General features: G+C 44.3%; 58 protein-coding genes (2 of these 58 cut by a window edge). 56 read left to right on the forward strand and 2 right to left on the reverse strand.

Features of this window, described 5'->3' with window-relative positions; genetic code table 11:
* The 8 genes from ACWM35_RS19970 to ACWM35_RS20005 all read left to right on the forward strand — a co-directional run.
* Positions 1-537, forward strand: partial view of a 3-hydroxybutyryl-CoA dehydrogenase gene (locus ACWM35_RS19970; protein ID WP_454820638.1) — the 3' portion only. The gene continues 315 nt to the left of window position 1, outside the view; 537 of the gene's 852 nt are visible here — the last part of the coding sequence; its start codon lies off the left edge, out of view; its stop codon occupies positions 535-537.
* A 26-nt stretch (positions 538-563) separates the two neighbouring features.
* A complete protein-coding gene (locus ACWM35_RS19975) occupies positions 564-1,694 on the forward strand; it encodes an acyl-CoA dehydrogenase (RefSeq protein ID WP_454820639.1) in 1,131 nt (376 codons plus the stop codon).
* A 184-nt stretch (positions 1,695-1,878) separates the two neighbouring features.
* On the forward strand, positions 1,879-3,018 hold the full coding sequence (locus tag ACWM35_RS19980; RefSeq protein ID WP_454820640.1) for an acyl-CoA dehydrogenase: 1,140 nt from the start codon (positions 1,879-1,881) through the stop codon (positions 3,016-3,018).
* Positions 3,019-3,157: 139 nt separating this feature from the next.
* Positions 3,158-3,811, forward strand: a complete 654-nt coding sequence (locus ACWM35_RS19985) for a TetR/AcrR family transcriptional regulator (RefSeq protein WP_454820641.1) — start codon at positions 3,158-3,160, stop codon at positions 3,809-3,811.
* Positions 3,812-3,828: 17 nt separating this feature from the next.
* Positions 3,829-7,095 carry a fused isobutyryl-CoA mutase/GTPase IcmF gene (gene icmF, locus ACWM35_RS19990; RefSeq protein ID WP_454820642.1) on the forward strand — a complete coding sequence of 1,089 codons (3,267 nt, stop codon included), beginning with the start codon at positions 3,829-3,831 and terminating at the stop codon, positions 7,093-7,095.
* 139 nt (positions 7,096-7,234) lie between these two features.
* A complete protein-coding gene (locus tag ACWM35_RS19995; RefSeq protein WP_454820643.1) occupies positions 7,235-7,435 on the forward strand; it encodes a hypothetical protein in 201 nt (66 codons plus the stop codon).
* Positions 7,436-7,585: 150 nt separating this feature from the next.
* Positions 7,586-8,158 (forward strand): DNA-directed RNA polymerase subunit delta, encoded by a 573-nt coding sequence (gene rpoE, locus ACWM35_RS20000; protein WP_454820644.1) that lies wholly within the window; start codon positions 7,586-7,588, stop codon positions 8,156-8,158.
* A 225-nt stretch (positions 8,159-8,383) separates the two neighbouring features.
* Complete coding sequence (locus ACWM35_RS20005; RefSeq protein ID WP_454820645.1) at positions 8,384-9,979, forward strand: CTP synthase; 1,596 nt, start codon at positions 8,384-8,386, stop codon at positions 9,977-9,979.
* 95 nt (positions 9,980-10,074) lie between these two features.
* Here the strand turns inward: ACWM35_RS20005 and ACWM35_RS20010 are convergent, their stop codons facing one another.
* The gene (locus ACWM35_RS20010; RefSeq protein WP_454820646.1) at positions 10,075-10,572 is read right to left on the reverse strand and encodes a DUF2529 domain-containing protein; all 498 of its coding nucleotides are present in this window, start codon (positions 10,570-10,572) and stop codon (positions 10,075-10,077) included.
* 138 nt (positions 10,573-10,710) lie between these two features.
* On the opposite strand from ACWM35_RS20010, the gene ACWM35_RS20015 reads away from it, so the two are divergent.
* From ACWM35_RS20015 to ACWM35_RS20195, 37 genes are all read left to right on the forward strand, one after another.
* Positions 10,711-11,082, forward strand: a complete 372-nt coding sequence (locus ACWM35_RS20015) for a response regulator (RefSeq protein WP_454820648.1) — start codon at positions 10,711-10,713, stop codon at positions 11,080-11,082.
* A 226-nt stretch (positions 11,083-11,308) separates the two neighbouring features.
* The gene (locus tag ACWM35_RS20020) at positions 11,309-12,166 is read left to right on the forward strand and encodes a class II fructose-bisphosphate aldolase (RefSeq protein WP_454820649.1); all 858 of its coding nucleotides are present in this window, start codon (positions 11,309-11,311) and stop codon (positions 12,164-12,166) included.
* 150 nt (positions 12,167-12,316) lie between these two features.
* Positions 12,317-12,964, forward strand: coding sequence for a fructose-6-phosphate aldolase (gene fsa, locus ACWM35_RS20025; protein WP_454820650.1), 648 nt, complete (start codon positions 12,317-12,319; stop codon positions 12,962-12,964).
* Between the two features lie 163 nt (positions 12,965-13,127).
* A complete protein-coding gene (locus ACWM35_RS20030) occupies positions 13,128-14,417 on the forward strand; it encodes a UDP-N-acetylglucosamine 1-carboxyvinyltransferase (protein ID WP_454820651.1) in 1,290 nt (429 codons plus the stop codon).
* An 82-nt stretch (positions 14,418-14,499) separates the two neighbouring features.
* Positions 14,500-15,462: a class II fructose-bisphosphatase gene (gene glpX / locus ACWM35_RS20035; RefSeq protein ID WP_454820652.1), complete on the forward strand. Its 963-nt coding sequence runs from the start codon at positions 14,500-14,502 to the stop codon at positions 15,460-15,462.
* A gap of 256 nt (positions 15,463-15,718) precedes the next feature.
* Positions 15,719-16,984 carry a transcription termination factor Rho gene (gene rho / locus ACWM35_RS20040; RefSeq protein ID WP_454820653.1) on the forward strand — a complete coding sequence of 422 codons (1,266 nt, stop codon included), beginning with the start codon at positions 15,719-15,721 and terminating at the stop codon, positions 16,982-16,984.
* Between the two features lie 143 nt (positions 16,985-17,127).
* Positions 17,128-17,343: a 50S ribosomal protein L31 gene (gene rpmE / locus ACWM35_RS20045; protein ID WP_071354896.1), complete on the forward strand. Its 216-nt coding sequence runs from the start codon at positions 17,128-17,130 to the stop codon at positions 17,341-17,343.
* Positions 17,344-17,590: 247 nt separating this feature from the next.
* A complete protein-coding gene (locus ACWM35_RS20050; protein ID WP_454820654.1) occupies positions 17,591-18,202 on the forward strand; it encodes a thymidine kinase in 612 nt (203 codons plus the stop codon).
* 130 nt (positions 18,203-18,332) lie between these two features.
* Positions 18,333-18,785 carry a hypothetical protein gene (locus ACWM35_RS20055; protein ID WP_454820655.1) on the forward strand — a complete coding sequence of 151 codons (453 nt, stop codon included), beginning with the start codon at positions 18,333-18,335 and terminating at the stop codon, positions 18,783-18,785.
* Between the two features lie 230 nt (positions 18,786-19,015).
* Positions 19,016-19,882: a BglG family transcription antiterminator LicT gene (gene licT, locus ACWM35_RS20060; protein WP_454820656.1), complete on the forward strand. Its 867-nt coding sequence runs from the start codon at positions 19,016-19,018 to the stop codon at positions 19,880-19,882.
* Positions 19,883-20,084: 202 nt separating this feature from the next.
* Positions 20,085-22,007 (forward strand): beta-glucoside-specific PTS transporter subunit IIABC, encoded by a 1,923-nt coding sequence (locus tag ACWM35_RS20065; RefSeq protein WP_454820657.1) that lies wholly within the window; start codon positions 20,085-20,087, stop codon positions 22,005-22,007.
* Positions 22,008-22,068: 61 nt separating this feature from the next.
* Positions 22,069-23,502, forward strand: coding sequence for a 6-phospho-beta-glucosidase (ascB, locus tag ACWM35_RS20070; protein ID WP_454820658.1), 1,434 nt, complete (start codon positions 22,069-22,071; stop codon positions 23,500-23,502).
* Positions 23,502-24,899 carry a 6-phospho-beta-glucosidase gene (locus ACWM35_RS20075; protein WP_454820659.1) on the forward strand — a complete coding sequence of 466 codons (1,398 nt, stop codon included), beginning with the start codon at positions 23,502-23,504 and terminating at the stop codon, positions 24,897-24,899. Before ascB ends, ACWM35_RS20075 begins: the two co-directional genes overlap by 1 nt.
* A gap of 257 nt (positions 24,900-25,156) precedes the next feature.
* Complete coding sequence (gene prfA / locus ACWM35_RS20080) at positions 25,157-26,230, forward strand: peptide chain release factor 1 (RefSeq protein WP_454820660.1); 1,074 nt, start codon at positions 25,157-25,159, stop codon at positions 26,228-26,230.
* Positions 26,223-27,071, forward strand: a complete 849-nt coding sequence (prmC, locus tag ACWM35_RS20085) for a peptide chain release factor N(5)-glutamine methyltransferase (RefSeq protein WP_454820769.1) — start codon at positions 26,223-26,225, stop codon at positions 27,069-27,071. The genes prfA and prmC overlap by 8 nt, the downstream gene beginning before the upstream one ends.
* Before the next feature lie 437 nt (positions 27,072-27,508).
* Positions 27,509-28,402, forward strand: a complete 894-nt coding sequence (gene spoIIR / locus ACWM35_RS20090; RefSeq protein ID WP_454820661.1) for a stage II sporulation protein R — start codon at positions 27,509-27,511, stop codon at positions 28,400-28,402.
* A 165-nt stretch (positions 28,403-28,567) separates the two neighbouring features.
* Positions 28,568-29,014 (forward strand): GNAT family N-acetyltransferase, encoded by a 447-nt coding sequence (locus ACWM35_RS20095; RefSeq protein ID WP_454820662.1) that lies wholly within the window; start codon positions 28,568-28,570, stop codon positions 29,012-29,014.
* A 185-nt stretch (positions 29,015-29,199) separates the two neighbouring features.
* Positions 29,200-30,246 (forward strand): L-threonylcarbamoyladenylate synthase, encoded by a 1,047-nt coding sequence (locus ACWM35_RS20100; protein WP_454820663.1) that lies wholly within the window; start codon positions 29,200-29,202, stop codon positions 30,244-30,246.
* Positions 30,247-30,614: 368 nt separating this feature from the next.
* Positions 30,615-31,172: a manganese efflux pump MntP gene (locus ACWM35_RS20105; protein ID WP_454820664.1), complete on the forward strand. Its 558-nt coding sequence runs from the start codon at positions 30,615-30,617 to the stop codon at positions 31,170-31,172.
* An 83-nt stretch (positions 31,173-31,255) separates the two neighbouring features.
* Complete coding sequence (locus tag ACWM35_RS20110) at positions 31,256-31,684, forward strand: low molecular weight protein arginine phosphatase (protein WP_454820665.1); 429 nt, start codon at positions 31,256-31,258, stop codon at positions 31,682-31,684.
* 21 nt (positions 31,685-31,705) lie between these two features.
* The gene (gene rpiB / locus ACWM35_RS20115; RefSeq protein ID WP_454820666.1) at positions 31,706-32,146 is read left to right on the forward strand and encodes a ribose 5-phosphate isomerase B; all 441 of its coding nucleotides are present in this window, start codon (positions 31,706-31,708) and stop codon (positions 32,144-32,146) included.
* Between the two features lies 1 nt (position 32,147).
* Positions 32,148-32,723, forward strand: coding sequence for a TIGR01440 family protein (locus ACWM35_RS20120; RefSeq protein WP_454820770.1), 576 nt, complete (start codon positions 32,148-32,150; stop codon positions 32,721-32,723).
* 277 nt (positions 32,724-33,000) lie between these two features.
* The gene (gene glyA, locus ACWM35_RS20125) at positions 33,001-34,242 is read left to right on the forward strand and encodes a serine hydroxymethyltransferase (protein ID WP_454820667.1); all 1,242 of its coding nucleotides are present in this window, start codon (positions 33,001-33,003) and stop codon (positions 34,240-34,242) included.
* 124 nt (positions 34,243-34,366) lie between these two features.
* Positions 34,367-34,996 carry a uracil phosphoribosyltransferase gene (gene upp, locus ACWM35_RS20130; protein ID WP_454820668.1) on the forward strand — a complete coding sequence of 210 codons (630 nt, stop codon included), beginning with the start codon at positions 34,367-34,369 and terminating at the stop codon, positions 34,994-34,996.
* Positions 34,997-35,247: 251 nt separating this feature from the next.
* Positions 35,248-37,479, forward strand: a complete 2,232-nt coding sequence (locus ACWM35_RS20135; protein ID WP_454820669.1) for a S8 family serine peptidase — start codon at positions 35,248-35,250, stop codon at positions 37,477-37,479.
* Positions 37,480-37,762: 283 nt separating this feature from the next.
* Positions 37,763-37,984, forward strand: coding sequence for an AtpZ/AtpI family protein (locus ACWM35_RS20140; protein ID WP_454820670.1), 222 nt, complete (start codon positions 37,763-37,765; stop codon positions 37,982-37,984).
* Between the two features lie 7 nt (positions 37,985-37,991).
* Positions 37,992-38,366, forward strand: a complete 375-nt coding sequence (locus tag ACWM35_RS20145) for an ATP synthase subunit I (RefSeq protein WP_454820671.1) — start codon at positions 37,992-37,994, stop codon at positions 38,364-38,366.
* A gap of 23 nt (positions 38,367-38,389) precedes the next feature.
* The gene (gene atpB, locus ACWM35_RS20150) at positions 38,390-39,100 is read left to right on the forward strand and encodes a F0F1 ATP synthase subunit A (RefSeq protein ID WP_454820672.1); all 711 of its coding nucleotides are present in this window, start codon (positions 38,390-38,392) and stop codon (positions 39,098-39,100) included.
* Positions 39,101-39,172: 72 nt separating this feature from the next.
* Positions 39,173-39,385 carry a F0F1 ATP synthase subunit C gene (gene atpE, locus ACWM35_RS20155; protein WP_053368380.1) on the forward strand — a complete coding sequence of 71 codons (213 nt, stop codon included), beginning with the start codon at positions 39,173-39,175 and terminating at the stop codon, positions 39,383-39,385.
* Between the two features lie 158 nt (positions 39,386-39,543).
* Positions 39,544-40,071, forward strand: a complete 528-nt coding sequence (locus ACWM35_RS20160) for a F0F1 ATP synthase subunit B (RefSeq protein WP_454820673.1) — start codon at positions 39,544-39,546, stop codon at positions 40,069-40,071.
* Entirely contained in the window at positions 40,068-40,604 is a 537-nt protein-coding gene (locus ACWM35_RS20165; protein WP_454820674.1) for a F0F1 ATP synthase subunit delta, read from the forward strand. The genes ACWM35_RS20160 and ACWM35_RS20165 overlap by 4 nt, the downstream gene beginning before the upstream one ends.
* Before the next feature lie 15 nt (positions 40,605-40,619).
* Positions 40,620-42,128: a F0F1 ATP synthase subunit alpha gene (atpA, locus tag ACWM35_RS20170; RefSeq protein ID WP_454820675.1), complete on the forward strand. Its 1,509-nt coding sequence runs from the start codon at positions 40,620-40,622 to the stop codon at positions 42,126-42,128.
* A gap of 139 nt (positions 42,129-42,267) precedes the next feature.
* Entirely contained in the window at positions 42,268-43,125 is an 858-nt protein-coding gene (atpG, locus tag ACWM35_RS20175) for an ATP synthase F1 subunit gamma (RefSeq protein WP_454820676.1), read from the forward strand.
* Between the two features lie 333 nt (positions 43,126-43,458).
* Positions 43,459-44,880 carry a F0F1 ATP synthase subunit beta gene (gene atpD / locus ACWM35_RS20180; protein WP_454820677.1) on the forward strand — a complete coding sequence of 474 codons (1,422 nt, stop codon included), beginning with the start codon at positions 43,459-43,461 and terminating at the stop codon, positions 44,878-44,880.
* Between the two features lie 21 nt (positions 44,881-44,901).
* Positions 44,902-45,306, forward strand: a complete 405-nt coding sequence (locus ACWM35_RS20185) for a F0F1 ATP synthase subunit epsilon (protein WP_454820678.1) — start codon at positions 44,902-44,904, stop codon at positions 45,304-45,306.
* 96 nt (positions 45,307-45,402) lie between these two features.
* On the forward strand, positions 45,403-45,588 hold the full coding sequence (locus ACWM35_RS20190) for a hypothetical protein (protein ID WP_454820679.1): 186 nt from the start codon (positions 45,403-45,405) through the stop codon (positions 45,586-45,588).
* Positions 45,589-45,631: 43 nt separating this feature from the next.
* Positions 45,632-45,796, forward strand: a complete 165-nt coding sequence (locus tag ACWM35_RS20195; RefSeq protein WP_454820680.1) for a hypothetical protein — start codon at positions 45,632-45,634, stop codon at positions 45,794-45,796.
* Between the two features lie 688 nt (positions 45,797-46,484).
* On the opposite strand, the gene ACWM35_RS20200 is transcribed toward ACWM35_RS20195, so the two are convergent.
* A complete protein-coding gene (locus ACWM35_RS20200; protein ID WP_454820681.1) occupies positions 46,485-46,856 on the reverse strand; it encodes a hypothetical protein in 372 nt (123 codons plus the stop codon).
* 755 nt (positions 46,857-47,611) lie between these two features.
* On the opposite strand from ACWM35_RS20200, the gene ACWM35_RS20205 reads away from it, so the two are divergent.
* From ACWM35_RS20205 to nuoN, 11 genes are all read left to right on the forward strand, one after another.
* Positions 47,612-47,986 (forward strand): NADH-quinone oxidoreductase subunit A, encoded by a 375-nt coding sequence (locus tag ACWM35_RS20205; RefSeq protein ID WP_454820682.1) that lies wholly within the window; start codon positions 47,612-47,614, stop codon positions 47,984-47,986.
* Entirely contained in the window at positions 47,977-48,489 is a 513-nt protein-coding gene (locus ACWM35_RS20210) for a NuoB/complex I 20 kDa subunit family protein (protein ID WP_454820683.1), read from the forward strand. Before ACWM35_RS20205 ends, ACWM35_RS20210 begins: the two co-directional genes overlap by 10 nt.
* A 3-nt stretch (positions 48,490-48,492) precedes the next feature.
* On the forward strand, positions 48,493-49,977 hold the full coding sequence (locus ACWM35_RS20215) for an NADH-quinone oxidoreductase subunit C (protein WP_454820684.1): 1,485 nt from the start codon (positions 48,493-48,495) through the stop codon (positions 49,975-49,977).
* A gap of 8 nt (positions 49,978-49,985) precedes the next feature.
* A complete protein-coding gene (locus ACWM35_RS20220) occupies positions 49,986-51,086 on the forward strand; it encodes an NADH-quinone oxidoreductase subunit D (RefSeq protein ID WP_454820771.1) in 1,101 nt (366 codons plus the stop codon).
* A complete protein-coding gene (gene nuoH / locus ACWM35_RS20225) occupies positions 51,086-52,093 on the forward strand; it encodes an NADH-quinone oxidoreductase subunit NuoH (RefSeq protein WP_454820685.1) in 1,008 nt (335 codons plus the stop codon). Before ACWM35_RS20220 ends, nuoH begins: the two co-directional genes overlap by 1 nt.
* A 59-nt stretch (positions 52,094-52,152) precedes the next feature.
* On the forward strand, positions 52,153-52,572 hold the full coding sequence (gene nuoI, locus ACWM35_RS20230) for an NADH-quinone oxidoreductase subunit NuoI (RefSeq protein WP_454820686.1): 420 nt from the start codon (positions 52,153-52,155) through the stop codon (positions 52,570-52,572).
* The gene (locus ACWM35_RS20235; RefSeq protein ID WP_454820687.1) at positions 52,569-53,087 is read left to right on the forward strand and encodes an NADH-quinone oxidoreductase subunit J; all 519 of its coding nucleotides are present in this window, start codon (positions 52,569-52,571) and stop codon (positions 53,085-53,087) included. Before nuoI ends, ACWM35_RS20235 begins: the two co-directional genes overlap by 4 nt.
* Complete coding sequence (nuoK, locus tag ACWM35_RS20240; protein WP_454820688.1) at positions 53,084-53,398, forward strand: NADH-quinone oxidoreductase subunit NuoK; 315 nt, start codon at positions 53,084-53,086, stop codon at positions 53,396-53,398. Before ACWM35_RS20235 ends, nuoK begins: the two co-directional genes overlap by 4 nt.
* Before the next feature lie 157 nt (positions 53,399-53,555).
* Positions 53,556-55,418, forward strand: coding sequence for an NADH-quinone oxidoreductase subunit L (gene nuoL, locus ACWM35_RS20245; protein WP_454820689.1), 1,863 nt, complete (start codon positions 53,556-53,558; stop codon positions 55,416-55,418).
* Positions 55,419-56,927: an NADH-quinone oxidoreductase subunit M gene (locus tag ACWM35_RS20250; protein WP_454820690.1), complete on the forward strand. Its 1,509-nt coding sequence runs from the start codon at positions 55,419-55,421 to the stop codon at positions 56,925-56,927. It abuts the gene before it with no gap.
* 6 nt (positions 56,928-56,933) lie between these two features.
* Positions 56,934-57,671, forward strand: the beginning of a protein-coding gene (nuoN, locus tag ACWM35_RS20255; protein WP_454820691.1) for an NADH-quinone oxidoreductase subunit NuoN. Its footprint extends 777 nt past the window's final position; only the first 738 of its 1,515 coding nucleotides appear in the window; it begins with the start codon at positions 56,934-56,936; the stop codon falls past the right edge of the window.

Here is a 57,671-nt window from a genome sequence, read left to right on the forward strand (position 1 = left end):
GCGATTGCACCGGAGCATGCGATTTTGGCATCGAATACAAGCTCATTGCCCATTACCGAAATTGCAGCGGCAACGAAACGTCCGGAAAAAGTCATCGGTATGCATTTTATGAACCCTGTGCCTGTGATGAAGCTCGTGGAAATTATCCGTGGCCTGGCAACAGCAGACGAAGTTTATCAAACGATTGAAGATATTACGAAGACGCTTGGAAAAGTTCCGGTAGAAGTAAACGATTTTCCTGGTTTCGTTTCGAACAGAATTTTAATGCCGATGATCAATGAGGCCATTTTCACCTTGTATGAAGGAGTTGCCACGAAGGAAGCGATTGACGAAGTCATGAAGCTCGGTATGAACCACCCAATGGGGCCGCTCGTGCTGGCTGATTTTATCGGTTTAGATACTTGCCTTTACATTATGGAAACCTTGCATGAAGGCTTAGGCGATGATAAATACCGACCATGTCCGCTGTTGCGTAAGTACGTGAAGGCAGGCTGGCTCGGCAAAAAATCAGGCAGAGGCTTCTACAGCTACGAATAATAATCCTCTAGAGGGGAGTTTTAGCGATGAATCTGAGATTTACGGAAGAGCAAGAAATGATGCGAAAAATGGTCCGCGATTTTGCCAACAGCGAAATCGCTCCCTTTGTTGAAAAAATGGAACAAGGAGAATTTCCTCGGGAAATACTTCGGAAAATGGGGGAGCTCGGCTTGATGGGGATTCCGGTTCCAGAAAAATACGGCGGTTCGGAAATGGACTTTGTCTCCTATATTATCGCCATCAATGAAATCTCCAAGGTCAGTGCAACGGTGGGCGTGATCCTTTCTGTGCATACCTCTGTCGGTACGAACCCGATTCTTTATTTTGGCAATGAAGAGCAGAAACAAAAGTATTTGCCGAAGCTTGCTTCAGGGGAGTATTTAGGAGCGTTCTGTTTAACCGAGCCAAGCTCAGGTTCTGATGCTGCCAGTCTTAAGACAAGAGCGGTAAGGAATGGTGACCATTTTGTATTAAACGGTTCCAAGGTGTTTATCACCAATGGCGGTGAGGCCGATGTTTATATCGTGTTTGCCTCAACTGAGCCGAAATTAGGGACGAAGGGGATCGCGGCGTTTATCGTTGAAAAGGGAACGCCTGGTCTAGTCATTGGCAAAGACGAGCGGAAAATGGGCTTACATGGCTCACGCACGGTGCAGTTAACGTTCGAGAACATGCGCGTGCCAGTTGAAAACCTTTTAGGCGTTGAAAGTGAAGGCTTTAAAATTGCGATGGCCAATCTTGATGTCGGTAGGATCGGAATCGCTGCTCAGGCACTTGGAATTGCCGAAGCCGCCTTAACGGCTGCGACCGACTATGCAAAAGAGCGCCGCCAGTTTGGAAAGCCGATTGCTGCCCAGCAAGGTGTAGCCTTTAAGCTAGCGGATATGGCAACAAATGTGGAGGCCGCGAAACTATTAATCTATCGCGCCGCGAATTTACGGGCCCAAGGTTTAAAATGCGGCCAGGAAGCATCGATGGCGAAACTATTCGCCTCAAAAACAGCAGTCGAGGTGACGACAGAAGCAATCCAAGTGTTCGGCGGCTACGGCTATACCGAAGATTATCCAGTAGAACGTTATTTCCGCGATGCGAAAGTAACCGAAATTTATGAGGGAACCAGTGAAATTCAGCGAATCGTGATTAGTAAGTACCTTTAGTTTTTGGGGGTTATCCAGGTTTTTGCAATTTTTGTAGTAAGTGTGTGGAACTTTGTAGTAATAGCCCTGGATTCTGTCGTAAGTTGCTTCAATTTTGTAGTAATCGACCAGAATTATGTAGTAAACCAGTAGATTTTGTAGTAAGTCACCTAAACTTTGTAGTGATCAAGAGGAGGACGTAACAATGAATTTCCAATTAACAGAAGAGCATGAAATGATCCGAAAAATGGTTCGGGATTTTGCTAAAAATGAAGTCGCACCAACGGCAGCAGAGCGCGACGAGGAGGAGCGGTTTGACCGCGAGATTTTTGACAAGATGGCAGAACTTGGACTCACAGGAATTCCATGGCCCGAAGAGTACGGCGGAATTGGCAGTGATTATCTTGCCTATTGTATCGCGGTAGAAGAGCTTTCCCGCGTCTGTGCTTCAACAGGTGTTACCCTTTCTGCACACACCTCACTAGCAGGCTGGCCGATCTATAAGTTCGGCAACGAAGAGCAAAAACAGAAATATCTTCGTCCAATGGCAGAGGGAAAGAAAATTGGCGGTTACGGCTTAACAGAGCCTGGCAGCGGCTCGGATGCAGGTGGCATGAGAACAACAGCGAGACGAGATGGCGACCATTACGTCCTTAACGGCTCTAAAATTTTCATCACCAATGGTGGGGTGGCCGATATTTATGTCGTGTTTGCTCTAACGGATCCATCTAGCAAGCAAAAAGGAACAACTGCTTTCATTATCGAAAGTGATTTCCCAGGCTTTTCTGTTGGGAAAAAGGAAAAGAAACTAGGAATTCGTTCTTCACCGACAACAGAGATTATTTTTGAAGAGTGCCGAGTGCCGGTTGAAAACCGCCTGGGCGAAGAAGGCGAAGGTTTCAAAATCGCGATGATGACGCTGGATGGCGGCCGTAACGGAATTGCAGCTCAAGCTGTTGGAATTGCACAAGGTGCTCTTGACGCTGCGGTTGACTACGCAAAGGAACGCGTTCAGTTCGGCAAGCCGATAGCGGCGCAACAAGGTATCAGCTTTAAGCTTGCGGATATGGCCACAAGTGTGGAAGCGGCAAGACTATTAACCTATCAAGCTGCTTGGCTAGAGTCTGAGGGACTTCCGTATGGGAAGGAATCGGCGATGTCGAAATTATTTGCCGGTGACACCGCGATGAAGGTGACAACGGAAGCGGTGCAAGTATTTGGCGGCTATGGCTATACAAAAGATTATCCAGTAGAGAGATTCATGCGTGATGCGAAAATTACCCAAATTTATGAAGGCACCCAAGAAATCCAGCGCCTCGTTATCTCTAGAATGATTACGAAATAAATAGAAAAGCGGAAGCGCCTTGCCCAGAGGCGACAGGCATAAGACGAGCCGGCGGAAAGGTTGTTCTTTAACCTTTTTGACGGATTGGCTTATGACCCGAGCCACTAGGCGCTGGAGCTAGACAAGGCGGAATATACGGATGAAGAAACGGGAAGTACAGGCTTCGGTCAAAGACGAACGCCTTGTGCAAAAACGGCGGGATCAAATGATAAAAGGGGCGGTAGCTCTTTTTAAACAAAAGGGGTTTCATCGGACGACAACCAGAGAGATTGCGAAGGCGGCTGGTTTTAGCATTGGGACGTTATACGAATATATCCGTACAAAAGAAGATGTCCTATATCTAGTTTGCGACAGCATTTATGACCATGTCAGTGAGCGGCTGCAACAAGACCTTAAAGAGAAACAAGGGACGTTAGAAAGCCTGAAGCTGGGGATTGCGAATTATTTCATGGTTATTGACGAACTCCAAGAGGAAATTCTCGTCATGTACCAGGAAGCCAAATCACTCACGAAGGATGCGCTCCCATATGTATTGAAAAAAGAAATTGAAATGGCCGGGATGTTTGAAAAGCTACTCACCCTATGTGTGGAAAATGGTGAGCTAACTTTAACCGCAAAGCAAATGAAGCTTATGTCCCATGACATTATTGTCAAGGGACATATGTGGAGCTTCAGGCGCTGGGAAATGCAGAAGTTATTTACTTTAGATGAATATATTGAACTGCAAACGGAACTATTACTTTCGGGAGTTAACGTTAAACGTTCAGCCCAGGAAAAAACGAATCAAAAGTAACGACTAGGGGGAGACGGATGAGTACGGTAGAAATTTATCGCCCGAAGCATCATATTCGCTTTGTGACGGCTTCAAGTTTGTTTGATGGTCATGATGCTTCAATTAATATTATGAGAAGGATTCTCCAGGCAAGTGGGGCTGAGGTCATACATCTTGGCCATAACCGTTCGGTTGAAGAGGTTGTAAATGCGGCAATTCAAGAGGATGCACAAGGGATTGCAATTTCCTCTTATCAAGGCGGACATGTTGAGTATTTTAAATACATGTATGATTTGCTGAAGGAAAAAGGTGCACCGAATATTCGTATTTATGGCGGTGGAGGCGGTGTGATCATCCCGCGTGAAATTAAGGAGCTTCATGATTACGGAATTGCCTGGATTTTCTCACCTGAAGATGGCAGAAAGATGGGACTTCAAGGCATGATTAATCGCATGCTCGAGGAATGTGATTTTCCAACTGTTAATGGCGATGCCACCGAGCATATTGAAAAGCTGCCAGCAGGCGAGGTAAATGCGATTTCCAAGCTGATTACATTAGCAGAGCTTCATGTCGATAAAAATCGCGAAGCGGCAGCCGCTGCGGAAAGCCTTCTTGAAAAAGTGAAGACGTTGACGAAGGAAATTCCGGTTGTCGGGATTACCGGGACGGGCGGTGCCGGAAAAAGCTCGCTGACAGACGAGTTGATCCGCCGGTTTATTAATGAACTGCCGGATAAAAAAGTAGCGATTCTCTCCGTTGATCCGACAAAGCAAAAAACAGGCGGTGCGCTGTTAGGCGACCGGATCCGCATGAATGCGATCTTCAATCAAAATGTCTATATGAGAAGTTTGGCGACGAGGTCTTCGAAAAATGAGCTTTCGCTGGCGATTAAAGATGCGGTCTCAGTCGTGAAGGCGGCGGGCTTTGATCTAGTCATCGTTGAGACAAGTGGAATCGGCCAAGGGGATGCCGAAATTGCAGAAATATGTGATGTCTCTCTTTACATCATGACCAGTGAATTTGGTGCGCCCTCCCAGCTTGAGAAAATCGATATGATCGACTATGCCGATTTAATTGTCATCAATAAGTTTGAACGCAAGGGCTCTGAGGATGCCAAGCGCCAAGTGCAAAAGCAATATCAACGCAGTCATATGTTGTTTGAAAAGGATCCTTCTGAAATGCCGGTATACGGTACGATTGCCAGCCAGTTTAATGACCCCGGTACTAACGCACTTTTTGCGGCTTTAATTGAAAAAATAAATGAAAAAGCTTCCACGGATTGGGATACTTCTTTTAGCAAAAATGCAATCGTTGAAAAACAAAACGTCATTATCCCAACAGACCGACGTTATTATTTACGGGAAATCTCAGAAACGGTGCGCGGTTATCATAAGAAAGCGGAAGAGCAGACCAATATTGCCCGGAAATTATTCCAGCTTGAGGGTGCGATTCTCGCTGTGAAAGAAGCGGATGGCAATGAGGAAGTTCTGACTTCCTTAGAGGCACTGAAGGCGGCGACGGAAACGGAATTAACATCAGAATCAAAACGAATTCTTGATGGCTGGGAGAAAACAAAGGCCGATTACGCAGCAGATCAATTTGTGACGAAGATTCGAGATAAAGAGATCATCACGATTTTAAAAACAAAGAGCCTCTCTGGCTTAGATATTCCAAAAGTGGCACTGCCGAAATACAAGGATTATGGGGAAATTCTCCGCTGGGTCTATCGTGAAAATGTCCCGGGTGAATTCCCATACACAGCTGGAGTGTTCCCGTTCAAGCGTGAAGGGGAGGACCCGAAACGGCAATTCGCCGGGGAAGGAACGCCAGAGCGGACCAATCGTCGCTTCCATTACCTGTCAAAGGATGACAGTGCAAAACGCTTAAGTACCGCGTTTGACTCCGTGACCTTGTATGGCGAAGACCCTGATTACCGACCAGATATTTTTGGCAAGGTAGGCGAGAGCGGCGTCAGCATTTGTACGCTAGAGGATATGAAAAAGCTGTATGCCGGTTTTGATCTATGTTTGCCATCGACATCCGTGTCGATGACGATCAATGGTCCGGCACCGATTATTTTGGCGATGTTTATGAACACGGCGATTGATCAACAGGTTCAGAAGAAGGAAGAGGAGCTTGGCCGGATGCTGACGGTTGAGGAATTTGCTGCTGTGAAGGCGTATACATTAAAAACAGTCCGTGGAACGGTGCAGGCTGATATTTTAAAAGAAGATCAAGGCCAGAATACTTGCATTTTTTCAACGGAGTTTGCGCTTAGGATGATGGGCGATATTCAGGAATATTTCATCGACAATCAAGTGCGTAATTATTATTCTGTTTCAATTTCTGGCTACCATATTGCCGAAGCAGGAGCGAATCCGATTTCGCAGCTGGCGTTTACGCTGTCAAATGGCTTCACTTATGTGGAATATTATTTGAGCCGCGGGATGAAAATTGATGATTTTGCGCCAAACCTGAGTTTCTTCTTCTCCAATGGCTTGGATCCGGAGTATACCGTGATTGGCCGGGTGGCGCGACGAATTTGGGCAACGGTTATGCGAGATAAATACGGTGCGAATGAACGAAGCCAGAAATTAAAATACCATGTGCAAACTTCAGGACGTTCGCTGCACGCGCAAGAAATTGATTTTAATGATATTCGGACTACGCTTCAGGCGTTAATGGCTCTGCATGATAACTGTAACTCCCTCCACACCAATGCGTATGATGAGGCGATTACGACTCCAACCGAGGAATCGGTGCGCAGGGCGATGGCGATTCAGATGATCATTACAAAAGAGCATGGATTAACGAAAAATGAAAATCCGCTTCAAGGTTCGTTCATTGTTGAAGAGTTGACTGACTTAGTTGAGGAAGCGGTGCTTCAGGAATTTGAACGCTTGAATGACCGCGGCGGTGTGCTTGGTTCAATGGAAACCCAGTACCAGCGCGGAAAAATTCAAGATGAATCGATGCATTATGAAATGAAAAAGCATACCGGCGAATTGCCGATTATCGGAGTCAATACTTACTTGAATCCGAATCCGCCTTCCGAGGAAGATGTTAACAACATGGAGCTGGCAAGAGCATCACAGGAAGAAAAGGAATGGCAAATTCGCAATTTGCGCGCCTTCCAAGAAGCACATGCGAACAAAGCAGCCGAAGCGTTAGCGCGTTTAAAAGCTGCTGCCGTTAACAACGAAAATATTTTTGCTCAGTTAATGGAAACGGTCAAAGTCGCAAGCCTTGGTCAAATCACAAAAGCGCTTTACGAGGTAGGCGGGCAGTATCGCAGGAATATGTAATCATAAATACAATGGCTTGAGCATATGCTTTAAGCCATTGTATTTTTGTGTAAAAATAAAGATATAACAATTAGGTGCATTTCTTATATAATACGATTACGTACATAACTACAAGAAACCCCAGGGCAGGTGAAGACAGATGAAATTTACTCATATTATGTTGGTTTTAATCATTTTTGCCTGGCCACTATTCTATCTTTATCAACGTCAATTAGGGGCGATAACATTCCTCCTGCTAGCGATTTTCTTTCTAGTAATCGCCATAAAAGAAATGAAAAAGCTAAAACAGCCGGATGATTCGTGTCCTGAGAAGGAAAAAATCAAGCGAAACCATAGATAGAACTAGCATAAACGGGAGAAATTTGTTTATAATGAAGAATATGTTAATTTGAGAAAAGCTTCAAGCCCCTAGGCGCTGAAGCTAGACATTAATAGACATGCCCGTTATCACTCTTTTTAGAGTGTTAAATAGAGAAAGGAAGTGCCGATAGTGAGTTTACAAGGTTACTCAAAAGAGCAATTACAAGAATTATCACTTATTGAGATGGCTTATGAGGTTCTAAAAAACAGAAAACAAGCAATCTCCTTCAAAGAATTACTAGATGAAATTGCAACAGCTGCCGAACTTTCAGAGGAAGAAATTAGATCGAGAATTGCTCAATTTTACACGGATATAAATATCGATGGCCGTTTTCTTTCATTAGGTGAAAATCGTTGGGGACTTCGTGTTTGGTATCCAGTGGATACGCAAGAAGAAGAAGTTGTCACGGTCACGAAGCCGAAGAAGAAAAAGGCGAAGAAGGTTGTCGATGAAGACGATCTTGAAGATTTCGATGATGCAGATGAAGAAGAATATGATGAGCTAGATGACTTTGTCGATGAAGACGATCTTGATGAAGATGAGGATGATCTTCTGGATGATCTTGATGATGTCGATGAATTCGACGATGAAGATGAAGATGTCATTGAAGACGATGAAGAGCTTGACTTCGAAGATGATGACGATGATTTAGATGAGGACCTTGATGAAGAAAGTGAAGTTGAGGATGACGAAGAGTTGTAATTCGCTTGACTTTTTAATCCCCCGCTTGTAGAATCTTTTTTGGGCTCCTTAAAAAAGGAACGGATTACATTTAGCTAAGAAGCGCTCCCTTACTTTACGTAAGTGGAGTGCTTTTTTATTTTTTTAGGAAGAAAATCCGCTCTCTCGAGACTTCTTAATTTTTTTATAAAAAGAAGCCTTAAACCATACAAATATTGCACACACTGAATAAGAGGAGGATTTTTTATGACAAAGTATATTTTTGTAACGGGCGGAGTAGTTTCATCATTAGGAAAAGGGATTACCGCTGCATCCCTTGGGCGCTTATTGAAAAACCGTGGTCTTAACGTCACGATTCAAAAGTTCGACCCATACATTAACGTCGACCCAGGAACCATGAGTCCATATCAGCACGGTGAAGTGTTTGTGACTGATGATGGTGCAGAAACGGATTTAGACTTAGGTCACTATGAGCGTTTTATTGATATTAACTTAAACAAATACAGCAACGTAACAACAGGAAAAATTTATTCAACGGTGTTGCGTAAAGAGCGCCGTGGTGATTATTTAGGTGGAACGGTGCAGGTTATTCCACATATCACCAATGAAATCAAAGACCGTGTTTTCCGTGCCGGTAATGAAACAAATGCCGATGTTGTTATTACGGAAATCGGTGGTACGGTAGGGGATATCGAGTCATTGCCATTCTTAGAAGCGATCCGTCAAATCAAGAGTGATATTGGCCGTGATAATGTTATGTACATTCACTGTACGTTAGTTCCTTATATTAAAGCTGCTGGTGAAATGAAAACTAAGCCGACACAGCATAGTGTAAAAGAGCTTCGCAGCTTAGGGATTCAGCCAAATATCATCGTCGTCCGTACGGAAATGCCAATTTCACAGGATATGAAGGATAAAATTGCTCTATTCTGTGATATTGACACGAATGCGGTGATTGAATGTCAGGATGCTGATACTCTTTACTCGATTCCACTTGCATTGCAAGAGCAAAACATGGACCAAATTGTTTGTGATCATTTGAAATTAAATGTACCATCAGCAGAAATGACAGAATGGAAGGCGTTGGTAGAAAAGGTTGTGAACCTTTCTAGCAAAACGCGCATTGGTCTTGTTGGTAAATATGTCGAGCTTCAAGATGCTTACATTTCCGTTGTCGAAGCAATGAAGCATGCTGGCTATGCTTTTGATGCCGATGTGGAAATTAAGTGGATTAATGCGGAAGAAGTCAATGCTGAGAATGTTGCGGAATTGCTTGGTGATGTCGATGGTATCCTTGTACCAGGTGGCTTCGGTGACCGTGGTATTGAAGGAAAAATCCAGGCGACTCGCTATGCTCGTGAAACACGTAAACCATTCTTGGGAATTTGCTTAGGAATGCAGTTAGCAACAATCGAATACGCTCGTCACGTCCTTGGTTATGGTGACGCCCATTCGGCGGAATTTGTCCCTGAGACAAAGCATCCAATTATCGATTTACTTCCAGAACAGAAGGATATCGAGGATTTAGGCGGAACATTGCGTCTCGGTCTTTATCCTTGCCGAATAATCGAAGGAACAAAGGCATTTGCTGCCTATGAAGATGAAGTGGTTTATGAGCGTCACCGCCATCGCTATGAATTCAACAACCACTACCGTCAAGAAATGGAAGAAGCTGGATTTGTCTTCTCTGGTACAAGCCCAGACGGCCGCTTAGTCGAAATCATCGAGCTCAAGGACCACCCATGGTTCGTTGCGTCCCAATTCCACCCGGAATTCGTCTCACGACCAACCCGTCCACAGCCACTCTTCCGTGACTTTATTAAAGCTACTTTGGAAAGATAATGGTGCCTGTCACCGCTCGTGGACACTGTCCACCTCAGGCGGACAGTCCAACTAGCAAAAGACCAATTCGCAAAATAGGCGGATTGGTCTTTTGATTATTCGTATTCGGATAGGATCTCATCAATTGTAAACTTTAAGCCATAATAGACATACAATCCGGCCATGGAAGAAGGATAACAATATCGATTTCCTAGATCATCTGGTAATAAACCTTTGGTCAGTTGTAAAGAAATATGAACATCTGCTAATTCCACAAGCTGTCCATCTCCTGCAGATACTGCGACAAATGGAATTCCTTTTTCTTGAAGAGCAACCGCCAATTGGATCGCTTCCTGATCACTTGATAGGCGCGTAAACAGCAGCACCCTGTCTGCACTGGTCAATTCGTCCAAATTCGTGAGCATTTTGGCAACCTTCAATGGTTCTTCACCCTCAAGTGCTTCATACTCGATGGCCTTCATTTCCTTGAACCCTGCAAGATAAAGCGTGTGTCCTTGGGCAAGCAAGCGTGCGCCGTCCTCAAAGGAAAATTCACCCTTATCCTCAATTCTTTTAAATAGTCCCATTAATTGAGTCGTAAACATTTTTAACAATAGAAACCCTCCTCATAATTATCTTATAATAACTTTCATAAATTACAGAAACAATAGGAAGGATTTTTCAATAGAATTGTCGAAGTTAATTAAGAATAAGCAATAGTATTTATCTAAAAAGGTGGAAGAGGTGGAGTTATGGAGGAAAAAATTTTAATTGTTGACGACCAATTTGGAATTCGGATTTTATTAAATGAGGTGTTCCAAAAAGAAGGTTATAAAACCTTCCAGGCAGCAAATGGAATACAAGCACTTGATATAGTCACGAAGCATGACCCAGATCTCGTCCTTTTGGATATGAAAATACCTGGCATGGATGGGATTGAGATTTTAAAAAGAATGAAAGTCATTGATCCAGAAATCCGGGTGATCATTATGACGGCATACGGCGAATTGGATATGATCCAAGAAGCGAAGGATCTTGGGGCGATTACTCATTTTGCTAAACCGTTTGATATTGATGATATTCGTGCTGCTGTTCGCAAACACATGCCACAAAAAGCAAATTAATGATAGTTATGGTAAAAATAGGATAATGGTTCCGTTTTCATTATGACAGTTTATAAAACTCTTTCAGATTAATAGCATTTCACCCTCCATTTTGGTATTATACATATGGAACTTTTACTGGTAATTATCTTTCTCGAGGAATACATAATCAGCAAAATGACGGGAAAACCTTAATAGGAGAGACCGGTTTTGAGGAGATAATGACCTACACTAAGGAGGAAATGAAATGCCTTTAGTATCTATGAAAGACATGCTTATCAAAGCAAAAGCAGAAGGCTATGCTGTTGGGCAATTTAACTTAAACAACTTAGAGTTTACACAAGCGATTCTTCAAGCTGCAGAAGAAGAAAAATCACCGGTTATTCTTGGTGTTTCTGAAGGGGCAGCACGTTATATGTCAGGCTTCAAAACCGTTGTTAAAATGGTTGAGGGTCTTATGGAAGATTTAAAAATTACTGTACCAGTTGCGATTCACTTGGACCACGGTTCAAGCTTTGAAAAATGTAAAGAAGCGATTGACGCAGGTTTCACATCTGTTATGATCGATGCTTCTCACCACCCATTTGAAGAAAACGTAGAAACTACTTCTAAAGTAGTAGAATACGCTCATTCAAAAGGTGTTTCTGTTGAAGCAGAATTAGGAACAGTTGGCGGACAAGAAGATGATGTTGTCGCTGAAGGCGTAATTTATGCTGACCCTAAAGAGTGTGAAGAGCTAGTTAAGCGCACTGGCATTGACTGCCTTGCTCCTGCATTAGGTTCTGTACACGGTCCTTACAAAGGTGAGCCGAAATTAGGATACCCTGAAATGGAAGCAATCGGAAAAGCTACTGGTCTTCCATTAGTTCTTCATGGTGGAACTGGAATTCCAACACATGATATTCAAAAGTCCATTTCTCTTGGAACTGCGAAAATTAATGTAAATACTGAAAACCAAATCTCATCTGCAAAAGCTGTTCGCGAAGCGTTAGCAGCAAAGCCAGAAGAATATGATCCACGTAAATACATGGGTCCTGCGCGTGAAGCAATCAAAGCAACTGTTATCGGCAAAATGCGCGAATTCGGTTCAGCTGGCAGAGCGTAATTCTCGACGAGGTCCTGCTCGAAAATACCAAAGAAGGTTTTGGTATATTGTAAATAAAGTGAAACCGCCCCTTTACAAGAGGGCGGTTTCCGTCTGTAAGAAATAGATTGAAAATTGGTGAAATTTGTCGAAAAATCGGAGGGAATAAAGATGAAATTTTTTATTGATACAGCTAATTTAGATGAAATCCGTGAAGCTCATGATTTAGGATTACTTGCAGGTGTTACAACAAACCCAACACTTGTAGCAAAAGAAAAAGGCGTATCTTTCCACGACCGGATTAAAGAAATCGCAGCGTTAGTTCCAGGCTCCGTTAGTGCGGAAGTAATCTCTTTAGACGCTGAAGGAATGATTCGTGAAGGGAAAGAGCTAGCAGCCATTGCTCCAAATGTAACCGTTAAACTCCCGATGACTCCAGATGGCTTAAAAGCTTGCCATGCATTTTCAAAGCTGGGAATTAAGACAAATGTTACCTTGATTTTTAACGCAAACCAAGCTCTTCTGGCAGCACGTGCAGGTGCAACCTATGTTTCACCATTCTTAGGAAGATTGGATGATATCGGCCAAAATGGTTTAGACCTAATCTCGACTATCTCAGAAATCTTTGCGGTACATGGCATTGAATCACAAATCATCGCTGCATCGATCCGTAACCCAATTCATGTAACAGAAGCGGCCTTACGCGGAGCCCATATTGCAACAATCCCATATAAAGTACTAATGGGCTTAACGCATCATCCATTAACAGATAAAGGCATCGAAGCCTTCTTAAAGGATTGGGAAGGCCGTAACGCTTAAGAATATTGCCATTTTTCCATTTTTGTGTAACTTTTTTTCATTTGGATACATGAAAATATTATTTTGGTGTAAACTAAATGATAGACAAGCTGTCGGAAAATGCCTGAACATATTGGAAATAATTACCTCGTAGCTTATGGAAGGGCTTAGAAGGGAGTCAAAAATGGAAAAACTCAAAATTGCAGGCGGATATCCATTAAAAGGAACCGTAAGAATAAGTGGAGCAAAAAATAGTGCCGTTGCGTTAATCCCAGCAACGATTTTAGCAGAGTCACCGGTAACCATTGAAGGGCTGCCGGATATTTCCGATGTAGAAATCTTAAAGGACCTCCTAGAAGAAATTGGCGGAAAGGTTTCTCTTTCTGATGATTTTGATATGACCGTAGATCCTTCGACGATGATTTCGATGCCATTGCCAAACGGTAAGGTTAAAAAGCTTCGTGCTTCTTACTATTTGATGGGGGCTATGCTCGGACGATTTAAAAAGGCGGTCATTGGGCTGCCTGGAGGATGCCATCTTGGCCCAAGACCGATCGATCAGCATATCAAGGGCTTTGAAGCGCTTGGCGCTCAAGTGACCAATGAACAGGGTGCGATTTATTTGCGTGCGGACGAGCTTCGCGGAGCAAGAATCTATCTTGATGTTGTCAGCGTTGGGGCCACGATTAATATTATGCTCGCGGCTGTTCGTGCCAAAGGCCGGACGATTATTGAAAATGCCGCAAAGGAACCAGAAATCATTGATGTCGCCACGCTTTTAACCAATATGGGAGCGAAAATTAAAGGCGCCGGTACTGACGTGATCCGGATCGATGGCGTGGAAACTCTCCACGGCTGCCGCCACACGATTATCCCTGACCGGATTGAAGCCGGAACCTATATGATTTTGGGAGCTGCCGTCGGTGAAGGTGTCATTATCGATAATGTCATTCCGCAGCATTTAGAATCGTTAATTGCTAAATTGCGTGAGATGGGCGTGCACATTGAGTCTGGAGATGACCAGGTGTTTGTTAAAGGTGCTGCCGAATTAAAGGCGGTCGATATAAAAACGCTCGTCTACCCTGGTTTCCCAACAGACCTGCAACAGCCATTTACATCACTGCTCACAAAAGCAACCGGATCGAGTGTCGTTACCGATACGATTTATGGTGCCCGATTTAAGCATATTGATGAATTAAGAAGGATGAACGCCAATATTAAGGTCGAAGGACGCTCTGCGATCATTAACGGTCCGATTCAGCTCCAAGGGGCGAAAGTAAAAGCAAGCGACTTGAGGGCAGGAGCGGCACTTGTAATTGCTGGGCTGCTAGCCGAAGGAGTTACGGAAGTGACGGGACTCGAGCATATCGACCGCGGTTATAGCCATCTTGTTGAAAAATTAAATGGCCTTGGTGCGACGGTTTGGCGGGAAGCGCTAACAAAAGAGGAAGTTGAACAGTTAAAGAATACGTAAATATGCTATACTAATCCGCTTAATCTGTTATACTATTACTGATGACACTGTCAAGAATAGAGATAATAGAGGGGGATTCACCATGGAGAGAAGTTTATCAATGGAGCTTGTTCGGGTAACAGAAGCAGCCGCACTTGCTTCTGCTAGATGGATGGGCCGCGGGAAAAAGGATGAAGCAGATGGGGCTGCTACTTCGGCGATGCGTGACGTATTCGATACGATTCCGATGAAGGGGACCGTTGTGATTGGTGAAGGCGAAATGGACGAGGCTCCGATGCTTTACATCGGTGAAAAGCTAGGAAATGGCTACGGACCGCGCGTCGATGTAGCTGTTGACCCGCTTGAAGGTACGAATATTTTAGCCTCTGGCGGATGGAATGCTCTTGCTGTCCTTGCTGTTGCCGATCATGGTAATCTTCTTCATGCACCGGATATGTATATGGAGAAAATCGCTGTTGGTCCTGAAGCGGTTGGGCTGATCGATATTAATGCTTCCGTTCTCGATAATCTTAAAGCGGTTGCTAAAGCGAAAAATAAAGATATCGAGGATGTGGTCGCGACGGTGTTAAACCGCCCGCGTCATGCGCATATTATTTCGCAGCTGCGAGAAGCAGGGGCGAGAATTAAATTGATTAATGACGGTGATGTTGCCGGGGCGATTAATACTGCTTTCGATAACACAGGTGTCGATATTTTATTCGGCTCTGGAGGTGCTCCTGAGGGCGTGATTTCAGCGGTTGCCCTAAAATGCTTAGGCGGTGAAATCATCGGGAAATTAGTGCCACAAAATGATGCGGAAGTTGAGCGCTGTAAGAACATGGGCCTCGATTTGAATAAGGTATTGCGAATGGAAGACCTTGTGAAGGGCGATGACGCGATTTTTGCCGCAACAGGTGTCACGGACGGAGAATTGCTTCGCGGCGTTCAGTTTAAAGGCTCTTACGGCTCAACACATTCAATTGTTATGCGTGCTAAATCAGGAACGGTTCGTTTCGTCGAAGGACGCCATAGCCTGAAAAAGAAACCTCATCTAGTGATTAAATAATCTAAATGTGAGACTAGATTTAAGTCTAGTCTCTTTCTCCCTATTTTCCATACTCCATGATAGAAAATTCCAGTTGATTATTTTTTTACACAAAGGGTACAATAGAATTGTTTTACTATGCAATTTTTCTGCTATTCTATTCATTTCTTTCAATATTCCTCTATTTTTTGAAGTTTTTTTGAAAAAAAAACCCTCTATTATTTTGGAAATGACTCCTTTTTTTAAATAGAGAAAATTTTTTAAAGCAGGTGTACAAATGGAATTAACAATTTCAAGTTTAGAAAACATGAAGCTGAAGGAGCTTTATGAGCTTGCCCGCGAATTTAAAGTGACCTACTACAGTAAATTATCAAAAAAGGAACTTATTTTTGCAATCTTAAAATCACGTGCCGAGCAGCAGGGATATTTCTTCATGGAAGGCGTATTGGAAATCATCCAATCTGAAGGCTTTGGCTTCCTACGACCGATTAACTATTCACCAAGCTCCGAAGATATTTACATTTCCGCTTCACAAATTCGCCGTTTTGACCTTCGAAATGGGGACAAGGTCTCTGGAAAGGTTCGTCCACCAAAAGAAAATGAACGATATTATGGACTGTTACACGTAGAAGCAGTTAACGGAGAAGACCCAGAATCAGCGAAAGAACGCGTTCACTTCCCAGCACTAACTCCTCTCTATCCAAATAGACAGATGAAACTTGAAACTACTCCAAAACATCTTTCAACAAGAATTATGGATTTGGTTGCTCCCGTAGGATTCGGACAAAGGGGCTTAATTGTCGCGCCGCCAAAGGCTGGTAAAACGATGCTGTTAAAAGAAATCGCTAACAGTATTACGACAAACCATCCAGAAGTTGAACTGATCGTACTATTAATAGACGAGCGTCCAGAAGAGGTTACCGATATCGAACGTTCTGTTGCCGGTGATGTCGTCAGCTCGACATTTGATGAAGTGCCAGAAAACCATATTAAGGTAGCAGAATTGGTACTAGATCGGGCAATGCGTCTGGTTGAACACAAACGCGATGTCGTGATTTTGATGGACAGTATTACACGTTTAGCACGTGCCTACAACTTGGTGATTCCGCCTAGCGGCCGTACATTATCTGGTGGTATCGACCCAGCTGCGTTCCACCGTCCGAAACGTTTCTTCGGGGCTGCCCGAAACATTGAAGAGGGCGGAAGCTTAACGATTTTAGCAACAGCCTTGGTCGACACTGGTTCTCGTATGGATGATGTTATTTACGAGGAATTTAAAGGGACAGGCAATATGGAGCTGCATCTTGATCGTCAGCTTGCTGAGCGCCGAATCTTCCCGGCTCTTGATATCCGCCGCTCTGGTACTCGTAAAGAAGAATTGCTTATTCCGAAGGATCATCTTGATAAATTATGGGCAATCCGAAAATCAATGTCAGACTCACCAGATTTTGCTGAGCGTTTCTTGAAAAAGCTGCGCCAAACAAAGTCAAACGAAGAGTTTTTCGCGCAAATTGGGGAAGAACTAAAATCAAGACGCTCGTAAAAATCCACATAATCCCAACTTGCCAAAACAGGTACTCCTTGTTATAATGGGTGCAGTGTGTTTTTACTAATTTGTGCTTGTTTATAAGACAGGCATTTTATAACTCTGTTTCGAAAGATTCAGGGCGGAAGGAGATGAAAAGAATGAAAACAGGAATTCATCCAAATTATAAAACAGTAAAGGTGACTTGCGCATGTGGTAACACATTCGAAACTGGATCTGTTAAAAATGAAATTCGTGTTGAAACATGTTCAGAATGTCATCCATTCTATACTGGTCGTCAAAAATTCGCTGAAGCTGGCGGACGTGTTGACCGTTTCAACAAAAAATACGGCATTAAGTCACAACAACAACAATAATGTGAAACTTCCAACAGTAGGGGAATCTTTCCATCCCCTGCTCTTGGTTAGTTAAACATATCGGGCTTTTACGGGCATTTGCCTCCCCGTTAGGAGGCTTACTGCCCGTTAATGCGGGATAATTGCTGCTCAAGAACAGGCAAGCTGAAACTTACTTGCCTGTTTTTTATTTGAATAAAAACAATGATTTACATATAAAATATGGATTACGTTAAAGGTTTCGTGCTTAGGAAGGAGACGCCGATTTATGTATTTAATGAAACAACAAGGATGGGTTGAAGTGATTTGCGGCAGTATGTTTTCAGGAAAATCTGAGGAACTCATTCGTCGCGTCAGACGTGCTCAATTTGCCAAACAGAAAATTGCTGTATTCAAACCGAAAATTGATAACCGCTATAGCGACCAATCTGTCGTTTCTCATAACGGCTCTTCATTTCAGGCCAAGCCCATTTCACACTCCGTTGAAATTCTCCACCATGTGGAAGCAGATATCGATATCATCGCGATTGATGAGGTTCAATTCTTTGATGAAGGCATCGTTCGTGTGGTCCAGCAGCTAGCGGACAGCGGCCATCGCGTCGTCTGCGCCGGTCTTGATATGGACTTTCGTGGCGAACCATTCGGACAAATGCCAGCATTAATGGCCATCGCCGAAACCGTCACCAAACTCCAAGCCGTCTGCACCGTCTGCGGCTCACCATCTAGCAGAACCCAGCGCCTCATCGACGGCTCACCGGCATCCTACCATGACCCAGTCATTTTGGTCGGAGCCTCAGAAGCCTACGAACCGCGCTGCCGCCATCACCATGAAGTACCAAAAACAGCGGCTCGGGTGCCTGTCACCGTTTATACAGAATAGCACCATTTATACAATGATTTTTGCATGAAAGCCGGAGAGGTTTGTCCTCTTTGGCTTTTTTGTTTTGGCAGGATTTGTCTTGGTGGCTTGGTTGGTGCGCGGGCATGATAGTAGTAGGAGGTGGAAGCTTTTGAGGAAGGGAATGTTGTTTTCGTTGTTTACGGTGCTGGTGTTATCGGCCTGCCAGGGGGGCGGGAATGACGATACCGCCTACGATTTACGCAATGACCGGACGAATCCGAATTACATGTCTAATCGGACAAGTCCTAACAATTATGACGAGGTTCGGGATATTACCGATAAAAACCCAAATTTCCTTAACCTGAAGGGCACAACCCAGGGTGATCACTCACCAAGGAACAATTTAGGGAACGATATTGATGTCGCAAGAGATATTATTAATCGTTCAGAGGACTTCCGAGCAGATTCGATCTGGATCAGCAACGCAGGGGACCGGATGACTGTAACGGTAAATCAAAAAGGGACGCTGACCAATAAAGAAAGAAACTACGAAGTGGGGCGCCTCCAGGAGAAATTAACCCAGGCACTACCACGCTATACCTTTGATATTCGCGAACGATAACATGCTCTGAGTTCAGGGCATGTTTTTTTACAAAAAAACAGTTGACAAGCCCCATTAAACATGCAAAAATAAATAAAACGTTTACAATTGAAAACAGGATTGTTACTGTTCGGCAGGCAAAACCTAAGTTTGTGTTTTGAGTATCTCCTTGATATTCACTTATACAAATTTGGGTTTTTTTATTATATGTTTGTTAAATTTTCAAAATCTTGAGTCAAGGGCGAGGATAAATGGAGATTAAGAAGATATTAAACAATAATGTCGTCGTAACGAATAATAAATTGAAGCAGGAAATCGTTGTAATGGGCAGGGGACTGGCTTTTCAAAAGAAGGTTGGAGAAACCATTGATACTTCCAAAATAGAGAAAACCTTTGTCTTGGAGAACCGAGGAATCTCTGAAAAGCTGGCAAAATTACTGAAGGATACTTCGGAACTTTACTTAAATATTTCATCTAAAATCCTGGATTTTGCACAGACCTTGCTTCCATACAAATTGGATGAATATTTATATGTTGCCTTAACCGACCATTTAAGTTTTGCGATCAGCAGGCATAAACAGGGAATTCATCTGAAAAATCAACTCCTATGGGAAATTCGGAAATATTATAAGCAAGAGTTTCAAATTGCCTTAAAAGCCCTTGATATCATTGAAAAGGAGACAGGCATCCGGCTGGGAGAGGATGAGGCTGCTTCGATTGCCCTGCATTTAGTCAACAGCCAGCTATCGGGGGAAAATATGGCTGCCGCCGTACAAATAACGGAAATGGTAAATAATATCCTAAACATCGTGAAGTATCATTTCAAAGTGGAGCTTGATGAAGAATCGCTCAATTATGAACGTTTTTTAACGCATCTTCGTTTCTTTGCTATCCGTTTTATTCGAAAAGAAAAAAGGGAAGATAGTACCGATGAATTTTTTTATGAACAGATCAAACATAAGTATACAGAGGCCAATAGGTGTACGCAAAAGATAGCCACATATTTAGACACCAACTTTAACTGGCATTTATCCAACGATGAAGAAATTTATTTAACCGTGCATATTCATCGGGTGACAAACCGTCATATCATTCATTATTCCGGGCAGAAGGACTAAAGGTGTAGACGGTAAAAATGAAACCGTTGACATAGAATAAAAGTCGTAGTGTTTTTGAGTCACAAATTTAATAACCTTCGAAGGAATGTTACCAATTTTGGGCATAACCTGAATCGATTTGCCACACCACCTTTTTATGTGTGTGTGAATCGATTCAGGTTTTTTATTTGAAAAAAATCTAAAAACGAAAGAAGGGTTTAGAATGAAATACCAACAATTAGCTAAAGACATCATTGAAAATGTCGGCGGAAAAGAAAACGTTAACAGTGTTGTTCATTGTATTACTCGTTTACGCTTTAAGTTAAAGGATGAGGGTAAGGCGAATACCGAAGTGTTGAAAAATATGGAAGGTGTCGTTACCGTTATGAAAAGCGGCGGCCAGTATCAAGTGGTAATTGGCAACCATGTTCCGGATGTGTATAAGGCAGTTGTGGAAGCTGGAGGGTTTCAAACAACTGCGCCTGTGGATGCGAATGATGACAAAAAGCAAGGTGTTTTTAATAAATTTATTGATATCATTTCTGGAATTTTTACCCCGACATTGGGTGTACTAGCAGCAACTGGGATGATCAAGGGGTTTAACGCATTATTTATAGCGTTAGGCTTATACGCGAATACTTCTGGAACCTATCAAATCCTAAACGCCGTTGGTGATGCTTTATTCTATTTCTTCCCGATCTTCCTTGGTTATACAGCTGCTATTAAATTCGGTGGAAATAAATTTATCGGAATGGCGATCGGTGCTGCGCTCGTATACCCAACTCTAGGGACGTTAACCACGGGTGATCCGCTCTATACGCTTTTTGAAGGAACGATGTTTCAATCACCCGTCTATATTGAATTCCTAGGAATTCCGGTTATATTAATGAGCTATGCATCATCGGTTATTCCCATCATTATTGCGGCACTTGTGGGTGTTAAGGTAGAAAAATGGCTGACAAAAGTGATACCTGATGTTGTTAAAACTTTCTTAGTTCCATTCTTTACATTGCTGATTGTTGTTCCGTTAACATTTATGGTGATTGGGCCAGTTGCTACATGGGCAGGACAGCTTTTAGGTCAATTAACACTTTTCTTAATCAATTTAAGCCCAATTATCGCAGGTATCTTCCTTGGTGCTTTGTGGCAAGTATTTGTTATTTTCGGATTACACTGGGGTCTCGTGCCGATTGCGATTAATAACATGATGGTTATGGGGGAAGATCCAATCTTAGCTTTGATTTTTGCAGCATCATTTGCGCAAACAGGGGCTGTACTTGGAGTTTGGCTTAAGACTAAAGACAAGAAGTTAAAGTCATTAAGTATTCCAGCGTTTATTTCCGGTATTTTCGGTGTGACCGAACCGGCAATTTACGGGATTACGCTTCCTAGGAAAAAGCCGTTCATTATCAGCTGTATTGCCGCTGCCGTCGGTGGAGCAATCTTAGCGGTCTTTAATTCGAAAGTATTTATTATGGGTGGACTTGGAGTTTTTGGCTTCCCAGGATTTATTCATCCGCAAGAAGGAATTGGTTCAGGGCTTTGGGGCTCAGTCATCGCCGTAATCGTAGCGTTCATCCTTGGTTTTGTACTCACTTATTTATTTGGTGGATTAGGGAAAGAAGAGAAGGCAGCTAAAACGTCAGCTCCTGGAAAAAAAGCAGTTAATCAAGTAGCAGCTGGAGTGAAAGTGGAAACGGAAGTGATTTCAAGCCCATTCCAAGGTGAAGTAAAACCATTATCAGATATTAGAGATGCTGCTTTTGCGTCAGGTGCACTTGGAAAAGGTGTTGCCATTGAGCCGTCAGAAGGGAAGTTATTCTCACCTGCATCTGGGACCGTCTCTGCATTATTCCCAACGAATCATGCAATTGGTATCACTACCGATCAAGGTGCAGAAATCTTAATTCATATTGGATTGGATACGGTACAGCTCGATGGGAAGTTTTTCACCGCCCGTATTGGTCAAGGATCACGTGTTGAAAAAGGACAGCTTTTAATTGAATTTGATATGGCTGGAATTAAAGCCGCTGGCTACGAATTAACGACTCCAGTAGTAATAACCAATTTTGATCAATACAAGGTTAGTACAAAGGATAAAAAACAAATCAAAGCCGGTGAACAATTAATCGAGGTATTTGCTTAATAGATTAAAAGGGGAAAGACATTTTTCCCCTCTTCATATTTACAAGAAAAGGGGTTTTACCATGACAGTATTTCCTAATGGATTTTTATGGGGCGGTGCAATTGCTGCCAACCAAGCGGAAGGTGGTTATTTAGAAGGCGGTAAGGGCTTAACAACGGTTGACCTCATGCCTGCAGGCAAAAAGCGCTGGGATGTTTTAGTAGGGAAGCTTGATTCTTTTACCCCTAAGGAGGGAGAAAGCTATCCTTCTCATGAAGCGATTGATTTTTACCACCGCTTTAAAGAAGATATTTCGTTGTTTGCGGAAATGGGCTTTAAAGCGCTCCGTCTTTCGATTTCTTGGGCGAGGATTTTTCCAAATGGGGATGATGCCGTGCCGAATGAAGCAGGATTAAAGTTTTATGATGATGTCTTTGATGAACTATTAAAACACGGCATTCAACCGGTAGTCACGATTGCTCACTTTGATGTACCTGTTCACCTAGTTGAAGAATATGGCAGCTGGAGAAACCGTAAGCTTGTTTCATTTTTTGAAAAATATGCTACAACCTTGTTTAATCGTTACAAGGACAAAGTGAAATACTGGATGACGTTTAATGAGATCAACATGCTGCTGCACTTACCGTTTGTCGGTGCCGGTCTCATTTTTAAAGAAGGAGATAACAAGCTTCAGATTCAATATCAGGCAGCACACCATCAACTGGTCGCTAGTGCACTAGCAGTAAAGGCGTGCCACGAAATCATCCCAGATGCGAGGATCGGCTGTATGCTAGCCGGCGGCGCAACCTATCCATATACCTGTAACCCGGATGATATTTTGAAATCAATGGAGAAAGACCGGGAATCCTTCTTCTTCATTGATGTGCAGTCACGCGGCGAATATCCAGGCTATGCAAAGCGTTTCTTTAGAGAATACAAGCTAACGATTGAGATGGAAGCGGGCGACGAGGAATTATTGAAAACGGGTACCGTGGATTATATCGGGTTCAGTTATTACGGAAGCCGGGCAACAAGCACTGATCCTGAGATTTTAAAACAAATCTCGAGCGGCAATGTGTTTGCTTCTGTAGAAAACCCATACTTAGAAAAATCGGAATGGGGCTGGCCGATTGACGCGAAGGGCTTCCGGATTACGTGCAATCAATTATACGACCGCTACCAAAAACCATTATTTGTGGTTGAAAACGGACTTGGTGCTGTGGATGAAGTCACTTCTGAAGGGGAGATCCTTGACGACTACCGTATTGAGTATTTAAGAAAACACCTTGCTGAAATGGGTGAGGCGATTCAGGATGGAGTCGAAATCCTTGGATATACCAGCTGGGGACCGATTGATATCATCAGTGCCTCAACCGGTGAGATGAAAAAACGTTATGGCTATATTTATGTGGATAAAGATAATCAAGGCAATGGCTCGCTTAAGCGGCTGAAAAAGAAAAGCTTTTATTGGTATAAGAAAGTAATTGAATCCAACGGGGAAGAGGTGGATATTTAATGAGGAGATTCCCAGAAGGCTTTTTATGGGGCGGAGCAGTGGCTGCCAATCAATTGGAGGGTGCATACCAAGAAGATGGAAAAGGGTTGTCGACGGCTGATGTGTCACCAAGTGGAATTATGTATCCACCTGATTTTTCGCTGACAAAATTTAATTTATATCATGAAGGTATTGATTTTTACCATAAATATAAAGAAGATATTGCGTTGTTTGCGGAAATGGGCTTTAAGGCTTTTCGTTTTTCCATTGCCTGGACGCGAATTTTTCCAAATGGTGATGAACTGGTGCCAAATGAAAAAGGCTTGCAGTTTTACGACAATGTGATTGATGAATTACGGAAGTACAAGATTGAACCAGTTGTTACGATTTCACATTATGAAATGCCTGTTGGTCTTGTGAAAAATTACGGTGGCTGGAAAAATCGTCAGGTCGTTGAATTTTATGAGCGTTATGCGCGGACGTTATTCGAACGCTACAAGGGTAAAGTGAAATACTGGATGACGTTTAATGAAATTAACGTGCTGCTGCATGCGCCGTTTACGGGCGGGGGCTTGTTATTTGAGGATGGTCAAAAGGATGAACAGGTGATTTATCAGGCTGCCCATCATCAATTTGTTGCCAGCGCCCTTGCGGTGAAAGTGGGACATGAAATTATCCCAGATTCACAAATTGGCTGTATGATTGCTTCCATGGTGACCTATCCTTATAGCTCGAAGCCAGAGGACATGTTTGCGGCATTAACGCAGGACCGTAAGACATTGATGTTTGCCGATGTCCAATCACGGGGCTATTATCCAAGCTATTTGAAAAATTACTTTATCGAACAGGGAATTGAGATTGAAATCGCTGATGGAGATTTACAGCTGCTTCAAGAGAATACTGTCGATTATATTGGTTTCAGTTATTACATGTCCTTTGTTGCCAGCACGGCTCCAGAACATCAAGAAATGGCTGCTGGAAACCTATTCGCTGGTGTGAAAAATCCTTATTTAAAAGCTTCTGATTGGGGCTGGCAGATTGACCCGGTTGGGCTAAGGATCGTTTGCAATCAGTTATATGACCGTTACCAAAAACCATTGTTTATTGTGGAAAATGGCCTCGGTGCGCTGGATAAGGTAGAAGAAGATGGATCGATTCAGGATGACTATCGCATCGACTATTTACGTGCGCATATTGCTGAAATGAAAAATGCGGTTGCAGATGGCGTGGAGATCATCGGCTACACCTCTTGGGGTCCAATTGACCTTGTCAGTGCCTCAACCGCGGAACTGAAGAAACGATATGGTTTTATCTACGTGGACCGTGATAGCGAAGGAAAAGGCTCGAATAAGCGAATTAAGAAGAAAAGCTTTGATTGGTATAAACAGGTTATTGCGACAAATGGTGAGGAACTATAAGCGTGGGTGCCCCTTAGTTTGGGGCGCCCTTTTTGATGTTGTGATCGAGATGGCATACTTAGAAAGAGCTAAAGTCCACGTAAAGGGTGTATACGTGCCCGAAAAGGTGAAAAGGAGGGGAAAACGGTAACGTAAAGAGTACTTCATGACCATTTGAAAACAGAATAAAAATTTTCCTCGATTAATTTGGTTTTGACGCGTACTTTTACCTATACTATAATTATAATGTTATGGACTAAAACTTGAGGTGAATAACTGTGTTTGATCGTCTTCAATCTGTTGAAGATCGCTATGAGAGATTAAATGAACTCCTAAGTGATCCACAAATTATTAATGATTCAAAAAAACTTCGTGAATATTCAAAAGAACAATCTGATATACAAGAGACTGTACAAACGTATCGTGAATATAAAGAGGCGCGCGAGCAGCTCCAGGAAGCTAAGGCTATGCTTGAGGAGAAGCTTGACGCTGAGATGCGTGAAATGGTGAAAGAGGAAGTCAATGAGCTAGAAGCCCAAATCGGGGAGTTAGAAGAGAAAATGAAGCTCTTGATGATTCCAAAGGATCCGAATGATGACAAAAACGTTATCTTCGAAATCCGTGGTGCGGCAGGCGGGGAAGAAGCGGCCTTATTTGCTGGAACCCTTTACCGCATGTACAGCCGCTATGCAGAGGCACAGGGATGGAAGACAGAACTTATCGATGCCAACCCGACTGGCCTAGGCGGTTACAAAGAAATCAGCTTCATGATTAATGGGCAAGGTGCCTACTCTAAATTAAAATTTGAAAGTGGCGCCCACCGCGTACAGCGTGTGCCAGAAACAGAATCTGGGGGCCGAATTCATACTTCAACTGCTACGGTTGTCTGCTTGCCGGAAGCGGAAGAGGTAGAAGTAGAAATTAATGATAAAGATATCCGTTTTGATGCGTTCGCATCGAGTGGCGCCGGCGGTCAGTCCGTTAATACGACGATGTCTGCCGTCCGATTAACCCATATTCCGACTGGAATTGTTGTATCGATTCAGGATGAAAAATCACAGCACAAAAACAAAGACAAAGCGATGAAGGTATTGCGTGCCCGTATCTATGATAAATTCCAACAGGAAGCACAGGCGGAATTTGACCAGGTTCGTAAGTCTGCTGTTGGTACTGGTGACCGTTCCGAACGGATCCGTACCTACAACTACCCGCAAAATCGCGTGACAGACCACCGTATCGGGTTAACGCTGCAAAAGCTCGATCAAATCGTTGAAGGCAAGCTTGATGAAATTATTGATGCGCTTATTTTAGAGGATCAAACAAGCAAGCTTGAAAATGCGAACGATGAGTAAAAAAGTATTCGAAGCTCTCCAATGGGCTTCTTCTTTTTTAAAAGAAACAGGTCGTGAAGAACATGCCGGGGAGCTGCTTCTCCGTCATGTAACGGGGATGTCGCGGTCTCAGTTGTTTGCGAACATGAGGGAGTGCCTGTCACCTACCGACATTAACCGATTTGAGGAGGCTGTTCACGAACATGCCAAAGGGACCCCAGTTCAATATATTATCGGCATCGAGGAATTTTACGGACGTTGTTTCGTCGTGAACGAAGAGGTGCTGATCCCTCGGCCGGAAACGGAAGAGCTCGTTTATGAAACGTTGAAGCGAATCGATAAGCGACCGCTAAAGCTGGTCGATATTGGCACCGGCAGCGGGGCAATTGCAATTAGCTTAAAACTTGAAGAGCCAACACTCACCGTGTTTGCCTCCGATATTGCCGCAGAATCACTAGAGGTTGCAAAAGAAAATGCCCGCCGTCTCGGGGCGGAGGTTGAATTTGTCCAAGGGGATTTACTACAGCCTTTTCGCGGCGGAAGCTTTGATGTGGTCATTTCGAACCCGCCTTATATTCCGGTTAGCGATATCGAAACGATGTCAGTGGTGGTAACCGAGCATGAGCCGCACCGGGCGTTGTTTGCCGGAGAAGATGGACTTGATTTTTACCGCCGTTTTATGTCCGAGCTCCCCGAGGTGCTAGCGCCGGTCGCGCTCGTTGGATTTGAAATTGGGGCCGGTCAGGGGGAGGCGGTAGCCGACCTTTTTCGAAAAGCCTTTAAGAATGTCAAAGTGGAAGTCGTCAATGATATAAATGGCAAGGACCGGATGGTTTTTGCCGAGATCAACTCCAGAGGTTAATGCTCTGGAGTTTTTTAAATTTATGGCTCTGTTATAACGGAATGCAGTGTTTTAAAAATAAACGGAAAATTTTCGCTTATTTTGGAAAATACCTATATTTCCTTCAAAATAAGGGAAGTTTTTTTCCCTATATGATCTAAATCCTTGGATTTTGACTTATTAAGAGCATTTAAGCGGAATTTCTCCCCTTATATTAGCTTCATAGGCTTCCTTTTTGACATTAACGGAAAATTCTTCTCTTATGAATTCTCCTATCAAACGCTAATCAACCATAAAAAATACAAATGTGGAGTTATCTGAATTCAGTTCCAACGCCTGGGGCACGGATCATAAGTTGCTTCCGATTTTCGTAATTCAATCTAGTTTTTTTAAAATTTACTAGTTTAAGATTCTTTCGTTCTGTCCACAATGAAGATATCGAAGGGGCGGTGCGAGAGATGAACAATAAAGTATTAGTATGGGCGTACTTAGTGGTTTTATCGTTTGCTACTATTATTAATTTATATATACCAAAAAATGAAGCGGTCGCGAAGGATTCGGTGATTATTCCGGCGGATGCGATTCGACTTAGAATTCTAGCAAATAGTGATTCAGGAAAAGATCAAGAGATTAAGCGGATGGTTCGCGATGCGGTCAATGCTCAAATTACTTTGTGGGTGCAGGAGTTGACCTCTAAAGAGAAGGCGAAAGCGGTGCTGCAAGCGAAGCTACCTGAGATTCAAGGGATTGCCGAAGAGGTTGTTGCTGGGCAGGGTTCCGATCAGAGTGTGAAGGTAGAATTTGATAAGGTTCAGTTTCCGACGAAATTATATGGGGAATTTTTATATCCAGCTGGTGAGTATGAAGCGATCTTGATTACGTTAGGTGAAGGCGGAGGTGCCAATTGGTGGTGCGTACTTTATCCACCGTTATGTTTCTTGGATTTTTCGAACGGGGTAGCGGTCAGTGATGGCTTTGATGAAAGCAAAACAGCGGTGGCGGCTGAGAAAGAAGAGCCTGTTAACAACGTGGAGATAGAAGTTGAGGAAGTTAAGAAAGTGGTGGAAGAGGCTGAGGTCGAGGAAGAAACTCCAGTAAAAGCAACGGTGAAAAAGCAGGTTGAGAAGGTAACGAAAGAGATCGAAAAGAAAGTGGAGTCGAAGAAAGCTAGGGTCGAGATGGAATCTGCAAAAGATGAGGACAAAGATTTCGAAAAGGTAGAGAAGGAAGCAGACTCAGAGAAGGAGAAACCGTCAAAAAAGGAGAAAACCGCACCGGTGTATACAGAGGAAGATGAAGAGCCAGTGAAAGTGAAATTCTTCGTTGTGGAAATGTGGGATACTCTCTTTTAATCCTGCCAGCCCAATCCAGTCCTGTTACTAGGGCTGGTTTTTTTGTGAATAAGTGCAAATCTGCCACCTTTGATAGTGGGGGAAATTTCTTTGCTAGAGTTAGTTCTATTTCTTCTATGAATCCCATATTGATAGAGTAGAATCTAAAAAGTTGAGGTGGAAGGGATGCAAGCACTAATACGCTCGGCGAATCAGGGGGATTTAGGGAATTTACGAGAGTTTCTTTCAAGAGCGAACCTGGGGACAGATGGATTAACAGAGGAAACGGTCGAATACTTTCTTTTGCTAGAGGATGAAGTTGGAGCGATTAAGGGGACACTAGGAATTGAAGCATTCGCGGAGTTCGGGCTGCTGCGTTCACTCGTTGTTTCGCCGGGAATGGCGGATAAGGATATTTATATTTTGATCAATCAAATGATGCAATTGGCGAAGGAAAAGGGACTGAAGAGCGTGTTTTTAGCAACGAATAAAGGTGGTGCCTTAACGTTTTTTGAATTACTAGGTTTTCGGAGGGTGGAAAAGACAGATATACCTGCTGAGTTTTATGGGTCAGATCATATTCGACACGTTTTCAATGTGGATAACTCGTTATTTTTAAAATTTTCATTATAATTGTGGATATATCCACAAAGTTATCCACTATTTCCGTAAAGTTATACACAAATTGTGGATAGTATCTTGTATTTGTCCCCACCTTCTTTTATACTTGCAAACATGTTGATGATAAAATATGAGTCTAGATGCCTAGATTCGGCAAATTTCGAGTTTTCATTTGTTTGAGATAAAGGTGGATAACAATGGGTACAAAAGTGTGGAAAGTGGATAAAAATGTGGATAACCTCGAAAATAATCCACAAGTTGTGGATGCCGCTCATTTTTTACGGGAAAATGAGGTCGTCGCCCTACCAACGGAAACGGTTTACGGCTTAGGTGGAAATGCCGAAAGTGATGTGGCGGTGGAGAAAATTTTTGCGGCCAAGGGCAGACCGAGTGATAATCCACTGATTATCCACATTGCTGACAGGGGACAGTTAAATCGGTTTGTCACGGAAATTCCGGAGAAGGCGGTCCGTTTGATGGACAAGTTCTGGCCGGGGCCGTTGACGATTATTTTTAAAAAGAAGGCTGGCGTTCTCTCAGAAATAGCAACGGCTGGATTAGCGACGGTGGCAGTAAGGATGCCGGATCATCCATTGGCGCTTGCCTTGCTGAAAAAATGTGGCTTGCCAATCGCCGCTCCGAGTGCGAATAGCTCAGGCAAGCCCAGTCCGACAACGGCTGAGCATGTGTTGGATGATTTAAATGGAAAAATTGCCGGTGTGCTTGATGGCGGTGCCACAGGTGTCGGCGTTGAATCGACGGTCGTTGATTGCACTCTGGCTGTTCCGGTGATCTTACGTCCTGGTGGTGTGACGAAGGAACAGCTAGAAGAGGTGATTGGTGAGGTTGGCGTAGACCCGGCATTGGTCGACGAGGTGTCAAAGCCGATATCACCGGGCATGAAGTATAAGCATTACGCACCAAATGCTCCGCTTTATTTGGTGACAGGCACCAAAGGATTTTTGCGCGAGTTAATAGAGGAAAAGCAGCGGGAAGGGCTGAAGGTCGGTGTGCTGGCGACGGAAGAGAGTGCTGCTGAGTTTGTGGGAGCGGATGTTGTGCTCGCCTGTGGACGGAGAGCGGAATTAGAAACGGTTGCGGCGGGTCTTTATGATACTTTGCGCAAGTTTAATCAAAGTGATGTGGATATTATTTTTAGTGAAATGTTCCCGAATACGGGCGTCGGCCATGCGATCATGAACCGATTGCAGAAAGCGGCAGGGAATAAAGTGATTAGTGAATAATTTGGATGGCCGGGACCTGTGGTGCAGAGGGTCCCGGTTTTTTAATTGTTGAAGTTGGGTGGGGAATTGTTGAAGGTAGCGGTGGAATTGTAAAAGGTTAGTGGGAAATTGTAAAAGCGGGCGTGTAAATTGTAAAAGTTCAGCAGAAAATTGTTGAAGGAAACTGGAATTGTAAAAGGTAGCGGTTGAATTGTAAAAGGCGGCGTGTAAATTGTAAAAGGTGCCCTCGAATTTGTAAAACCTGCCCTGAAAATTGTATAACTACCAAATAGAAAAAGGAGAATAACCCAACCCCCAATCCAGACTTCTATTTCCGCTTGGACGTGCATATGTTGAAGTAGGCAAGTCCGAGGGGAGCGGGTACAAGGATGACAGGCATGGTTGGGGAGATTGTCACGCTGTTGTTGATGGCGTTTGCGTTAGGAATGGATGCTTTTTCCGTGGGCCTCGGAATGGGCATGTATAAATTGAGGCTGCGGCAGATTTTTAACATCGGAATCACAATTGGGATTTTCCATGTATTGATGCCGCTTGCTGGCATGGTGGCTGGGAAGTTTTTATCAGAGAAATTTGGGACATTTGCGTCGCTAATTGGCGGCTTGCTCCTGATTATACTCGGGGTGCAAATGATTTGGTCAAGCCTTAGAAAAGGTGAGGAAAAGGCTATCACACCAATGGGCCTCGGGCTCTTCATCTTTGCCTTAAGTGTCAGTCTCGATAGTTTTTCGCTTGGGCTCACCTTAGGAATCTATGGGGCCAAAACGCTGCTCGTCATTATTTGCTTTGGGGTGGTGGCAACCTTGCAAACCTGGGCCGGTCTGCTGCTCGGGAAAAAGGCACAGAATTGGATCGGCTCGTACAGTGAAGCACTCGGCGGCAGCATTCTGTTGGCATTTGGCATAAAGCTTCTATATCCTTTCCTGTAAAAAACCTTTCTGATAATCGGAAAGGTTTTTTAATTGCAGGAGGTTTTGATAAAATAAGAAATAGATGAGAGGGGGCAGATGGTTTGCGGCGGATTTTGTTTGTTTGTACTGGAAATACGTGCAGAAGTCCAATGGCGGCAGCGATTTTAAAACAGAAAAACATCGACGGAATCGAGGTAAGATCAGCGGGAATTTATGCAGCAACGGGCAGTGAGGCTTCTGATCATGCACAAAAGGTGCTCGAGTTGAACCAGATTCCGCACCAGCATCGATCGAGCCAGCTTGATCCAGCGGCAGTCGCATGGGCCGATCTCATTTTGACGATGACGGCTTCGCATAAGGCGGCGATAGTTCAGCAATACGGTCCTGGCAAAGTCTACACCTTAAAGGAATTTACCGGAGAGGAAGTGGATTCCGATGTCGTCGATCCGTTTGGCGGCAGCTTGGCGATCTATCAACAAACCTATCGTGAGCTGGAAAAATTAATTGATAAAGCACTTGAAAAATTGTAATCGAAACTGGAGGAGTTTTTTATGAAAGTGGCATTAGCTTCAGATCATGGCGGAGTGAATCTTCGGAGAGAAATCGCTAGTTTAATGGATGAAATGGGCATTGAGTATCAGGACTTCGGCTGTGATTGTGAAACATCCGTTGATTACCCGGATTATGGACTTCCGGTTGCGGAAAAGGTGGCGAGCGGCGAGTTTGACCGCGGGATTTTAATCTGTGGAACTGGAATTGGCATGAGCATTGCGGCCAACAAGGTAAAGGGAATCCGTTGTGCCCTTGTTCATGATACCTTTAGTGCGAAAGCGACCCGTGCGCATAATGACACCAATATGCTGGCGATGGGGGAGCGTGTGATTGGTCCAGGGCTTGCCCGAGATATCGCGCAGATCTGGTTAACAGCTGAGTTTGAAGGCGGCCGTCATGCCAACCGCATTGGAAAAATCACGGAATACGAAAATAAGTAGGATGACTGCGATGATCGAGCAATGGGAAAAAGAGCTTGAAACGATATTAGCAGATTTTCACAAGCAGGCAGACTGGCGCGCTGGCCAGCTGCTCGTCATTGGCTGCAGCACAAGTGAAGTGATTGGTGAGAAAATTGGGACGGCCGGGACCTTCGAGGTGGCAGAAATGATTTTTCGCGGGTTGAAGAGGTTTGCTGCGGAAACAGGCGTTTCTTTGGCGTTCCAATGCTGTGAGCACTTAAACCGAGCGCTCGTGGTGGAGCGGAAAGTGGCGGGGGGACGAGGCTTGGATGAGGTGACGGTGATTCCTGTCCGTACCGCTGGCGGCGCGATGGCTACATATGCGTTTGAACAGCTTGCCGATGCCGTTGTCGTCGAGTCGATTAAAGCAGAAGCGGGAATGGATATCGGCAACACGTTAATCGGGATGCACTTAAAGCCGGTGGCGGTGCCAGTAAGGGTCAGTCAAAAAACCGTTGGGCATGCCCATGTGACGTTGGCAAAAACCCGGCCAAAATTGATTGGCGGCGCCCGGGCCGTTTACGAGCGGAAGCAGGAAAACTCAAGCTGCAGCTGAGTAGTTTTAGGTAAAAACCGTACAATTTAAGGTTAATTCGCGTTATTATTCGGAAATACCTCAGATTCAACTCCATACCAACGAATATTTTTCGTAAAAAGGGGATTTTTCGTAAATCCCCAGTTCTTTTTTTACAAGAAACGTGCTATTATATAGAGGGAATTTTCGAAAAAAATGTTTATACATATAGGCAGTGTAAAGGTGAATTTCGGACCAAGTTGTTTGGTGCGAAGCAACATCAAGTCTATCGCGGCCTACAAACTTAAGGGGGATGACGATGAAGCATTTGTCAAATCAGGACAAGCAGGTATTTGAAGCAATTCAGCAAGAATTGGGACGTCAACGTGGGAAAATTGAATTAATTGCCTCAGAAAACTTTGTCAGTGAAGCAGTAATGGAAGCACAAGGCTCCGTGTTAACGAACAAGTACGCAGAAGGTTATCCTGGACGCCGCTATTATGGCGGTTGTGAATATGTGGATGTCGTCGAAGACCTCGCTCGCGACCGTGCCAAGGAGATTTTCGGTGCGGAGTACGTCAATGTTCAGCCGCACTCTGGTGCCCAAGCGAATATGGCGGTTTACTTTACGATCTTAGAGCACGGGGACACAGTACTTGGAATGAACCTTTCTCATGGAGGCCACTTAACACACGGCAGCCCGGTAAACTTCAGTGGTATTCAATATAAGTTTGTTGAATATGGTGTGGATGAAGTGACGCACCGCATCAATTATGAGGATGTATTAGAAAAAGCGCGCGAGCATAAGCCAAAGTTAATTGTTGCTGGTGCTAGTGCCTACCCGCGCGAAATTGATTTTGCGAAATTCCGTGAAATTGCCGATGAAGTCGGCGCATACTTGATGGTAGATATGGCGCATATTGCTGGTTTAGTTGCGGCAGGTTTACATCCAAATCCAGTACCATATGCTGATTTTGTCACAACGACTACGCATAAGACGCTGCGCGGTCCTCGTGGCGGGATGATTCTTTGCAAAGAGGAATTTGGCAAGAAAATCGACAAATCGATCTTCCCTGGAATTCAAGGTGGTCCGTTAATGCACGTGATTGCGGCGAAGGCAGTGGCATTTGGCGAAGCACTTGAGGATAGCTTTAAAGAATATGCTGGGAACATCATCTCCAATGCAAAACGCTTAGCGGAAAGCTTGGAAAAGGAAGGCATCAAGCTTGTTTCTGGCGGTACGGACAACCATTTACTGCTATTAGATATGCAGACACTTGGTTTAACGGGTAAAGTAGCAGAAAAGGTGTTGGATGAAATAGGAATTACCGTTAATAAAAACACCATCCCATTCGATCCGCAAAGCCCATTCGTGACAAGCGGTATCCGTATCGGTACAGCAGCTGTCACAAGCCGCGGCTTTGGATTAGAGGATATGGATGAGATTGCTTCTATCATCGCCTTTACGTTGAAAAATCATGAAGATGAAGCGAAGTTGCAGGAAGCAGCCGCTCGTGTTGATGCGCTGACAAGCAAATTCACGCTTTATCCAGAATATTAAACATCCTAGAAATCGACCCTATTTTTTGGTCGATTTCTTTTTGTTGAAAGTTGCCTCGTGATATATTTTTCTGTAGAATTAAACGCAGTGTGTAAAACAATTTTATTAAAAAGGGGCGATCATTGTGGCAAAGGTTTACGTCTTCGACCATCCACTTATTCAGCACAAGCTTACATACATCCGTGATAAAAACACAGGAACAAAAGAATTCCGCGAATTGGTAGACGAAGTCGCAACACTCATGGCTTTTGAAATCACAAGGGATATGTCACTTGAGGAAATTGAAATCGAAACACCAGTCTGCCCGTCAAAATCAAAGGTTCTATCTGGGAAAAAGCTCGGCCTAGTACCTATTTTGCGCGCTGGAATTGGTATGGTTGACGGGATTTTGAAATTGATTCCCGCGGCGAAGGTCGGCCATATCGGCTTATATCGTGACCCAGAAACATTAATGCCAGTCGAGTACTACGTGAAATTGCCGAGCGATGTCGAAGAGCGCGACTTCATCGTTGTGGATCCAATGTTGGCGACCGGCGGTTCCGCAATTGAAGCGATTAACTCGTTGAAAAAGCGCGGCGGCAAACATATCAAATTTATGTGTCTGATCGCGGCACCAGAAGGATTAGAAGCGTTGAAGGAAGCCCATCCGGACGTGGACATCTATATCGCCGCTTTGGACGAAAAGTTGAACGACCATGGCTACATCGTACCTGGACTAGGCGACGCTGGCGACCGGTTGTTTGGAACGAAATAATATTTGGAAAACTGAGCAGACTTGTGCGGTCTGTTCAGTTTTTTTGTTTTTTTGTAAGTGGTGGTCATAATCAGTTCGGATCTGGTCACAAGAAGAAAAAATGTGGTCATAAATAGAAAAAATCCGGTCATAAATGACTAAAACGCAGTCATAAGCATGGTTCCGGCCGACAAAAAACAGTGATCAAGATAAAAATCCGCATATTTTCCCCTTTTAAAGAAAACGATATGAAAAAAAGGGGAAATATTTGCATGAAAAAATGGACGCTTCTGCTTGTACTTATTTTTTCCATCCAAACGCTGGCCTCAGCACGAATGCTTGAAACTCCTCCGATTCCAAAGGAACGGATTGCGATTGTCGTCCTCGAAAAACGGCAAACTCCACTTGAAATCGAACAATTCCTAAAACCCTACAAGGATCTTAAACTGCGCCATGTTTTTCAAGAGGCGATCTATGGATTTTCTGTAGAAGGAAACCCGGAAACGCTAGAAATGCTGGCTCAGGAACAGAACAAAAAAATCATTTCCGTTTCTCCCGTAGCCAAGTATCAGGTACAAACAGAGGAGAGCCGGAAGATGATTGGCGGTGAGGAAGTCCGCGGCCTGTTTGATGACAAAAACCAGCGGCTGACAGGAAGGGGAGTGACCGTCGGGGTCATCGATACCGGTGTTGACTATACGCACCCCGACCTCAGACGTAATTACGGCGGCGGCCGCGACCTTGTGGATAATGATACGGACCCAATGGAGACAAAAACCTTGGGGAGAGCGACTGTCCACGGAACCCATGTTGCTGGGATTATTGCCGCGAATGGTCGAATCCAAGGGGTGGCTCCAGAGGCAAAAATTCTTGCTTACCGGGCGCTTGGTCCAGGTGGCGGCGGGACGACGGAGCAAGTGATTGCCGCAATCGAACAGGCAATAAAGGACAAGGTGGATATTATGAATTTATCACTCGGAAATGATGTCAATGGTCCCGATTTGCCAATCAGCCTTGCGCTCAATCGTGCTGTTGAAAAAGGGATTGTTGCGATTGCGGCAAATGGGAATTCTGGACCGAATATTTGGACTGTCGGTTCACCCGGGACAGCGTCAAAGGCAATCTCCGTTGGCGCCTCGACACCAACAATGGAGGTTCCTTCTATATTAATAGAAGGAACGCGGAATAGACTGACGGTACAACCGCTGGAAGGGTCGGGGAAATGGACGATCGACCGCTCCCTGCCCCTCGTCTATGGTGGACTCGGCTCGAAAGACGAGCTCAAAGATGCAGCTGGGAAAATCGTACTGCTAAAACGGGGGAAGCTTACGTTTACGGAAAAGGCACAAAACGCGCTTGAAGCAGGAGCGAGTGCGGTGATTATCTACAATAATCTGAGCGGAAATTTTATGGGCAATCTTGAGCATCCGCTCTCGATACCGGTAGGGTCCCTATCGAAAAAGGATGGGGAAGTCCTGAAAAAACGAGTAAATACAACAGTAAGAATTTCCGTGAGTCACGAAAAAGATCAGCTCGCTGACTTTAGTTCGCGCGGCCCGGTGACTGGCACCTGGGAGGTGAAGCCGGACATTGTTGCCCCAGGGGTAGCGATCAACTCGACGATTCCGGGTGGTTATCTGTCGCTGCAGGGAACGAGCATGGCGGCGCCGCATGTCGCTGGAGCGGCTGCGTTAATTAAACAAGCCCATCCGGATTGGACACCGGAGCAGATTAAGGCAGCCCTGATGAATACCGCAAAACCGTTAGTAAAAAGTGAATCATCTACTCCTTATCGGACGTATGAGCAGGGAGCGGGGAGGATCCAAGTTGCGGAAGCGGTGAAGGCAAAGTCACTCGTCTCGCCAAGCAGTATCCGTTTTGGCAAATTTGAAGGGGAGGAAGATGTTCATAAAGCCTTTTTAACAATAAAGAATGTATCGGACCATAAGCTGCATTATTCCTTTGAAATTCCAAAACATGTCGAGGGCTTAGAGTGGCGGTTTCCCCTATCCTTTACTCTTGAACCTGGCGAATCCCAGGAAACAAAAATTGAATTGACAGTGGAGCCGGACCAATTGAAGGGGAAAATTCACGATGGCTACCTGTCGATTGATGCTGGCGAGACAAAAATCAACATCCCTTATATGTATGTTTTGGAAGAGCCGAACTATCCGAGGGTGATGGGCTTTGATTTTAAGGAAGGCGACCAGCCGGGAAGCTACCGATACGAGGTGTACCTTCCAGGGGGAGCAGAGGAATTTGGCATCGCATTGTTTAATCCCGATGACTACCGCTTTGTGGGATTTTTGGATAGCGAACAGAATATGAAAAAGGGATTGATTAGTAAGGACGTACCGCCAGAAAATATTCCTTCATCGGGGGCTTATCTTGCCAAAGTGTTTGCGAAAAAGGCAGGCAAGGAGGATTTTATTGAAAGGATGCTGATCATCGGAGAAGGAACCAGGGTAGGGAGTGCAGGGGATGTTAAAAAAGTTGTGAATTAAAAGTTCACAAAATGGACACATTTTTGTCAAAACTCATACCTGATTTCAACTAAAATATAAGTGACATACATCACACAAAGATGGAAGAATTTATCGAGAATAGATTGTGGATATTTTCACGTAAATCCATTGACATTGACAGGGTGCTATTGTATGCTAACAAAGGATGTAAAATGAGAGGGTTTTCATAATTTCGACAAACTTTTTAGAGTTTTCTCGATACATCCTTTTTGTACATAAACCTCGTTTTGATGCCATTCTCTTATGGTGAGGATGCGATAAAATGCGTAAAGAAAACCGCAATCCACTAAAAGCATATGCCTTAATGTCCACCATTCTTGCCTCCCTTGTCGGATCCATTCTAATCGGTCTATTTGCAGGTAGATGGCTGGATAAACAGTGGGGTACAGAGCCAATTTTCTTAATAATCGGATTGTTCCTTGGTTTAGCGGCCGGTATTTATTCAATGTTATACTCTATTCGTCATTTCAACTCAGGAGATTAAACCAACCATGCCAGAATTTCAAACAATGTTTGCACGACAGCGAAAATGGATGTTTTTTTTATTGTCTTTTTATGTGCTTGGTTGGGGGTTCACATCACAGCAATCAATCTTTCTAGGGTTGGTTCTTGGGACAAGTTTGAGCCTCTTTAATTTGTGGTTGATGGCGAGGAAAATCGACAATTTTGGACAGGCAGCAGCGGAAGGCAGGAAAATTCGCTCGCTTGGATCATTTTCACGGTTGGCTACCGGAGCATTAGCAGTAGTGATCGCCATGAGGTATCCAGACCATCTGCACCTCATTAGTGTAGTAATAGGATTAATGACATCCTACATTGTCATTATGATAGATTTTTTTTATCAATATTTCTTTTTAGATAAATAACGGGGGAAGCGAGGTGAATACTGTTGCATCATGAAGCTCCAATAGTAACGTTTCTTGGGCTCCAATTTAACTTGGCGAACATCTTGATGATTACCATTGCAACGTTAATTGTCTTTTTGATTGCTGTCCTGTCTACTCGGAAGCTGGCGATGAAACCAACAGGTATCCAGAACTTCATGGAATGGGTAATGGATTTTGTGAAAAACATCATTAACAGTACGATGGATTGGAAAGATGGCGGACGGTTCCATGTCCTTGGGATTACCATCATCATGTATGTCTTTGTAGCAAATATGCTAGGGCTGCCTTTCTCAGTTGTTGTAGACGGTGAACTTTGGTGGAAATCACCAACCGCAGATCCGGCTGTCACACTGACTTTAGCCACATTAGTCGTGGGATTATCTCATTACTATGGTGTAAAGATGAGAGGATCAGCAGCATATGGGAAGGAATTCTTTAAACCGTTCTGGTTTATGTTCCCAATCAAAATTATTGAAGAGTTTGCAAATACTCTGACTCTCGGTCTCCGTCTTTACGGAAACATTTATGCGGGGGAAATTTTATTAAGCTTACTCGCAGCTGGTTTAGCAACCGGTGTCGGCGGAACTATTGCCGCTGCACTACCAATGCTCGTTTGGCAAGGCTTCTCAGTCTTTGTCGGCGCCATCCAATCATTTATTTTTGCAATGTTAACAATGGTTTACTTGTCTCACAAAGTGAGCTCAGACCATTAAGATATACCGTTCTTTCATAAAGAACAAAAATAATAATTTATTTTTTCATACATTAAAGGAGGAAATTTTCAAATGGGTCTTTTAGCAGCAGCAATTGCAATTGGTTTAGCGGCACTAGGTGCAGGTATCGGTAACGGTCTTATCGTTTCAAAAACAGTAGAAGGTATCGCTCGTCAGCCAGAAGCTCGTGGTATGCTTCAAACTACAATGTTCATCGGGGTTGCGTTAGTTGAGGCGATTCCTATCATCGCGGTTGTTATCGCGTTCATGGTTCAAGGTCAATAATCGAACTTTAAAGTTCAAATACAATGGCGAAGTCATTCGTGAGAACCTTCGCCATTCGTTTATGCCCATTACTTGGGGATAAACCATTGATTCCGACAATTATTTCGACTGATATATAGGTTGTTTTAAGGAAAGACCTTGAAAGGAGTGAATCGCGGGTGTTAACAAATAGTTTAGTATTAGGTGCTGCAGCAGCACACTCTGGTGTAAACTGGGGAGATATTCTTTTCCAGCTTGCTATGTTTGTCATCTTAATGGCATTGTTGAAAAAGTTCGCGTGGGGTCCATTAATGGGCATCATGAAGCAACGTGAAGAGCATGTTGCCGGTGAAATTACCGCAGCTGAAAATAGCCGTCAAGAAGCAAAGAAATTATTAGAAGAGCAAAGATCGCTTTTAAAAGAAGCGCGTTCTGAAGCTCAGAACTTAATTGAAAACGCGAAAAAGCAAGGCGATGTACAGCGTGAAGAAATTATCGCTATCGCTCGTACAGAAGCTGAGCGCATTAAAGAAGCAGCTAAGCTTGAAATTGATCAACAGAAGGAAAAAGCAGTTGCCGCTATTCGTGAGCAAGTTGCCCACCTTTCTGTATTGGTTGCCTCTAAAGTGATTGAAAAAGAATTGAATGCAGCCGATCAAGATAAATTGATTAGCGAATATATTCAAGAGGCAGGAGAAAAGCGATGAGCAACTCCATGGTAGCAAAGCGCTACGCGTTGGCTCTTTTTCAAATTGCAAAAGAACAGCAGCTTCTTGGAGTAGTAGAAGAAGAACTTCGTGTAGTGAAAGAAGTTATGCTCTACAACACAGATTTAAAAGCCGTTCTAAAATCTTCAAAGCTATCGATTGATAAGAAGAAAGAGATTTTAAAAGCAGCTTTTGCCACTGTGAATGGATATGTACTAAATACATTATTGATTTTAATTGACCGTCACCGCGAGGATGAAATCGTCGAAGTGGCGAACCAATACTTGATGCTGGCAAATGAAGCAGCAGGCGTTGCTGAAGCGCAAGTTTACAGCACACGTGAGCTGTCAGAGGCAGAACGTGAAGCGATTTCCGCTGTATTTGCCGCAAAGGTTGGCAAACAATCATTAAGAATTGAAAATATCGTAGATTCCGAATTGCTCGGCGGCGTCAAGCTCCGTATCGGAAATCGTATATATGACGGCAGTTTGCGTGGCAAACTCGATCGTTTAGAACGTAAATTACTAAGCTAGATAGGGGTGAAACTCATGAGCATCAAAGCTGAAGAAATCAGTGCCCTGATAAAAAAGCAAATTGAAAACTATCAGGCAGAAATTCAAGTGAGTGATGTTGGTACAGTTATCTCCGTAGGTGACGGTATCGCTCGCGTTCACGGTCTTGACAATGTCATGGCTGGGGAACTTGTTGAATTTTCAAACGGCGTTTTAGGTATGGCACAAAACCTTGAAGAAAATAACGTCGGTATTATCATCTTAGGACCTTTCACTGACATTAAAGAAGGTGACGAGGTTAAACGTACAGGACGCATCATGGAGGTTCCGGTTGGTGAGGAACTAATTGGTCGTGTTGTAAACTCTTTAGGACAGCCAGTGGATGGCATGGGTCCAATCAATACAACTAAAACTCGACCGGTTGAAGCAGTTGCTTCAGGCGTTATGGCTCGTAAATCCGTTCATGAGCCATTACAAACAGGTATCAAAGCGATTGACGCGCTTGTACCAATCGGCCGTGGTCAACGTGAGTTAATCATCGGTGACCGTCAAACTGGTAAAACATCTGTTGCAATCGATACAATCTTGAACCAAAAAGGTCAAGACATGATCTGTATCTATGTTGCGATCGGACAAAAGGAATCAACGGTACGTAACGCGGTTGAAACCCTTCGTAAGCATGGTGCGTTAGACTACTCAATCGTTGTAACAGCATCTGCTTCACAACCAGCTCCACTTTTATTCTTAGCTCCATACGCAGGTGTTGCGATGGCGGAAGAATTTATGTACGCTGGCAAGCATGTATTAATCGTATACGATGATCTTTCAAAGCAAGCGGCTGCATACCGTGAACTTTCCCTATTACTTCGTCGTCCTCCAGGTCGTGAAGCTTATCCAGGGGATGTATTCTACTTGCACAGCCGTTTACTCGAGCGCGCAGCGAAATTGAGCGATGCCCTTGGTGCTGGTTCAATTACTGCCCTGCCGTTCATTGAAACACAAGCAGGTGACGTTTCTGCTTATATCCCAACTAACGTTATTTCCATCACAGATGGACAAATTTTCTTACAATCTGACCTATTCTTCTCCGGTGTACGTCCAGCGATCAACGCAGGTCTATCCGTATCTCGTGTAGGTGGATCAGCGCAAATCAAGGCGATGAAGCAGGTTGCAGGTACACTGCGTCTTGACCTTGCTTCATACCGTGAATTAGAAGCATTTGCTCAGTTCGGTTCTGACCTTGATAAGGCAACACAAGCTAAACTTAACCGTGGTGCTCGTACAGTTGAGGTTCTTAAACAAGACCTTAACAAGCCACTTTCCGTAGAAAAACAAGTAGCAATCCTATATGCATTAACACGCGGCTTCCTTGATGATATTCCTGTTCAGGATATCCGTCGTTTTGAATCAGATTTCCTTAACTGGTTAGACCACAATCGCAAAGACTTGTTAGACCATATTACAAAGACGAAGGTACTTCCTTCTGATGAAGATATGGCTGCTGCAATCAACGCCTTCAAAAAGACGTTCGCAGTTTCCGAATAAGTAGGGTCTGACATTGGTAACGGGGTTTTGGAAGGGGTTTTGGTTTAATGGTGGCTGGCACGGTTTTGTAGTGCTTGTTACCATTAAAACCACCCCGGAAAAACCCCAAACATTCTTTGAATGAGGGTGGTGAGAACCTATGGCATCATTACGCGATATAAAAAATAGAATTAACTCGACAAAAAAGACGAGTCAAATTACAAAAGCGATGGAAATGACATCTGCTGCTAAATGGAACCGCGGCGTTATGAATGCGAAAGCATTTGTTCCTTATATGGAAAAAATCCAGGAAGTAACGGCGGCGATTGCAGTAGGCAGTAAAGGTGTGAACCATCCGATGCTACAAGCCCGTCCTGTTAAGAAAACGGGTTATATTGTCATGACAAGTGATCGCGGACTTGCTGGTGCTTTTAACAGTAACGTCATCCGTCGTGTCTATCAGACAATCCAAGACCGTCATAAATCGTCAGATGAGTACGCCATCATCGCAATCGGCCGTGTAGGCCGTGACTTTTTTGCTAAGCGAGGCATAAATGTAGCACTTGAAATCAGCGGTGTTTCGGATCAACCTAGCTTTGATGACATTAAAGCCATCGCCAGCAGCACAGTTGGCATGTTTGCAGATGGTACATTTGATGAACTTTATCTTTACTATAGCCATTATATCAGTGCAATTTCTCAAGAAGTAACGGAGAAGAAGCTGCTTCCGCTTACGGATATCCAAGCTTCAGGCAAACTTACTTCCTATGAATACGAGCCATCTGCAGAAGAAATCTTAGAAGTTCTCCTGCCGCAATATGCTGAAAGCTTAATTTATGGTGCACTTCTAGACAGCAAAGCCTCAGAGCACGCTGCCCGGATGACCGCAATGAGAAACGCAACCGATAATGCAAAAGAAATGATCAAAAATTACTCCCTGCAATACAACCGTGCCCGACAAGCAGCGATCACACAAGAAATCGCGGAAATCGTCGGCGGTGCAGCAGCGCTTGAGTAGAAAAGCGGAAGCGCCTTGCCCAGGGGCGACAGGCATAAGGCGAGCCGGTGAGAAGGTTGTTCTTTAACCTTCTTGACGGATTGGCTTATGACCCGATCCCCTAGGCGCTGGAGCTAGACAAGTAGAATTTTGATGAAATGCTCGTGAGGCCGTCCTCACGGTGCAAAACCTTTTTTATAAAAATGAACCTTGTGTAGGGTTCTTGATAAATTTTAGCGGGAGGGAACCTGTTTTTGTGTTCCCAACTCCGTTTTAGACGGTTCCGGGATGAGAGTCGGTTTCAAGGTTCTTTTTTCCAAAGGATCCCGAAAGATTAAGTTAGGAGGGAAAATGATGAACAAAGGACGCGTTCTTCAGGTTATGGGTCCGGTTATTGACGTTAAGTTCGAAAATGGTCAATTACCTGAGATTTATAACGCATTAAGACTAGATTTTAAAGCGCGTAATGCATCGGAAGTTGACATCAACTTAACCCTTGAAGTAGCCCTTCATTTAGGTGATGATACTGTTCGTACGATTGCGATGGCTTCTACTGATGGTGTAATGCGTGGCATGGAAGTTACGGATTCTGGTGGTCCAATTTCTGTACCGGTTGGAGATGTAACTCTTGGCCGTGTATTTAACGTATTAGGTGAAGTAATTGACCTTGCAGAAGAGATTCCAGCAAGTGCCCGCCGTGATTCGATTCACCGCGAAGCACCAACGTTTGAAAATCTTTCGACTAAGGTTGAAATTCTTGAAACTGGAATTAAGGTAGTAGACCTTCTTGCTCCATATATTAAGGGTGGTAAGATCGGTCTATTCGGTGGTGCCGGTGTAGGTAAAACTGTATTAATCCAGGAATTAATCAACAACATCGCTCAAGAGCACAGCGGTATTTCGGTATTCGCGGGTGTTGGTGAGCGTACACGTGAAGGTAATGACCTTTTCCATGAAATGACGGATTCAGGCGTTATCAAGCAAACAGCGATGGTATTCGGACAAATGAACGAGCCGCCAGGAGCACGTATGCGTGTTGCCTTGACTGGTTTGACAATGGCTGAGTATTTCCGTGATGAGCAAGGACAAGACGTTCTTTTCTTCATGGATAACATCTTCCGTTTCACGCAAGCAGGTTCTGAGGTTTCCGCTCTACTTGGCCGTATGCCATCTGCCGTAGGTTACCAGCCGACTCTTGCAACTGAAATGGGTAAATTACAAGAGCGTATTACTTCAACTGCAACAGGTTCTGTTACATCTATCCAAGCGATTTACGTTCCTGCCGATGACTATACGGATCCGGCTCCAGCGACGACTTTCGCTCACTTAGATGCAACAACAAACCTTGAGCGTAAACTTACTGAGATGGGTATTTACCCTGCGGTGGATCCTCTTGCTTCGACTTCTCGTGGATTGTCACCGGAAATCGTTGGCGAAGAGCACTACAGTATTGCTCGTCAAGTACAACAAACATTACAACGTTACCGTGAATTACAGGATATCATCGCGATCCTTGGTATGGACGAACTTTCTGATGAAGATAAGTTAATCGTAGCTCGTGCGCGTCGTATCCAGTTCTTCTTGTCACAAAACTTCCACGTTGCTGAACAGTTCACTGGTCAGCCAGGTTCTTATGTACCTGTTAAGGAAACAGTTAAAGGCTTCAAGGAAATCCTTGATGGTAAGTATGACCATCTTCCAGAGGATGCATTCCGTCTTGTCGGCCGCATTGAAGAAGTGGTTGAAGCCGCAAAACGCATGGGTGTAGAGGCCTAAAAACGGTCAGGAGGGTAAAAAATGAAGACGATTAAAGTCAGTGTTGTTACTCCCGATGGCCCGGTGTATGAATCAGATGTGGAAATGGTTAGTACAAAGGCTCTTAGTGGTGAATTAGGTATTTTACCTGGACATATTCCGATGGTAGCTCCTCTAGCTGTTGGTGTCGTTCGTATGAAAAAGAATGGCAAAGAAGAGGATCTTGTTACAGTTAGTGGTGGCTTCCTAGAAGTCCGCCCAGAAAAGGTAACAATCTTAGCTCAAGCAGCAGAGCGAGCAGAGGATATCGATGTTGAACGTGCAGAGAGAGCGAAAGAGCGCGCCGAGCAGCGCCTTCGTAATCAAAAAATGGAAGACACCGACTTCAAACGTGCAGAGCTTGCCTTGCAACGTGCCATCAACCGTCTTACGGTTAAAGGAAGATAATAATAGATGTTATTTCAAACCCGTCAGGTTTTCGGACCCGGCGGGTTTTTTTGTGGTTTTGTTGTTGTTGTTGGTGTTGGGTAGGGGTTGGTTAGGGTGGCACGTATGTTGGTGGATTTGGCAGGAAAAATGATGAAAAAGGCAGGTAAGTGTGTGAAAAATGCAGGTAAGGGATGTGAATCTGCAGGAAGGTGGATTTTTGATGAGAAAGGTAAGGTATGTTTGGTGGAAAAATTAACAGGAAATGGTGTGAGCCGGTCTTGCGACCGGCATTTTTGGTGATTGATTGGGTTGAGGAATGGAGTTTGGGGGGTAAAGTGATGATTTGGCAGGTAAAAAGATGAAAAAGGCAGGTAAGTGGGTGAAAAATGCAGGTAAGGGATGTGAATCTGCAGGAAGGTGGATTTTTGATGAGAAGGGTAAGGTATGTTTGGTGGAAAAATTAAAAAGAAATGGTGTGAGCCGGTCTTACGACCGGTATTTTTGGTGATTGATTGGGTTGAGGAATGGAGTTTAGGGAAAAGGTGACGATTAGGCAGGTAAAAAGATGAAAAAGGCAGGTAAGTGTGTAAAATCTGCAGGTAAGGGGTCTGAATCTGCAGGTAGGAGGATTTTAGATAAGAGAGGTAAGGTATGTTTGGTGGAAAAATTAAAAAGAAATGGTGTGAGCCGGTCTTGCGACCGGCATTTTTGGTGATTGATTGGGTTGAGGAATGGAGTTTAGGGAAAAGGTGACGATTAGGCAGGTAAAAAGATGAAAAAGGCAGGTAAGTGGGTGAAAAATGCAGGTAAGGGGTGTGAATCTGCAGGTGGGTGGATTTTTGATGAGAAGGGTAAGGTATGTTTGGTGGAAAAATTAAAAAGAAATGGTGTGAGCCGGTCTTGCGACCGGCATTTTTGGTGATTGATTGGGTTGAGGAATGGAGTTTTTGGGGGTAAAGTGACAATTTGGCAGGTAAAATGATGAAAAAGGCAGGTAAGTGGTTGAAATATGCAGGTAAGGGATGTGGATCTGCATGTTGGAACGTTTCGAAAAAGGGGATGTTAAGTTTATGACATAAGTTTGGTGGAAAATTTTACATAGGCCAGTCTTGCGTCCATCTATTTTATGTAAAAAGGATGATCCCAAGGGAGTATCAAGGGTTCATCCTTTTGGGCTTGTCCATGTATTGTAGGGATCAGTCTAGTTCAATTTTAAAGAATTCGTCGTTAAGGACAGTGTGACCTTCTAACCATGCTGTTCCTCCAACTGCGGATGCAAATGTGTTGATTGAAAAATCGTCACCCTCGTAGGAAATACGAACTTCGTAGTTAGAGCCGATAGGAACATTAAAAGTAAAGCTTCTTCTTGTGTTTGGTGGAATCGTTCCAGTGAAAGTTAGTAATGCTGCGACTGGACCAGTTTGGATTAGCGCTGAACCCCAGTCTAGGACTAGAAGTGATACATCACGAGAATCATCTGGGTCGACGTTGAGCAGTTCAATGTGTCCCAGTAGTGTGGCACCCGAAATGTTATTTAGGGCACCTGAAGATTTGATTTTTTCACCCATTATAGTCTTCACCTCTTTTCTATTATGACGTCTCTATAGTAAATGCTTCATATGTTTGAAATGATATGGACAAAAACATATTTTGAAAAAATGATTCATTTTAATAGGATTCAAAGTTTGATTTTCAAAATTAGCATGATACTTTCCTATCATTTGCGTGGATTTTTCGAATGAAATGGAAAGATCGGAATATGATGGGGTAGTGAAGGGGTTGTCTTGTAAAATAAGTAGGGAAAAAAATGAACGTTTTATGACAATTCTCACTGACTGATTAAATATTTTGTTATTTAATAGGGGTAGTTGTCGATTTGGGCTCTTGCGAGCCTGATTCTATGTGCACGTCATCTTTCGCTTCGCTGCAGATCACGTGCACGGAGAAATCGGTTTTTTAATAGAGTGGAAATTCGCTCTTGCGTCATCTCTGGGGTGATTTCGGGGAGGTTGCTCTGCGAGATCACGCAAACACTCAGGGGAGGGGGGACCTTGTGTCTCCGACCGGTGTGGGGTGAATTGGAAATTCAACCGCCAGTTGCTAACGCAACTTGCGCTTCTGCTACCGCTGAAGCTTGCAAAACTTTTCACTTCAAGGCGTTCTTGAGAGCGAGCTCTCAAACGCTTGAAGTGAAAAGTTTTGCGGCGGTGGAATTTCCAATTAAAGTAGTTGGTCGTGTCGACACAGGTTTGTAACAATGCTATAATGTTATCGGTTACAAATTTCATTGTTATGAAAATTTACAACATTGGAGGGGATGGACATGGAACTTTTGAATTTATATCAGAATAATTATCTGATAGTTTTTGTGTTCCTATGTCTTGGGGTTTTGCTACCAATTGTGGCGTTATATTTAGGTAAGCTTTTGCGTCCTCATAAGCCGAGTGAAGCAAAGTATACCACGTATGAGAGCGGTATTGATCCATTTCACGATTCCCGTGTACAGTTCAATGTCCGCTATTATATTTTTGCCCTGATGTTTGTTATTTTTGATGTAGAAACGGTGTTTTTATATCCATGGGCGGTTGCTTATGATAAGTTAGGAGTTTTTGCGTTAATTGAAATGTTGATTTTCGTGGTTATGCTATTAATCGGCTTAATCTACGCCTGGAAAAAGAAGGTGCTACAATGGATTTAAAACTAGAAAACCTATCACCACAGGAAATGAAAGAGTTAGAAAGAAATGTATTTTTCGCGACGCTGGAGCAAATTAAGGCATGGGCACGGAGTAATTCGTTGTGGCCGATGACATTTGGTCTGGCTTGTTGTGCGATTGAGATGATGGGAACGGGTGGAGCAAACTATGACCTTGACCGATTTGGAACGATTTTTCGGACGTCGCCAAGGCAATCGGATTGCATGATTGTGTCTGGTACGGTGACGAAGAAAATGGCACCGATTGTCCGCCGTTTATATGATCAAATGCCTGAGCCTAAGTGGGTGATTGCGATGGGTTCTTGTGCGACGGCAGGGGGTCCATATGTGAAGTCGTACTCGGTTGTGAAGGGTGTCGATCAAATCGTTCCTGTAGATGTATATATTCCTGGATGCCCGCCAAACCCGGCTGCATTAATTTATGGAATTAATAAATTAAAGGAAAAGATTCGTTACGAAGCGAAGACTGGGAAGAAGGTGATCTAACCGATGAGCGGGGAGAAGGATCTCGAGCAATTGAAAAAGGAAGCTGCTGAGAAGGCGAAGGCGGCAGCGTTAGCGAGACGCCAGGCGAAGGCAGCTGGAGAAGCGGCGCCAAAGCCTGAGGAATCGGCTCAGAAATCAGAGCCAGAGGCACCTGCAAAAGCGGAAGCACCAGCGGATGACGCGGATCTTGCGAAGAAGAAGGCAGCGGCGGCAGCGAAAGCGAAGGCGGCGGCACTGGCGAAGAAGAAGCGTGAAGGAATCGCCGATGAGGATGCTCCTGCAGCGGTGGAGCCAGCTGTCCAAGACGAGCCAGCAGCCAGGGTGGAAGAACCTCAGGTGGCTGAAGCTAGTAACGATGCGGATGATCTTGCGAAGAAAAAGGCAGCGGCAGTAGCGAAGGCGAAAGCGGCAGCAGCGGCGAAGCGGAAGGCGATGGAACTTGCCGGAGGAGCAGAACCGGTGGAAGAGCCAGCAGCAGAAACGCCAGCTGATGCAGACGATGATGATCTCGCGAAGAAAAAGGCAGCGGCAGTAGCGAAGGCGAAAGCGGCGGCAGCGGCGAAGCGAAAGGCGATGGAGCTTACCGGAGGAGCAGAACCGGTGGAAGAGCCAGTAGCAGAAACGCCAGCCGATGCAGGCGATGATGATCTCGCGAAGAAAAAGGCAGCGGCAGTAGCGAAGGCGAAAGCGGCGGCAGCGGCGAAGCGAAAGGCGATGGAGCTTACTGGAGGAGCAGAACCAGCAGAAGAACCAGCTTCGGATGATGCGAAGGCAAAAGCGGCAGCGGCGGCAAAAGCGAAAGCAGCAGCGGCAGCCAAAGCAAAGGCAGCAGCAGCGGCGAAGGCCAAGGCATCTGGAACTGACGGCGCTGATGCGAGTGATGATGAAAAAGCGAAGGCAAAAGCAGCGGCAGTAGCAAAAGCGAAAGCGGCAGCAGCAGCCAAAGCGAAAGCAGCTGGAGCGGCAAAAGGGGACGGGGCACCGGCAGCAGAAGCGGAGGCAGCGCCATCACCGAACCAGCAATACTTAGATAAGTACAGAAAGGTCATTGAGGATCACTTAGGGCCTGATGTTTTAGAAGATTCTTATATTAATAAACTGTCCAAAGATGTTCCGACACTTGTGGCAAAGAAAGATACATATTTCAAAGTGGCTCAATTTTTAAAATATAATGAGCTTCTCGGGTTCGATTATCTATCTGAGCTGCATGGAACAGATTTTCAAACACATATGGAAGTGTATGTTCACTTGTACTCATACAAAAACCGTCAAACGGTTGCGTTGAAAGTGAAGATCGACCGCGATGAACCAACAATCGAGTCCTTGCAGCCGCTTTGGGCCGGAGCAAACTGGCCGGAATGCGAAGCGTATGATTTACTTGGAATCAAATTTACCGGACATCCGGAACTGCACCGGATTATGCTTGGCGAAGATTGGGTTGGCCATCCACTGCGTAAAGATTATGAACCGTATGATGTGGAGGTATAGCCATGGCCATGATCAGAACAGAAGAAATGTTATTAAACGTCGGACCACAGCATCCAAGTACGCATGGAGTTTTCCGGCTTGTTGTTAAAATTGATGGGGAAATCATTATCGAAGCGAAACCGGTCATCGGTTATTTACACCGGGGAACGGAAAAATTAGCCGAGAACTTGCAATATACCCAAATCATCCCTTATACCGACCGGATGGATTATTTGTCCGCGATGACGAATAACTATGTCATTTGTCATGCAGTCGAAACGATGATGGGCATTCAAGTTCCAGAACGTGCCGAATACCTGCGGGTGATGGCGATGGAATTGGGCCGGATTGCCAGCCATCTTGTGGCATGGGGTACGTATATCCTCGATCTCGGAGCAACGAGCCCGTTCATTTATGCCTTCCGTGATCGCGAAATGATTATCAATATGCTCAATGAATTATCAGGTGCGCGCTTAACTTTTAACTATATGAGGGTTGGCGGTGTGAAGTGGGATGCGCCTGAAGGCTGGGTTGACGGTGTAAGAGAGTTTGTTCCTTATTTACGGGAGCAGCTGAAGGGATATCATGACCTTGTTTCCGGGAATGAAATCTTTTTAGACCGGGTCAAAGGGGTTGGCGTTTATTCAAAAGAGGATGCCATCAATTATTCCCTAAGTGGTCCGAATCTGCGTAGTACCGGCGTGAAATGGGATCTTCGTAAAGATGAACCGTATTCAATTTATGATCGTTTTGACTTTGATGTTGTCACTCGAGAAGAGGGAGATTGTTTAGCTCGCTATCATGTGCGCTTGGAGGAAATCTCGGAGTCCTTGAAAATTCTTGAGCAGGCATGTGAGCAATTCCCGGCTGAGGGTGAAATTTTAGCAAAAGTACCGAAAATTATTAAGGCACCAAAAGGGGAAGCTTTTGTCAGAATTGAATCACCGCGTGGGGAAATCGGCTGTTATATTGCCAGTGACGGTAAAAAAGAGCCGTATCGTTTAAAGTTTAGAAGACCTTCATTCTATAATCTGCAAATTCTCCCGAAATTATTAGTAGGTGAAAATATTGCAAACTTGATTGCGATTTTAGGGGCAGTGGACATTGTCCTTGGGGAGGTGGACGGCTAATGATCGAAGAGTTGCTAGAGTCCAGTCCTGGCTGGATGAACTTTGGAATCTTCTTTTTACTCGCCGTTGTCTTACTATTAGTAGTTTTAGGTTTCGTAACCTATGCGATATTAGCAGAACGAAAGGTATTAGGATACATGCAGGCCCGTCACGGCCCGAACCAGCTTGGCGGTAAGTGGGGATTATTGCAGACGGTGGCCGACGTTTTGAAGCTTTTAATAAAAGAAGACGTTATTCCAAAGGCAGCAGATAAGCCGTTATTTATCCTAGCGCCAATCATCGCCTTTACGCCAGCGTTTATGGTCCTTGCGACGATTCCGTTTACGGATAAATTCCAATTTGCCGATATCGGGGTAGGATTGCTCTATTATATCGCTGTTTCGGGAATGACTGTATTTGGAATGGTGCTGGGCGGCTGGGCGTCGAACAATAAATATGCGCTCTTAGGGGGCATGCGTGCGGGTGCACAGATGATCTCGTACGAAATTCCGTTGGTTATGTCCGTTTTGGGTGTCATCCTTTTAACGGGAAGCTTGAATTTAAATGATATCGTGGCACAGCAGGATGACACAGCTTGGTTCATTCTCTTGCAGCCAGTGGCATTTATCGTATTTTTCATCGCTTCGATTGCGGAATTAAACCGGACACCATTTGACCTACCTGAATCAGAGAACGAACTGGTTGCCGGATACTTTGTCGAGTACTCAGGATTCCGTTGGGCCTTCTTTATGCTTACAGAATACGTTTACATGTTTGCAATGTCCGCCTTAATCACGACGATTTTCTTAGGTGGCTGGCTGCCACCGTTTGAGTTCTTAGGATTTATCCCTGGCGCCGTATGGTTTGCGCTCAAATTTAGCGTGGTTGTCTTTGTTTATATGTGGTTACGGGCGACACTACCGCGGTTCCGTGTCGACAGACTCATGGAATTTGCTTGGAAAGTGCTTTTCCCAATCGCCTTGGCAAACATTTTCTTAACCGCGTTAATTAAGACTTTATTTTTTTAAAAGTAATGGTGAAAGACACCAGATTAGAATGATTTTAACCTGAAAAAGGGGTGAAAAACGTGCTTGGATTTACGAAAGGCTTGAAGTATACCCTTAAGCAATTGACGAAAGAAAAGGTTACCTATAATTATCCTGATGAGCCGCTTCCGCTTCCGGACCGCTTCCGCGGGATTCAGAAGTTTTATCCGGAGAAGTGTATTGTCTGTAATCAATGTATGAATATTTGCCCAACGGAGTGTATTAATTTAACCGGGAAGAAGCATCCGGATCCGACGAAAAAAGGGAAGATCATTGACACTTACGATATTAACTTTGAGATTTGCATCCTTTGTGACCTATGTACGGAGGTTTGCCCGACTGAGGCGATTGTGATGACGAATAACTTTGAGTTAGCGGAATACAGCCGTGATATGTTATTTAAAAATCTTGAATGGTTAGATGAAAATGATGAAAACGTACGGCAGGTGAATAAAGCATGACAATAACAGGCGAGTTTATCGCGTTTATGGGCCTCGCGCTTGTGGCGATTATTGGCGGTGTGCTGTTATTAAACCTGACCAAGGTCGTGCATATGGTGGTTGCCTTGATTTTCACATTTGTCAGCATTGCTGGGATTTACGTATTGCTTTCAGCTGAATTTGTCGCTGCCGTGCAAATCTTGATTTATTCCGGTGCGATTACAATTATTATGCTGTTTGGCATTATGTTAACGAAGCATGATGACAATGGTGAGACGACAACGGGCAAGTGGAGAAAGGTTTTCTTGTTCTTAGGGATCGTCGGCTTTGCGATTGCCGTTTATATTGGTATTTATGACTTCAATATTGAACAAGTTCCAACCGACTTACATGTGGACAATACGATGAAAATAGGGGAAGCCCTTTACTCTAAATGGGTGATTCCATTTGAATTAACATCTGTTTTATTATTAGTGGCTCTTGTCGGATCGATAATTCTGGCAAAGAAAGAGGATAAGGAGGCGGATAAGGAATGAGTTCAGTTCCTGCTTCAGCTTTCCTAGCACTAGCACTAATCCTATTTTGTATCGGACTATATGGGGCTTTGACAAAGAAAAACACCGTCATCGTCCTCATCTCGATTGAATTAATGCTAAACGCCGTCAATATCAATCTCGTGACCTTCAGTAAATACGGAATGTCACCATCGATTACCGGACAAATCTTTGCGTTGTTCACCATCACCGTCGCTGCTGCCGAAGCAGCCGTCGGCTTAGCGATCCTAATCGCGCTATACCGCAACCGCAAAACCGTAAACATTGACGAAATGGACACAATGAAAAACTAAAATTTTTTTAAAACCTTCGGTGACAGGCACCACAAAAAGACACTGTCCATCTCAGGTGGATAAATTGGAAATAAATGTGTCTTTGTGTGGTGGACAAATGGGTGCTTTTGTCCACGAGTGGTGACAGGCACCAAAAGTTATAAAGGGGATAGTGATAATGATGGAAAATGCATGGATCATACCGCTTTTCCCGCTTTTATCGTTTTTGATTCTTCTTCTGTTTGGTAAGCGTCTGAAAGAGGCGAGTGCGTATGTGGGGATTTTGGCTACGCTTGCTTCGCTGGTTTATTCGTTGCTTGTGTTGTTCGAGCGTTTTTCCGAACCAACATTTAAGACGGCAGCAGAGTGGCTTACTATAGGGGATATTTCTTTAACAGCGGGCTTTGAAGTGAATCAATTAAATGCATTAATGCTAGTAATTGTCTCGCTCGTCAGCTTCCTTGTTCATACCTATTCAAAGGGATATATGCATGGGGATGAGCGGTTTCCAGTATTCTATGCCTATTTAGGACTATTTACGTTTGCAATGCTTGGTCTCGTAATCTCGCCCAACCTTCTGCAAACTTATATTTTCTGGGAGCTTGTCGGGGTTGGTTCCTTCCTCTTAATTGGTTTCTATTTTTACAAAGCAGAAGCGAAGACGGCCGCGAAAAAAGCGTTCATCATGACCCGTATCGGGGATGTTGGACTGCTAATCGGCATGATCCTATTATTCTGGGAAACCAAAAGCTTTGAATACAGTGAGATTTTCAGCGCAGTAGAATCTGGCGCGGTCTCGCAAACAATGATTACCTTAACTGCGATCCTGATTTTCGTCGGGGCAGTTGGTAAATCAGGTCAGTTCCCGCTACATACATGGCTGCCGGATGCAATGGAAGGCCCGACACCGGTTTCCGCGTTAATCCACGCCGCAACGATGGTTGCAGCTGGGGTTTATCTTGTCGCTTCCTTGTTTCCATTGTTCGCAGCAAGTGAAACGGCACTTCTAACCATCGCCATCATTGGTGCATTCACCGCGATCTTTGCGGCGAGCATCGGTCTCGTGCAAACCGATATTAAACGCGTTCTCGCGTTTTCAACGGTCAGCCAGCTTGGCTACATGATGCTGGCGCTCGGCTCTGCCGGCTATGTGGCTGGTGTGTTCCACTTAATGACGCACGCCTTCTTCAAAGCCTTGCTGTTCTTGGCAGCCGGAAGTGTGATTCACGCTGTGCACACGCAAAACATTGAGGAAATGGGCGGACTTTGGAAAAAGCTTAAGTTTACCGGTCCCTTATTCTTAATCGGGACGCTCGCGATCAGCGGTGTACCGTTGTTCTCAGGGTTCTTCAGTAAGGATGAAATTTTAATCGCAGCATGGGAAGGCGGCCATCCGGTTCTATTCCTACTAGCACTGATCGCGGCGTTCATGACGGCATTTTACATGTTCCGCTTGTTCTTCATGGTATTTACCGGAGAATCCCGCAGCCACACGAAAAATGTTCACGAATCACCATCGGTTATGACGTTCCCGATGATCGTTCTTGGTGTCCTGGCAATCGTCGCTGGTTACGTGCAAACACCATTCAACCATAATCTTGGGGAATGGCTTGTTGAAGGCAATGAAGCTCTCGGTCACGGACATGTCGAAGGTCCAATCTGGATTATGATTGCCGCTACCGTCGTTTCCTTAACGGGAATCTACGTGGCTTATCTGATGTATTACAAGCGCTCACTCGCGCGCAACTGGCTGTCCGGAAGCGGCGATACGCTTCACAGCATTCTTTACAACAAATATTACATCGACGAATTCTATCAAATGTCCGTTGTCGCGGTGACCAAAACGATTAGCTACTTCTTGCGCTTCATCGATGTCTTCATCGTCGAAGGTCTTGTCAAAGGGGTAGTTGGGATCGTACAAGGTCTAGGCGCGGCAGGCTCAAAGTTCCAAAGCGGACAAATTCAAACTTATGCAGCGGTTGCCTTTGTCGGGCTTGCGTTGTTAGCCGTCATCTTTGCCATAACAGGGGGGTACTTTTAAATGGATCTATCTTTCGTTCTATCACTATTAGTATTCTCCCCGTTATTAGGGATTGCGGTTCTTGCTTTTATGCCTGCAAACCAGGAAAAAACCATTAAGTTTGTCGGCTTTTTAGCGACATTGCCAGCCTTGTTCATAGCGATTGCCATTTATCTTCATTATCTTGTCGGAAAAAGCTTGAGTGACTTTGCGGTCAACAAAGAATGGATTCAATTCGGCGGTCTTCAAGGAGCGGAATCAGGAATCTTTTCCGTCAACTATGAGCTTGCCGTCAGTGGCTTTACGATGCTTTTAGTTGTCCTAACAGCGGTTGTTGCGACACTAGCAGCGATTGCCTCCATTTATATTAAAAAAGAATGGAAGGGCTACTTCATGCTATTCCTGCTGCTTGAAACAGGAATGCTTGGCGTGTTTACCGCGGAAAACTTAATTCTTTTCTTCATCTTCTTTGAAATTACCTTAATTCCGACGTTCTTCTTAATCGGAAAATGGGGCTATTTTGAAAAAGAAAAAGCAGCTTACAGTTTCTTAATCTATAATGGTTTGGGCTCAGCCGTTCTGTTAATCGTGATTATGATCTTATTTGGGCAAACAGGAACGACGAATATTGAAACGCTGACACAGATCATGAACGATCCAAATATCCCAATTTCTGGGGATTTGAAGCTGGGACTATTTATTGCTTTATTGATTGCGTTTGGTGTGAAATTACCGATTTTTCCATTGCACAGCTGGATGCTTCGCGTCCACGTTCAAGCACCGCCGTCGATTGTGATGATTCACTCTGGGATTCTACTAAAAATCGGGGCGTACGGCTTAATTCGTTTTGGAATGGGAATTTTTCCGGCGCAGTTTGAGGACTTATCGGTATTGCTGGCCATCCTAGGGGTCGTGAACCTCCTCTATGGTGCGTTTCTAGCGTTCATTCAATCAGACTTTAAAATGGTTTTGGCCTATTCTTCGATTTCACATATGGGGATTGTGTTAATCGGATTAGCGGCGATGAACGAGGCGGGGATTCAAGGGGCGATTTTCCAAGTTGTCTCTCACGGATTAATCTCAGCTTTATTGTTCTTCTTGGTCGGAGCATTCTATGAGCGCACCGATACCTCACTGATCGAAAATCTTGGCGGTATGGCAAAGGGGATGCCGATTGCCGCAGGTTTCTTATTAGGAGGGGCAATGGCGTCACTTGGACTTCCAGGGATGTCCGGGTTCGTCAGCGAGTTTATGGCCTTCCTTGGCCTGTTTGAAGAAATGCCATGGATCGCAGCGGTTGGGTGCATCGGGATTATCATGACCGCTGTTTACTTATTGCGTGCCACACTTGGCATTACGTACGGAAAATCACACCGCGACTTCAGCGGCGTTCTTGACCTCAAGGGTGTCGAATTAGTACCGGTGCTTGTGTTAATTGGCTTAATCGTCTTAATCGGAGTGTTACCAAGCGTTCTCAGCTCACCACTTCAAGCCACACTAGAAACGATTATGCTCGGGATAGGAGGGTGATGAAGGATGAGTCTTGACGAATTGCTAGCGTTTAAATGGAGCATCATGACACCAGAGTTCATCATCGTTGGTGTTGCAGCGCTTCTAACATTGCTCGATTTATTTATGCCGAAAAAACAAGACCGCCGCATTTTAGGCTGGATTTCGATCATGGCGATCGTGGCCGCAATGGTCTCGCTTGCCGGACTGATTGGCACGCCAGTCGAATCAATTTTAGATGATACCTTTAGGCTGGATTCTTTTGGAAAAGCATTCAAGTTCTTGCTTCTGGCAGGGGCAGCGCTTGTTATGTTGTTAGCGATCAGCTACGAGCCTAAGGACGGTCTCGAAGAGTATCACGGCGAGTTCTATTACTTGTTCTTAACAGGTCTGCTCGGTGCGATGGTGATGACATCCAGCGGCGACTTAATCACCTTATTTATCGGGTTAGAGCTGTTATCGATTTCTTCTTATATTTTAGCGGGGATCCGCAAGCACAATTTACAATCGAACGAATCGGCGATGAAATACGTGGTGAACGGCAGTATTGCCACAGCGATTACTTTGTTTGGGATGAGCTATGTGTACGGTTTAACGGGGACAACAAATCTGTTAACAATTGCCGGACGCCTGCAGGGCTTAGCGGATGCGCAGCATGCTTATCTGCTTGGTCTTTCGTTCTTAATGATATTCGTTGGCTTGAGCTTTAAACTTGCGGCTGCTCCTTTCCATATGTGGGCACCGGATGTTTACCAAGGAGCACCA

It is taken from the genome of Neobacillus sp. K501, from assembly GCF_053749995.1.

Coding starts and splice junctions, on each gene's coding strand:
- ACWM35_RS19975 (WP_454820639.1), top strand. CDS start 564: ATGAATCTGAGATTTACGGAAGAGCAAGAAATGATGCGAAAAATGGTC.
- ACWM35_RS19980 (WP_454820640.1), top strand. CDS start 1,879: ATGAATTTCCAATTAACAGAAGAGCATGAAATGATCCGAAAAATGGTT.
- ACWM35_RS19985 (WP_454820641.1), top strand. CDS start 3,158: ATGAAGAAACGGGAAGTACAGGCTTCGGTCAAAGACGAACGCCTTGTG.
- icmF (WP_454820642.1), top strand. CDS start 3,829: ATGAGTACGGTAGAAATTTATCGCCCGAAGCATCATATTCGCTTTGTG.
- ACWM35_RS19995 (WP_454820643.1), top strand. CDS start 7,235: ATGAAATTTACTCATATTATGTTGGTTTTAATCATTTTTGCCTGGCCA.
- ACWM35_RS20005 (WP_454820645.1), top strand. CDS start 8,384: ATGACAAAGTATATTTTTGTAACGGGCGGAGTAGTTTCATCATTAGGA.
- ACWM35_RS20015 (WP_454820648.1), top strand. CDS start 10,711: ATGGAGGAAAAAATTTTAATTGTTGACGACCAATTTGGAATTCGGATT.
- ACWM35_RS20020 (WP_454820649.1), top strand. CDS start 11,309: ATGCCTTTAGTATCTATGAAAGACATGCTTATCAAAGCAAAAGCAGAA.
- fsa (WP_454820650.1), top strand. CDS start 12,317: ATGAAATTTTTTATTGATACAGCTAATTTAGATGAAATCCGTGAAGCT.
- ACWM35_RS20030 (WP_454820651.1), top strand. CDS start 13,128: ATGGAAAAACTCAAAATTGCAGGCGGATATCCATTAAAAGGAACCGTA.
- glpX (WP_454820652.1), top strand. CDS start 14,500: ATGGAGAGAAGTTTATCAATGGAGCTTGTTCGGGTAACAGAAGCAGCC.
- rho (WP_454820653.1), top strand. CDS start 15,719: ATGGAATTAACAATTTCAAGTTTAGAAAACATGAAGCTGAAGGAGCTT.
- rpmE (WP_071354896.1), top strand. CDS start 17,128: ATGAAAACAGGAATTCATCCAAATTATAAAACAGTAAAGGTGACTTGC.
- ACWM35_RS20050 (WP_454820654.1), top strand. CDS start 17,591: ATGTATTTAATGAAACAACAAGGATGGGTTGAAGTGATTTGCGGCAGT.
- licT (WP_454820656.1), top strand. CDS start 19,016: ATGGAGATTAAGAAGATATTAAACAATAATGTCGTCGTAACGAATAAT.
- ACWM35_RS20065 (WP_454820657.1), top strand. CDS start 20,085: ATGAAATACCAACAATTAGCTAAAGACATCATTGAAAATGTCGGCGGA.
- ascB (WP_454820658.1), top strand. CDS start 22,069: ATGACAGTATTTCCTAATGGATTTTTATGGGGCGGTGCAATTGCTGCC.
- ACWM35_RS20075 (WP_454820659.1), top strand. CDS start 23,502: ATGAGGAGATTCCCAGAAGGCTTTTTATGGGGCGGAGCAGTGGCTGCC.
- prmC (WP_454820769.1), top strand. CDS start 26,223: ATGAGTAAAAAAGTATTCGAAGCTCTCCAATGGGCTTCTTCTTTTTTA.
- spoIIR (WP_454820661.1), top strand. CDS start 27,509: ATGAACAATAAAGTATTAGTATGGGCGTACTTAGTGGTTTTATCGTTT.
- ACWM35_RS20095 (WP_454820662.1), top strand. CDS start 28,568: ATGCAAGCACTAATACGCTCGGCGAATCAGGGGGATTTAGGGAATTTA.
- ACWM35_RS20100 (WP_454820663.1), top strand. CDS start 29,200: ATGGGTACAAAAGTGTGGAAAGTGGATAAAAATGTGGATAACCTCGAA.
- ACWM35_RS20105 (WP_454820664.1), top strand. CDS start 30,615: ATGACAGGCATGGTTGGGGAGATTGTCACGCTGTTGTTGATGGCGTTT.
- rpiB (WP_454820666.1), top strand. CDS start 31,706: ATGAAAGTGGCATTAGCTTCAGATCATGGCGGAGTGAATCTTCGGAGA.
- ACWM35_RS20120 (WP_454820770.1), top strand. CDS start 32,148: ATGACTGCGATGATCGAGCAATGGGAAAAAGAGCTTGAAACGATATTA.
- glyA (WP_454820667.1), top strand. CDS start 33,001: ATGAAGCATTTGTCAAATCAGGACAAGCAGGTATTTGAAGCAATTCAG.
- ACWM35_RS20135 (WP_454820669.1), top strand. CDS start 35,248: ATGAAAAAATGGACGCTTCTGCTTGTACTTATTTTTTCCATCCAAACG.
- ACWM35_RS20140 (WP_454820670.1), top strand. CDS start 37,763: ATGCGTAAAGAAAACCGCAATCCACTAAAAGCATATGCCTTAATGTCC.
- ACWM35_RS20145 (WP_454820671.1), top strand. CDS start 37,992: ATGCCAGAATTTCAAACAATGTTTGCACGACAGCGAAAATGGATGTTT.
- atpE (WP_053368380.1), top strand. CDS start 39,173: ATGGGTCTTTTAGCAGCAGCAATTGCAATTGGTTTAGCGGCACTAGGT.
- ACWM35_RS20165 (WP_454820674.1), top strand. CDS start 40,068: ATGAGCAACTCCATGGTAGCAAAGCGCTACGCGTTGGCTCTTTTTCAA.
- atpA (WP_454820675.1), top strand. CDS start 40,620: ATGAGCATCAAAGCTGAAGAAATCAGTGCCCTGATAAAAAAGCAAATT.
- atpG (WP_454820676.1), top strand. CDS start 42,268: ATGGCATCATTACGCGATATAAAAAATAGAATTAACTCGACAAAAAAG.
- atpD (WP_454820677.1), top strand. CDS start 43,459: ATGAACAAAGGACGCGTTCTTCAGGTTATGGGTCCGGTTATTGACGTT.
- ACWM35_RS20185 (WP_454820678.1), top strand. CDS start 44,902: ATGAAGACGATTAAAGTCAGTGTTGTTACTCCCGATGGCCCGGTGTAT.
- ACWM35_RS20200 (WP_454820681.1), bottom strand. CDS start 46,856: ATGGGTGAAAAAATCAAATCTTCAGGTGCCCTAAATAACATTTCGGGT.
- ACWM35_RS20205 (WP_454820682.1), top strand. CDS start 47,612: ATGGAACTTTTGAATTTATATCAGAATAATTATCTGATAGTTTTTGTG.
- ACWM35_RS20210 (WP_454820683.1), top strand. CDS start 47,977: ATGGATTTAAAACTAGAAAACCTATCACCACAGGAAATGAAAGAGTTA.
- ACWM35_RS20215 (WP_454820684.1), top strand. CDS start 48,493: ATGAGCGGGGAGAAGGATCTCGAGCAATTGAAAAAGGAAGCTGCTGAG.
- ACWM35_RS20220 (WP_454820771.1), top strand. CDS start 49,986: ATGATCAGAACAGAAGAAATGTTATTAAACGTCGGACCACAGCATCCA.
- nuoH (WP_454820685.1), top strand. CDS start 51,086: ATGATCGAAGAGTTGCTAGAGTCCAGTCCTGGCTGGATGAACTTTGGA.
- ACWM35_RS20235 (WP_454820687.1), top strand. CDS start 52,569: ATGACAATAACAGGCGAGTTTATCGCGTTTATGGGCCTCGCGCTTGTG.
- nuoK (WP_454820688.1), top strand. CDS start 53,084: ATGAGTTCAGTTCCTGCTTCAGCTTTCCTAGCACTAGCACTAATCCTA.
- nuoL (WP_454820689.1), top strand. CDS start 53,556: ATGATGGAAAATGCATGGATCATACCGCTTTTCCCGCTTTTATCGTTT.
- ACWM35_RS20250 (WP_454820690.1), top strand. CDS start 55,419: ATGGATCTATCTTTCGTTCTATCACTATTAGTATTCTCCCCGTTATTA.